29 protein-coding genes (1 of these 29 cut by a window edge) are annotated in these 46099 nt (G+C 35.7%); 8 read left to right on the top strand and 21 right to left on the bottom strand.

What is annotated here, in order from left to right; all coding sequences use genetic code 11:
• Positions 1 to 156: 156 nt before the first annotated feature.
• The 15 genes from AC000W_RS08390 to AC000W_RS08320 all read right to left on the bottom strand — a co-directional run bounded on the left by AC000W_RS08390 (position 157) and on the right by AC000W_RS08320 (position 29612).
• On the bottom strand, positions 157 to 825 hold the full coding sequence (locus AC000W_RS08390; protein ID WP_474747519.1) for an ABC transporter ATP-binding protein: 669 nt from the start codon (positions 823 to 825) through the stop codon (positions 157 to 159).
• Between the two features lie 121 nt (positions 826 to 946).
• Positions 947 to 3370 carry an ABC transporter permease gene (locus tag AC000W_RS08385; RefSeq protein WP_474747518.1) on the bottom strand — a complete coding sequence of 808 codons (2424 nt, stop codon included), beginning with the start codon at positions 3368 to 3370 and terminating at the stop codon, positions 947 to 949.
• Between the two features lie 21 nt (positions 3371 to 3391).
• Positions 3392 to 5839 carry an ABC transporter permease gene (locus AC000W_RS08380; protein ID WP_474747516.1) on the bottom strand — a complete coding sequence of 816 codons (2448 nt, stop codon included), beginning with the start codon at positions 5837 to 5839 and terminating at the stop codon, positions 3392 to 3394.
• A gap of 10 nt (positions 5840 to 5849) precedes the next feature.
• Positions 5850 to 8282 carry an ABC transporter permease gene (locus AC000W_RS08375; protein WP_474747515.1) on the bottom strand — a complete coding sequence of 811 codons (2433 nt, stop codon included), beginning with the start codon at positions 8280 to 8282 and terminating at the stop codon, positions 5850 to 5852.
• A gap of 40 nt (positions 8283 to 8322) precedes the next feature.
• On the bottom strand, positions 8323 to 10758 hold the full coding sequence (locus AC000W_RS08370) for an ABC transporter permease (RefSeq protein WP_474747513.1): 2436 nt from the start codon (positions 10756 to 10758) through the stop codon (positions 8323 to 8325).
• Between the two features lie 229 nt (positions 10759 to 10987).
• Positions 10988 to 13441 carry an ABC transporter permease gene (locus tag AC000W_RS08365; RefSeq protein ID WP_474747512.1) on the bottom strand — a complete coding sequence of 818 codons (2454 nt, stop codon included), beginning with the start codon at positions 13439 to 13441 and terminating at the stop codon, positions 10988 to 10990.
• 12 nt (positions 13442 to 13453) lie between these two features.
• Complete coding sequence (locus AC000W_RS08360; protein ID WP_474747510.1) at positions 13454 to 15853, bottom strand: ABC transporter permease; 2400 nt, start codon at positions 15851 to 15853, stop codon at positions 13454 to 13456.
• A gap of 25 nt (positions 15854 to 15878) precedes the next feature.
• Positions 15879 to 18266 carry an ABC transporter permease gene (locus AC000W_RS08355; protein WP_474747509.1) on the bottom strand — a complete coding sequence of 796 codons (2388 nt, stop codon included), beginning with the start codon at positions 18264 to 18266 and terminating at the stop codon, positions 15879 to 15881.
• 1 nt (position 18267) lies between these two features.
• On the bottom strand, positions 18268 to 18789 hold the full coding sequence (locus tag AC000W_RS08350; protein ID WP_474747508.1) for a GIN domain-containing protein: 522 nt from the start codon (positions 18787 to 18789) through the stop codon (positions 18268 to 18270).
• Positions 18790 to 18801: 12 nt separating this feature from the next.
• Positions 18802 to 21216 (bottom strand): ABC transporter permease, encoded by a 2415-nt coding sequence (locus AC000W_RS08345; protein WP_474747506.1) that lies wholly within the window; start codon positions 21214 to 21216, stop codon positions 18802 to 18804.
• Between the two features lie 25 nt (positions 21217 to 21241).
• Positions 21242 to 23650: an FtsX-like permease family protein gene (locus AC000W_RS08340; protein WP_474747505.1), complete on the bottom strand. Its 2409-nt coding sequence runs from the start codon at positions 23648 to 23650 to the stop codon at positions 21242 to 21244.
• Positions 23651 to 23659: 9 nt separating this feature from the next.
• Positions 23660 to 26080, bottom strand: coding sequence for an ABC transporter permease (locus tag AC000W_RS08335; protein WP_474747504.1), 2421 nt, complete (start codon positions 26078 to 26080; stop codon positions 23660 to 23662).
• A gap of 182 nt (positions 26081 to 26262) precedes the next feature.
• Positions 26263 to 26958, bottom strand: a complete 696-nt coding sequence (locus AC000W_RS08330) for an ABC transporter ATP-binding protein (protein WP_474747502.1) — start codon at positions 26956 to 26958, stop codon at positions 26263 to 26265.
• Between the two features lie 55 nt (positions 26959 to 27013).
• A complete protein-coding gene (locus tag AC000W_RS08325) occupies positions 27014 to 28264 on the bottom strand; it encodes an efflux RND transporter periplasmic adaptor subunit (RefSeq protein WP_474747501.1) in 1251 nt (416 codons plus the stop codon).
• A gap of 7 nt (positions 28265 to 28271) precedes the next feature.
• A complete protein-coding gene (locus AC000W_RS08320; RefSeq protein ID WP_474747500.1) occupies positions 28272 to 29612 on the bottom strand; it encodes a TolC family protein in 1341 nt (446 codons plus the stop codon).
• Positions 29613 to 29813: 201 nt separating this feature from the next.
• Here AC000W_RS08320 and AC000W_RS08315 point away from each other — a divergent pair, with 201 nt between their 5' ends.
• Together AC000W_RS08315 and AC000W_RS08310 are read left to right on the top strand one after the other, a co-directional pair.
• Positions 29814 to 31187 (top strand): sigma-54-dependent transcriptional regulator, encoded by a 1374-nt coding sequence (locus tag AC000W_RS08315; RefSeq protein ID WP_474747499.1) that lies wholly within the window; start codon positions 29814 to 29816, stop codon positions 31185 to 31187.
• Positions 31177 to 32526, top strand: a complete 1350-nt coding sequence (locus tag AC000W_RS08310; RefSeq protein WP_474747497.1) for a sensor histidine kinase — start codon at positions 31177 to 31179, stop codon at positions 32524 to 32526. Before AC000W_RS08315 ends, AC000W_RS08310 begins: the two co-directional genes overlap by 11 nt.
• Here AC000W_RS08310 and AC000W_RS08305 read toward each other — a convergent pair.
• Positions 32523 to 33896 carry a Gfo/Idh/MocA family protein gene (locus tag AC000W_RS08305; RefSeq protein ID WP_474747496.1) on the bottom strand — a complete coding sequence of 458 codons (1374 nt, stop codon included), beginning with the start codon at positions 33894 to 33896 and terminating at the stop codon, positions 32523 to 32525. The two genes, AC000W_RS08310 and AC000W_RS08305, sit on opposite strands and share 4 nt — an antisense overlap.
• A 167-nt stretch (positions 33897 to 34063) precedes the next feature.
• Between AC000W_RS08305 and AC000W_RS08300 the strand changes: the two genes are divergently transcribed.
• Positions 34064 to 35986 carry a DUF294 nucleotidyltransferase-like domain-containing protein gene (locus tag AC000W_RS08300; RefSeq protein WP_474747494.1) on the top strand — a complete coding sequence of 641 codons (1923 nt, stop codon included), beginning with the start codon at positions 34064 to 34066 and terminating at the stop codon, positions 35984 to 35986.
• Entirely contained in the window at positions 35983 to 36630 is a 648-nt protein-coding gene (locus AC000W_RS08295) for a 3'-5' exonuclease (RefSeq protein ID WP_474747493.1), read from the top strand. The genes AC000W_RS08300 and AC000W_RS08295 overlap by 4 nt, the downstream gene beginning before the upstream one ends.
• 42 nt (positions 36631 to 36672) lie before the next feature.
• On the opposite strand, the gene acs is transcribed toward AC000W_RS08295, so the two are convergent.
• The gene (acs, locus tag AC000W_RS08290) at positions 36673 to 38580 is read right to left on the bottom strand and encodes an acetate--CoA ligase (RefSeq protein ID WP_474747492.1); all 1908 of its coding nucleotides are present in this window, start codon (positions 38578 to 38580) and stop codon (positions 36673 to 36675) included.
• A 245-nt stretch (positions 38581 to 38825) separates the two neighbouring features.
• Between acs and AC000W_RS08285 the strand changes: the two genes are divergently transcribed.
• A complete protein-coding gene (locus AC000W_RS08285) occupies positions 38826 to 40055 on the top strand; it encodes a hypothetical protein (protein ID WP_474747490.1) in 1230 nt (409 codons plus the stop codon).
• Entirely contained in the window at positions 40045 to 40923 is an 879-nt protein-coding gene (locus AC000W_RS08280; RefSeq protein ID WP_474747489.1) for a DNA adenine methylase, read from the top strand. The genes AC000W_RS08285 and AC000W_RS08280 overlap by 11 nt, the downstream gene beginning before the upstream one ends.
• Before the next feature lie 73 nt (positions 40924 to 40996).
• Here AC000W_RS08280 and AC000W_RS08275 read toward each other — a convergent pair whose 3' ends face one another.
• From AC000W_RS08275 to AC000W_RS08260, 4 genes are all read right to left on the bottom strand, one after another.
• Positions 40997 to 42688, bottom strand: a complete 1692-nt coding sequence (locus tag AC000W_RS08275) for a sodium:solute symporter family protein (protein WP_474747487.1) — start codon at positions 42686 to 42688, stop codon at positions 40997 to 40999.
• A gap of 4 nt (positions 42689 to 42692) precedes the next feature.
• The gene (locus AC000W_RS08270; protein WP_474747486.1) at positions 42693 to 42947 is read right to left on the bottom strand and encodes a DUF4212 domain-containing protein; all 255 of its coding nucleotides are present in this window, start codon (positions 42945 to 42947) and stop codon (positions 42693 to 42695) included.
• A 63-nt stretch (positions 42948 to 43010) separates the two neighbouring features.
• Positions 43011 to 43961, bottom strand: a complete 951-nt coding sequence (locus AC000W_RS08265; protein WP_474747485.1) for a phosphoribosylaminoimidazolesuccinocarboxamide synthase — start codon at positions 43959 to 43961, stop codon at positions 43011 to 43013.
• Between the two features lie 9 nt (positions 43962 to 43970).
• Complete coding sequence (locus AC000W_RS08260; RefSeq protein WP_167960887.1) at positions 43971 to 44924, bottom strand: PhoH family protein; 954 nt, start codon at positions 44922 to 44924, stop codon at positions 43971 to 43973.
• A 129-nt stretch (positions 44925 to 45053) separates the two neighbouring features.
• Here AC000W_RS08260 and AC000W_RS08255 point away from each other — a divergent pair, with 129 nt between their 5' ends.
• Together AC000W_RS08255 and gldF are read left to right on the top strand one after the other, a co-directional pair.
• On the top strand, positions 45054 to 45884 hold the full coding sequence (locus AC000W_RS08255) for an SAM hydrolase/SAM-dependent halogenase family protein (RefSeq protein WP_474747483.1): 831 nt from the start codon (positions 45054 to 45056) through the stop codon (positions 45882 to 45884).
• A 27-nt stretch (positions 45885 to 45911) separates the two neighbouring features.
• Positions 45912 to 46099, top strand: partial view of a gliding motility-associated ABC transporter permease subunit GldF gene (gldF, locus tag AC000W_RS08250; RefSeq protein ID WP_474747482.1) — the 5' end (the start) only. 544 nt of this gene lie beyond the right edge of the window; 188 of the gene's 732 nt are visible here — the first part of the coding sequence; its start codon is at positions 45912 to 45914; the stop codon falls past the right edge of the window.

Raw genomic sequence — 46099 nt, 5'->3', positions numbered from 1 at the left:
CAAGTTCAGTGTTTATTAGGGTTTTCATAAGCAATCCAAATTCATAACCCGGAGGTCGTGGGTTCAAGTCCCACTCTCGCTACTGAATTAAATGATAACGGATTGTGTATCTACACAATCCGTTATTTGTTTTATCAGATAGAGAGGTGTTTATTTTTACCCTTCTATTTTTCTTCCATCCAATAAATTAATAATTCTAGAACCATAGGATGCATTTTTCTCGGAATGTGTTACTTGGATTACCGTTACACCTTCACTGTTTAACTGCTTAAATATTTCCATGATTTCTTCTCCTTGCTTAGAATTTAGGTTTCCTGTAGGTTCATCTGCCAGTATCAGTTTGGGCTTTCCAATTAAAGCTCTAGCAACACCCACCAGTTGCTGTTGTCCACCACTCAACTGTGTTGGGAATAAATCTTTTTTGCCTACTATATTAAAACGATCTAACATATCTGCGACTACGGCCTTACGTTCAGAAGATTTCATATTTTTATATAACAAAGGCATTTCCAGATTTTCATATACTGTAAGTTCATCGATGAGATGATAGGCCTGAAAAACAAAACCAATGTATTGTTTGTACAGATTTGCACGATGCTTTTCTTTTAAGGTGTGAACAGATTCATCCATGAAATTGTATTCGCCCTCATCAAAAGCATCGAGCATACCAATAACATTGAGCAAAGTAGATTTTCCAGAACCCGATGGCCCCATTATGGAAATAAACTCCCCCTCTTCGACTTCTAGATTAATGTCTTTTAACAAAAAGACCCTTTGCCCTCCAGAATTGACCCATTTAAAAATATTATTTAGTTGTAATAGCATAGTTTTTTAGTTTTTGATTATTTGTTGTTCGTTTATGGTTCAGAATTCTGGGATAGAAGTTTCATACTTCGTGTTTCTTACCTCTTATTTCTGAATTCTTACTGCTTCTCATATTAAAAATCTACTCATCCTTTAGTGCATCGACCGGATTCGCCACCGCTGCCCTAAAACTCTGCCAACTAACCGTTAATAATGCTATTGCTAAAGCTACAATACCAGCCAAGGCAAAAACCCACCAACTTAATGTTGTTTTATAGGCAAAACCATCTAACCACTTACTCATTGCATACCAGGAGATAGGAACAGCGACTAGGAATGCCAACCCAACCCATTTCACAAAATCGACATTTAGGAGCGAAAGAATTTGTGCAATTGTTGCTCCATTTACTTTCCGTATTCCAATTTCTTTTTTTCGTTGAATAATGGTGTAGGAAGTCAACCCGAACAGACCCATCGAAGCAATTAAGATAGCTAATAAGGTAAAGATCTGAAATGCTGTGCCGAAGGCTTTATCATCTTTGTATTGCGCTTCGAATTTTTGATCTAAAAAAGTGTAATTAAAAGTACTCTTTGGAAATACTTCTGTCCATTTCGTTTCTATCTGTCCGATTGAAGACGAAAAACCTGCTGTTGAAATGGCTGATTTATCCAGTTTTACCAAAATATTATTCACTTCCTTTTGATAACGGATTGCCATCGGTAATAATGGACTTTTTAATCCGAAGTGATAATAATCTTTAATAATTCCAGAAACTTGCCAATTATTCCCCCAGAAACTTACTGTTTTATTCAGTATTTCTTCGGGCGATGTAAAACCCATAGTTTTTAAGAAAGTTTCATTGACTACAACTTGATTGCCTTCCAAATCTGATGATGATAGAAAAGTGCTACCAGCCACAAATTCAATATCCATTAAATCAAAATAATCAGGTTGCACATGATACGTGTAATATAATTTTTCTTCTTCGTTTCTTCCATCAGGCAATTCAATACCTCGCGTAGATGACAGGTTATCAAAACTATCACCAGGGTAGGTTTCTGCAATAGCAACTTTTTCAACAGAAGTCAATTTTTTAAGTTCTTCCTCTAAAACTTTAAAGTCATTGATAACCAAAGAATCTGCCTTAGAAGTTACCACCTCACCTTTTAATGCAATAACTTGAGTTAAGTCAGTACCTATTGGCTGACTTTCCAAGAAATTGATTTGTTTGGTAACCACAATTGTACCAGTAAGAAGTATGATGGTAGCCAAAAATTGGGTAATAATTAATCCTTTTCTAACATTCAAACCTCCAGAAGAAGTACGAATCTTACCTTTTAATGCCTTAGCCGGCGAATAACTGCTCAACAACAAAGCAGGGTATAAGCCAGCTATGATTATACCTAATAATATGAAAGCAAAATAAGGAGTAAAGTCTGATAAATTAATAAGGCTTAAGCTGAGTTCTTTTCCCGTAATACTATTGTAAATGGGTATCAATACAATAACAAAAAGAAACGCAATACTGATGGCTATACCGTTAAGAAGTGTAGATTCAATCAACGATTGGAGTATCAATTGCGGTTTTTGTGCGCCTACCACCTTCCGAATTCCGGTTTCCTTGGCTCTTTCCATAGATTTTGTGGCGGCTAGGTTTATATAGTTCAACCAGGACAGAATCAAAATAATAAATCCTATTGCTGATAAGAATTTAATTCTGGTAACGCTTCCATTTACAGAAACTTCATAAGGCTTATTGGAATGTAAATGAATAGCTTCAATAGGCTCAATATTGTGCCTTTCTTCTGTATCTTCTTCGATATCACTATCAATTATTTTTTGCCGCAGTAAATCTGGATTGGCATTCGGGTCTAGTTTAAGGTACGTATAGTAATTATTCATATTCCAATTCAGCTCATGAGCTCTTGGACCCCAATCAGTCCAAGTTTTTTCAGTCTCATAAGAAATTAGGAATGAATTTCTGTAGTGGGCGGTTTCTGGGACATCTTCCATTATACCAGTTACTGTAAGAACAGCTTCTTGGCCGTCTCTAAAAGCCGAAATTGTCTTTTGTAAAGGGTTTTCTGAACCAAATAACTTTTCTGCAAATGATTTTGAAAGCACGATGGAATAAGGCTCTGAAAGAACGGTTTCCTTACTTCCTTCTAACAACGGATAACCAAAAATATTAAAGTAAGATGGGTCTGCCAGTGAGCCTAAAGGTTCTTCGAGGATGCGATCACCTAATTTAAAAGTCAATTTTTCAAAATAATAGAAACGAACATAGTCCAAAACTTCGGGAAACTCCTTTTTCAATGAAGGTCCTGATAAATTATAGGTTTGAGCATCACCAGCTACAAAATCATTGCCTTCTAAGTAATCCATATAGGTTCTGTAAACATTTTCCGAACCTTCAAACTTGTCATAGCTGCGCTCAAAATTCACATAGAGCATAATTAACACAAAAGAGGCGATGCCTATGGCGAGTCCAAAAATATTAATGAATGAGTACAGCTTGTTTTTAAGTAAATACCGCGTTGCTATTTTTAAGAATAATTTATACATAGTTCTTTCTTATGATGGATATCACTCCGTTCTCAAGCTTTTTACCGGGTTGGCGTTAGCAGCGGCAATGGTACGGATGCTTATAATAATTAATGCCACCAGCAGCATTGCGATTCCACTAACAATAAAAACCCACAAGCTTACATTCGTTTTATAGGCAAAGTCTTCCAACCAATTGTGTATGCCATACCAAGCAATTGGAGCCGCAATTACAAAGGCAATACCTACCAAAACCAAGAATTCTTTACAGAGCAATAGATTCAGTTGCGATAGTGAAGCGCCCAATACTTTTCGTATTCCAATTTCCTTTGTTCGTCTTTCAGTCGTATAAACAACTAACCCTAAAAGGCCCAAACAGCTTATCAGCATTGAAAGACCCGTAGCCCAATTTAAAAGCACCGAAGTTCTCCGTTCTTGCTCGTAGAAACGTCTAACCATATCATCCATAAAATTCACTTCAAAATCCGAGTCGGCATATATTCCTTTCCAAGCCTTTTCAATTTTACTAATCGTATTGGGCCAGTTTTGTGAATTATTGGAATCCAATGAAAAATGCACGGTATTGAACCTAGAGCGATTGTTTCTACCCCAATCACCTGCAAAAGCCATGGGTTCGATACCCGTTTTTAAAGAGCGTTGATTAAAATCTTCCATAACCCCTACGATTGTGTACGGTTCATTGCTCATTTTAAGAACCTCGCCTATGGCATCTTGTGGACTATCAAAGCCCAACAGGTTCAAATAAGTCTGGTTGATTACCATTTCTTTAATGGTATCGTTCAATTGCTTTCTTCCCGCCAATAATTCAATATCATAGAGGTCCAAATAGTTCTTATCACCATAAAGGAATTTCAATTCTGTGTGTACTTCCTTTTCTTCTTTAAAATATGTAACATGTGAGGAATTAGTACTAAAAGATGCTGGCGGATACCCGCTTAAGCTTACACCTTTTACTTCAGGCAGCATTTTTATATCTTCTAATAACCGAACTCTTTTATCCATTGATTCGTATTGCCATGGTGTTCGTATGTTGGCTATTGCTTCCGTCTTAATGCCCATGTCTTTAGACATTAAAAAATTCAGCTGTTTACCAACAAGTAAAGTTCCTATGATGAACACTTGTGCAATTACGAATTGAAATACGGTAAGATATTTTCGTAACGAAGATTTGTCTCCTTTGAATAATAGTTGATTCTTGAGTACAGATGCCGCCTTAAAATGAGACAGGACAAGGGCAGGGTAAAATCCTGATAAAAAAGTTACTACAAGCAGCAGTACAAGAAGCATTGAAATAACTACTGGCTCCGAAAATATTTCAAACTCCAGACCGGAAGGAATAAAATTTGAAAACAAGCGCAACAACCAAAATGAGAGCGCCAAAGAAAGTAGGCCAGCGGCAAAAGTCAGCATTCCCGTTTCTCCCAAAAATTGAAAAACTAATTGTTTCTTAGAACTACCCAGAGTTTTTCTAACCCCAATTTCTTTGGCACGCTGTGTAGCTTGTGCTGTATAAAGATTTATGAAATTAATACAGCCTAGTAGCAAAAGAAATAGAGCGACACATGACAAACTAATAAGAGTTGATTTACTGGCTCTACTTGAACTAAAATCGAACGTATAATAGTTTGTATCAAAATGCATATCACCTAAGGGTTGCATATAAAACCTTCTTTCTTGGCCAAATGCTACAGTTTGGGGGTCTTCGTGTTCTTTTACGATTTTATCCAATTCTGCTTGAACAGCTACCGCATGGGTATTATCATTCAACTTTAAGAACAACTGTGAAGCAGAGGTTGTGCTACCCCATTGTGGGTCTTGTAGCATGTCAGACGTTTCTAAGGAGTTAGCGGTTTCTACTGAAATAAACTCTTCAAAAAGAATGTCAGTTTTTTGTTCAAAATTTGCAACGATTCCCGTTACCTTAATCGGAACACTATCATTGTACATCAGGGTGCTTCCAATAATACCAGACATTGTCTTATCAGGAAAGTACTTCCTGGCCCTACTTTGGGTTAATATTACCTCATTTGGATTTTGAAGAATGTCCTCATTTGATCCCGCAAGCCATTCGTAGCTAAAAAGTTTAAAATACTCGCTATCTGCATAAGTGACGAACTCAGGGTTTTTGAACGATTGATCTGTCTTAACATTTTTAATATGGAGCGGATATGTTATGAATAATGGAGAAATTACCTCTAGTCCGGGTACTTTTTCCTTTAAGGCAGAAGCCAACGGAACCGCAACGCCTGGGTTATAAAATTTACCTTCAGGATTACTAAACTCTGTAGTAACTCTATAAATACGTTCTCCATCTGGGTGAAACTTATCAAAAGTTAAATCGTAATAAACCATGAGACCTATTACAAAAGAAGCGCTAAGTCCAATCGCAAGACTAGTAATCTTTATTAAAGAAAAAAACTTGTTCTTAGCTATATTTCGAAATGCTGTTTTTAAAAGATTTTTTAGCATGACATAGTTTTTATTCTGTTCTTAAACTTTTAATAGGGTTTACAATTGCGGCCTTTATACTTTGATAACTCACAGTTATAATTGAAACTGCAACTGCTAAAACTGTTGCTAAAACAAATACGCTCCAACCAATTTCAATACGGTACGAGAAATCTTCTAACCACTTATTCATAACATACCAAGCAAAAGGTAAAGCAATCAATATTGCAATACCTACTAATTTTAAAAAGTCAATTGTAAGTTTATACGTTATTTGACTAACACTTGCGCCTAAAACTTTACGAACACCAATTTCCTTAGAACGTTTTTGTGCGTTAAAGGCAGCCAATCCAAACAGTCCTAAACAAGCAATCAAAATAGAAAGCAATGTGAATATGATAAAAATGCGACCTAATCGTTGTTCTGCTTCATAAGTGTTGTTAAATGAATCTTCCAAAAAATAATAATTAAAAGGTTGCCCTGGAGCCATTTTGTCCCATGTTTTTTCAATACTTGCAATTGTACTTGAATAATCTCCTGCTTTAATTTTTATTGCCATTGAAGAAGTGTAACTACCCAAATACAGACTTAAACCACCAATGTTTTTTCTTAATGATTCAAAATGAAAGTTTTTAACAACTCCTACAATAGTGAAAAATCTAATGTTTTCTTCACCCATATCACTTGTTACTCGTTTCCCAATTGCTTCTTCTGGTTTTATTCCCATTATAGAAACGGCTGTCTCATTTATTATAATACTCAGAGAATCGACACTAAATTCTTTATCAAAATCCCTACCTGCAATAATTTCTAAATCAAATGTATTTACATAATTATGGTCTACCCTCCAACTCTGCATCTGCACGGCATAATCCTGACTCATTTTTTCTTCTTGAAAAAATGAACTATCACTTCTATTGGACGGTGTTGGAAAAAAACTACTTAAAGATGTGTTTGCTACTTGACTTATTTGCTGAACTTCATTTTTAAAAGATTGTATTTGTGTTCCTGCAGCATCAACATCTTCAATAACTAGGATTTTGTCTTTTGTATACCCTAAATCTTTACTTTGAATGTATTGTAATTGCTGAAAAACAACCAAAGTACTTACAATTAAAAACACAGAAATTGCAAATTGAAAAACAACTAAAGAACTTCTAATACCTCCACCACCTACACTATTTCCTCCACTACCTTTTAACACCTTAGCAGGTGCAAATTTTGACATAAAAAATGCAGGGTACAATCCTGAAAGAATGGCTAAAACAACAGTTGCAAAAACTAAAATCAACCAAAAAATAGGATTTTCAAAAGGAATAGATATCTCTTTTCCTGAGAGCTCATTAAAAAAGGGCATTGCTATAGCCCCAACAACAACTGCCAATACCAATGAAATAAAAGTAATTAAACCAGATTCTGACAAAAACTGACGTACTAATTCAAACTTACTAGAACCTAATGTTTTTCTAATACCGACTTCCTTCGCTCTTTTTAAAGAATGCGCTGTAGACAAATTCATAAAATTAACAGAGGCTAATAAAATTAAAAATAAACCTATAAAACCTAAAATATAAACGTTTTGAATATCGCTATTTGGGCTAAACTCACTATCTCTTTGAGAATGTAAATGAATATCTTTTAACGGAATTGTGCTTATGTTAAAGTAGTTACCCGCAGCCAAAAAAGCTTCTAATGTAATTCCTGGGAAAACAGTTTGCGCCCATGGCATTACATAAGTTTCAAACATAGATTGTAGTGGTTCTTGAAAATCTTCAATATTTGCAGAAGGAATTAGTTTAATAAATGTTGTAAAGTTATTACTCCCCCATTGGATATTTTTAGCTTCTTCTAAAGAACTCATAGAAATAAAAATATTCTCGTTTCTCAAAAAAGAATTCTTAGGCATATCTTCAATAATACCAGTTACAACAAAAGTTTCTTCGTTATTTAATATTACACTTTGCCCAACGGCTTCATCAATTTTAAAATGTTTTTCGGCTGCACTTTTAGTTAAAACCAAAGTATTAGGGTCTTTTAATGCTGTATTGGTATTTCCATATAATAATTCGAGTCCAAACATTTCAAAAAACGTGTCATCAGCAAAATTTCCTTGAAATTCCTTAGTATTTTCATCAGTACCACTTTTTCTAATAAGCATACTGTATTGGTTACGTAGCCGAGTTGTTAATTCTATTTGCGGAAAATCTTTTTTTAACGTTGCAGCCATTGGAGCAGAAGACTCAGCAACAAAGCTTTCTTCACCTCCAAATTTTACATCTGTATTTATCCTATGAATTCGGTCAGCATCAGCGAACATTTTATCATAACTAAACTCGTCATAAATAAATAGTGCAATTAATAATGCTCCTGCCATACCAATAGCAAGACCAAAAACGTTTAGAGATGTAAAAAAAGGCTGATTTTTAAGGCTTCTCCAAGCTATTTTAATATGATTTTTAAACATGATTCTCTTTTTTGATTTGATGTTTTTTGAAAATAAGCTCTTATTCTGTTCTCAAACTTTTTACCGGATTTACAATCGCAGCCTTTATACTTTGATAGCTCACTGTTACAACTGAAATTAGAATTGCCAAGAATGCAGCCAAAGCAAATACCCACCATGGAAAGTCTATTCGGAACGAGAAATCCTCAAGCCATTTGCTCATAGCGAACCAACCAATGGGGAGTGATATTAAAATGGCCACCCCAACAAGTTTTAAGAAATCCAAAGTAAGTTTCATTGATATTTGACCTACAGTAGCTCCCAATACTTTACGCACACCGATTTCCTTTATCCTTTTTTCAGCATTGAAAGCGGCAAGGCCAAAAAGGCCAAGACAGGCGATAATAAGTGAGAGCACTGTGAAAATGATAAATATATTACCCAATCTACGTTCACTCTCGTAGGTATTGTTAAAAGCATCATCCATAAAATAATAGTCAAAAGGTTGGCCAGGTACGACCTTTTCCCAAACAGCTTCAATTTGGGATATGGAATTTGTAAAATTCCCAGGCTGTATTTTTACGGCCAAGGCATAAGCGTTATCCTCCAAATGAAGGCTAAGTGCATCTATTTCCTCTTTTAAAGAGGAAAAATGAAAATCTTTCACCACACCAATAATATTGAAAAAATTAGGGTTTTCAACTGAAAAATCAGGGCTGTAACGTTTACCTATGGCTTCTTGTGGACTTAACTTCATTATTTTAACGGCCGTTTCGTTCACAATTATTGCTGTGGAATCATTACCAAAATTCTTGTCGAAATTACGTCCTGCGACAAATTCAAAATCCAATGTGGACACATAATCATAATCAACCCCCCACCGTTGCATACTAACGGCACTTTCTTGGTCTGTCAACCCTTCTTCAGGACTAAAAGTAGAGTCGCTTCTGCTAGACGGAGTCGGAAAGTAACTACTCAATGTGGCATTTTTAACAAAACCCAATTGTTTAACCTGCTCTTTAAACGATGCTACTTTAGAACCCGCGGTATATACATCGTTTACGATTATAACCTGATCTTTTGAGAAACCAAGATCCTTTCCCTGTATATATTTTAATTGTTGGTACACTACCAAGGTGCTTACTATTAGGAAAACAGAAATGGCAAATTGAAAAATGACAAGGGAGTTTCTTACTTTACCACCACCTACACTGCTTTGTCCTCCGCCCTTCAATACTTTTACAGGCATAAAGCGTGACATGAAAAAGGCAGGGTAGCTTCCTGAAAGCAGTCCCAATAAAATAACGGCGACCAATAAAATCAACCAGAAAAATGGATTTGCAAAAGGGATGGAGATATCCTTATTGGCCAGATCATTAAAGAACGGTAACGCAATCATAGCAAATAACAACGCCAAGACCAAAGACAAAAAGGAAATCAAGCCTGATTCTACCAAAAACTGTCTCACCAAATCAATTTTGTTGGATCCCAATGTTTTACGAACCCCAACTTCTTTTGCTCTTTTTAAAGAGTGGGCTGTGGATAGGTTCATAAAGTTGACACTAGCCAATACGATAAGAAAAATAGCGATAAACGAAAGAATATAAATACTTTGAATATCATTATTTGGGCTCATTTCTGCAACAAGATCAGAATGTAAATGAATATCCGTTAAAGGAATTGTACTGTATACTAGATGGTTGCCAGCGTCTATTAGTTGTTGTTCGGTAATACCGGGCATATACTGCTGAACACCAGGAATCACATACTTACCTAAAAACCCTTGTAAAGGTTCTTGAATGTCGGCTACATTGGCAGATGGTATCAATTTTATATAGGTATGGTAATTATTACTCCCCCAATTCACAATCTCGGAATCCGGATACCCTTCCATTGCTTCAAAAATGGAATAGTCCCTTAAAACTGAATTTCTTGGGAAATCTCCAACTACACCTACTACTGTGTAGGTTTCAGAATTGTTCAACAATAGATTTTGGCCAATGGCATCAGCAACGCCAAAATGTTTTTCCGCAGCCGTTTTGGTCATAACCAATGTATTTGGGTCTTTTAAAGCGGTCTTTACATCACCGGCCAGTAATTCTATCCCGAACATTTCAAAAAATGTAGGGTCAACATAGGTGGTCTGTTCTTCTTTAACATTGGTTTCTGTATCAGATTTTCTAACCAATGCGCTGCCCCTTGTTCTGAAACGGGTTACCAGTTCAATCTCAGAAAAATCGGTTTTTAACGCTTCGGCCATGGGTGCAGGTGTCACTGCATATATTCTCGCATCTCCTCCAAACTTGATATCGGCGTTTACACGGTGAATACGATCTGCATCGGCAAACATTTTGTCATAGCTCAATTCATCGTAGATGTACAACGAAATAAGTAGAAATCCGGCCATACCAATAGCAAGACCAAAGGTGTTGAGAAACGTAAAAAAAGGTTGCTTTTTTAAGCTTCTCCAAGCGATTTTAATGTAATTTTTTAACATGATTGTTCGTTTTTTGAGATGTTTGTTTTTGAATACTAACAGATTCTAAACCCTACTTTTATTCAAAGGCTTCCAAAAATAGTTCTAATTTCATGCCATAGAGTTAATTGTTTGATAACCAATTATTTAATAATATTTTTTAAATATTAAACCCTTTAAACTGTAAAATAATTTGACAAAAAATGTCCATTATTTATACAGTCATTTTGATAAAAGAAAGTAGTTAGTCCTACTCTGTTCTTAAACTTTTTACTGGGTTCATTCTTGCGGCATTTATACTTCTGTAACTAATTGTTAAAAAGGCAATGAGTATTGTAATTAAACCTGCCAAGACAAATACCCACCATTCTATATCTATTCTGTATGTAAAATCTTGTAACCATTTATTCATAAAGTAATAGCCTAATGGGAATGCAATAATCATAGAAATTACTACCAATTTTAAAAAGTCTTTTGCCAACATACTTACTATTTGTGGTACAGATGAGCCCAAGACTTTTCTAATTCCTATTTCTTTAAAGCGTTGCTGTGCAGTAAAGGTTACCAAACCAAAAAGCCCCAAACAGGCAACAAAAATGGTTAGAAAGGCAAAAATCATTAGAATGGTATTCATGTTAGCCTCTCTTTTATAAGTCTCGTTATAAAGTTCATCTAAAAAAGCATACCCAAAAGTTTCACCAGACCCAAAAGACTTCCATTTTTCTTCCAAACTAGAAAGCAAGCCTGCCATATCCGAAGTTTTTGTCTTCATAATTAATCCATAATACGGGTTGCGTTTCATAATTAATGGCTGAATGGGTTCTCGTAAGGATTGTGTATGGAAATTCTTTATCATACCCACTACCGTTAAGGTTTGTCTACCGCCTTGTAAATCTGTAGCTACGGCAATTGTTTGTCCAATTGGGTTATCATCCAAACCAAAGGTTTTCTGAGCTGTTTCATTGATAATAATATTACCCTCTTCCGAGCCAAAATTTTCAGAGAAATTTCTTCCTGCTAAAATTTCCATTCCCAATGTAGGGATATAGGCTTCATCAATATTGTATATTTTGGATCTTAAATTTAGATTAGGGTCTTTATTGGATATTACAGTTGTTGCATTATTGTCCGTAGGTCCAGAGGGTACAAATGCAGAGTTGGTTATACTAACAATTCTAGGGTCTTGCTCTAATTCTTTTTTATATGCATTTAAATTATTTCCTAACCTTCCGGCATCTCTAATAACGAGCAACTCCTCTTTTTCATAACCTACATCCTTATTTTGAATATAATTCATTTGCTGACTTACCACTAAAGTTGCTACAATAAGACAAACTGATACTGAAAATTGGAATATGACCAAACCACTTCTAATACCTTTGCTACTCCCCGTACTAAATTTATTTTTTAAAGCCTGAATAGGTTTAAAAGAAGACATAAAGAAAGCAGGATACCCACCAGCTAAAAAACTAATAAGCACTGTAAGAGCTACTATGGCAATCATAATTTGAGGACTTAAAAGTTGTTCAACCTCCAAAGATTTTCCAGACAATTGATTAAAATAGGGCAAGGCCAGAACAAAAAGTACTACCCCAATTACCATGGCAAATACTGTTGAAAGAAAAGACTCGGTTAAAAACTGAAAAATTAGTTGAGGTTTTTGCGATCCCAAGACCTTTCTCATACCAATTTCTTTTACTCTTTTGGATGCACCGGCAGTAGAAAGATTCATAAAGTTTATGCAAGCAATCAATAGCATAAACAATGCAATTACCGCAAAAATATACACGCTATTCATATCTCCGTTTGGCTCAAATTCACCTCTTAAATCTGAATGAAGATGTATATCTTTCAAAGGTTGAAGTAAAAAACCAACTTCATTGCCATTTTCAAGAAACTCTTCAAAGGTTTGTCCCAAATCAGTTTCGAGCTGAGATCCCATATACTTTTTTGTAATTGCGGGTAATTTGGTTTCAATATTTTCCAAATTTTCCCCATCATTCAATAACAAATAAGTGTGGTAACTACCACTCATCCAACTTTGATTGTCTGCTCCTTTATTACTTTTCATGGAAGCAATAAGGTCAAAATGAAAATGCGAATTCTCTGGTATTTTATCAATGATTCCTGTTACCGTATACATACCGCTATTATCCATATACCCTTCCGAGGTATGCAACCCAACATCATGAATTTCTATGGTTTTAAGCATAGGGTTTTCATTTCCAAAATAGGCTTTGGCCTGTGCTTTGGTCAACACAACGGAATTGGGTTTATCCAATACCGTATTTGCGTCACCTTCTAACAAAGGCAAGGTAAATACATTAAAAAAGCTTGCATCAGCAAAAGCCAATTTGCCTTTTCTGAGCGTGTTCTCTTTATAAGTGACTTTAGTATCACTAGAAGAATCCAAAATACGAGTGGCATCTAAAACCTCGGGTAAATCATTAACCAAGGTTTGTGCAACAGGAGCCATTATACTGGCTTCATTTATGAGCTCATCTCCCATTTTAGCACGTAGCACAACTCTGGCAATGTCATTTGCATTATCATTGTAATTGTCATAGCTCAACTCATCTACCACAAAAAGTGAAATAATTAAGCAGGTAGCAATACCAATGGCCAAACCAATACTATTAATTAAAAAAAGCCCTTTGTTTTTTAAAAGGTTTCTCCACGCTATTTTTAAGTTATTTTTAAACATGATCGATTAATATTATTCCGTTCGTAAACTTTTTATAGGGTCAGACTTTGCAGCCTTAATGGCCTGAAAACTTACCGTAACCACTGTAACCAACATAGCTCCGAGCATAGCCAATACAAACACCCACCATTTTAGATTAATGTGATACGGATATTCCTGTACCCAACCGTTCATTATATAATATGAAATAGGCATGGCAATAAAACAGGAAATAATAACCAGTTTTAAAAAGTCTTTAGAAAGCATATTCCATACATTAAATACTGTGGCACCCAATACTTTACGCACTCCTATTTCCTTGGTTCGTTGTTCGGCAACAAATGAAGTAAGTCCAAATAGTCCTAAACAACTTATTAGAATGGCCAAGGCAGTAAAAATTCCTGAAAGACTACCAATGCGTTCCTCAGCAGCAAATTTTTCTCCATACTGTTCATCTACAAAATCATACTCAAAGGGAATATCAGGGAAATGGGCCTTAAATACGTTTTCCACAGTTACCAAATTTTTACTTGCGCTTTGTTGCGGGTTTAACCTAAGATTATAGTAACTGGCATTGCCATATTTATCAAAAACATATAAACCTTGTTTAACAGGACTGTATGGCGATTGCGCAACCATATCTTCTACAACTCCAATAATTTTCATTGGTGGATCTGGGTCTTCCTCATCTTCATCCTTTAAATACATACCAACTGGATTTGTGAGTCCCATATATTTTACCGCAGTTTCATTTATTAGAACTGCACTAGAATCTGATGCAAATTCTCTTGAAAAATCTCTACCTGCTACAATCTTAAGACCTATGGTTTTTGCATATTCTGGTGACACTTCGGTCCAAGCAAAACTTTCTTGAAAATCATCTGGTTTTCCTTCCCAAGTGTACCCTCCTCTATTGGACCATATTTGGGTAGTTGGACTGCTCGAAGTGGCCATTTCGGTTACCGCACCAGAACTTAAAAATTCAGAACGCATTAATTCATATTTTCCAGTAAAATCTTCACTAAATGTTGGTATCTGTACCAAGCCTTCTTTATCATAACCAACTGGGCGATTCTTGGCATAATTAATCTGTTGCATCACAATGACGGTCCCTATTATAAATGCCACAGATACCGTAAATTGAATAACTACCAATATTTTTCTTGGAGTTCCTTCGTGCTTACCAGCTTTAAAAGTTCCTTTTAAGACATCTACCGGTTTAAAAGAAGAAAGGTATAAGGCAGGATAACTACCTGCCAATAATGCTGTAAATAGGATAAAGGCCAATGAAATTAGCCAAAAAACTGGAGTATTCCACGGAAATTCAATTTCCTTTCTCGCTAGGTCATTAAAACCGTTTAAGGATAACAAAACAATAACAATTGCGAGAACAAAAGCAACAACAACAACCAAAAAAGATTCGCTCAAAAACTGATAAATTAATTGGCCCCTTTGAGAACCAATAGATTTACGGATACCAACTTCCTTACCACGTTTTTCTGACCTTGCCGTACTCAGATTCATAAAGTTGATACATGCCAGTAACAATACAAAAGCACCGATAATACCAAATAACCAGACATATTTTATTCTACCTCCTACCTGCTTGCCTTTTTCAAAATTGGAACGTAAGTGCCAATCCTTCATTGGCAAAAGGAACAATTGTGGATTAAATTCAGCAGTCTCTTCATTCAAGGTTTTTTTTACGTCTTTAATGGTCGCCGTTACTTTATCCATGCTAGTATTGTCTGCTATTTGAACAAACATCTGGAAAGAGTTGTTTCCCCATTGGTCAACCGCATCTCTCATCCATTCTTGTGTGGTCAATAATTTTTCCCATGGCATAATGTACTCAAGGTCGTTAAATGAATTGTTAGTAGGGATGTCCTCGTAAACAGCACTCACAACAGCATCGTACATGTTATTAACTTCTACATCTTTACCAATTGGGTCCTCATCTCCAAACAGGGCATTTGCGGTGGACTCAGAAAGCATAACAGAATTAATCTCTCGCAAACCATCTTTTTCCCCTTTTAAGATTATAAGTTCTAGCATATCTGTTGCGGGCCGTTGCATATAATTCCCATTTTTGGAAATATTTTTTTCCTTATACCCCAAGTATCTTGAAACATTCCAAGACGACATGACCAAATGCTTAAAATTGTCTCCATAACTTTCTCGGAAAGCCATTTCTAATGGCCTAGGAATAGCTGGACCAGTACCTGTTTCTCCATTGAAGGTCTGTGACTGATAAACTTGCGCTACCCTATCCTTATTTGCAAAATAATCGTTGTTCGCAAGTTCGTCCTGTACCCAAAGTCCAATAATGAGTGTTACAGCCATACCCAATGCAAGACCACCAATATTAATAATAGAATAACCCTTATTTTTTGAAAGGTTTCTCCAAGCGATTTTAAAATAGTTCTTTATCATGATTGATGATTTTTTGATTGACTTTTTATTCCGTTCGTAAACTTTTTACAGGGTTAACTTTGGCTGCCTTTATTGCTTGGTAGCTTACCGTTACTATAGTGATAACAAGTACCACGCCTATAGCTACTGCATATATCCACCAACTTAGTTCCGTTTTATAGGTATAGCTTTTGAGCCATTCACTCATAAAATACCATGCAATGGGTGAGGCGATAACTCCTGCAATAAGAATGAGTTTAAAAAAGTCTTGCATCACTAGTGTTACAATATTTAAAACATTACTTCCCAATACCTTACGAATACCAATTTCTTTAGTTTTCTGAATTACAAAAAATAATATGAGTCCATAAATTCCCAAGCATCCAATAAAAATAGCCAATACGGAAAAGAGTTTTGTTAACGAAAGAAACCTTTGCTCCGTCTCATACATTTCTGCAACACGGTCATCTAGAAAATCATATTCAAAAATTTTGCTAGGGAAAGCAGCTGTCCATTCCTTTTCTATATGACTTAATACTGCTTCTTTATTATTCATATTTATTTTTATGGCCAACTCATTATAGCCTTCTGCCATTGGAGCAATAAAAATGGCATTGATATTTTCATGAAAATCTAAATCATGAAAATCGGCAATTACCCCCACAATATTGCCTCTAATAAAATCACCAGAAATATCTACTTGTTTCCCTATGACCTCATCTGGAGATTGTAATCCTAGTTTTTTTACAAAAGTTTCATTTACGATAATTTCATCTACAGAATCTTTCACATAAAAACTTCTTCCTGCCAATAATTTTAAACCAAAAGTGTTTAAATAATCTTTATCGCCCAGCTTAACTTGAACTGAAAAATTCTCATCCTCTGCCTTATTGTTGTATTTAACACTTGTTCCCCACTGACTATCACCAGCACCTGGCGAAGCAAAACAAGCTGTAATTTTTTCTACTCCTGGAAACTGAGCAATTCTATCTTTAAGACCTTCTTGTTTTATAACGTCTACATCCCCTGGCAGTTCTAACATAACTACTTGTGATTTATCATATCCTAAATCAGAATCTAGAGCATACTTAATTTGTTTATTGATTACAAAAGTTCCTATAATAAGAACAATAGAAATTACAAACTGTACCACCACCAATACCTTACGGGTCATAAAACCACCAGCATCTTTTTGGGTGAGCTTACGTTTTAATGCTAAAATTGGTGCAATTCTGGCTAAAACTACCCCAGGATAACTCCCTGCCAATAAAGACACTCCAAACAAAAGAGCCAGTACAAAACCTAAAAATGAATAACTTAAAACCCCATATATAGAAAGTTCTAACCCAAAAACAGTATTAAAATATGGAAGTGCTAGTACACATAAAGCCATACCTAATAAAAGAGATAGGAATGTTATAATAAAAGTCTCTGTTATAAACTGCCAAAAAAGTTGTCCTTTAAAACCTCCTAACACCTTTCTAACACCCACTTCTTTAGACCTATAAACCGATTGCGCAGTTGAAATATTTATAAAATTAATACTGGCAATGGTTAATAAAAAAAGCCCTATTAAAGAAAATATCCAAAGTACATTTCCGTCCATTCCACCTTGATACCTCTTATCAAAATGAATATCTGAGAGCGGTTGTAATTTGTAATGATGTACATTTTTAGAATCTGGACGATGCTTTTTTACAAATCCTTGTATTTCTTCTTCAATTTGGCTAATATTCTGATTTGGATGTAATAGTGCAAAACATTGTAAAGCAGAGTTAATACCACCCCATCCGCTATCATTGCCTAAAAATTCATTATATTTTTTAATTGTAACATAAGAAATAAAAAAATCAGCTTCTATTAAAGTAGTTTTAGGTAGGTCTTTAAGGATTCCAGTGATGGTTATAAATTCAGCGTCTTCTAACTGAAAACTTTTTCCTATAGGGTTTTCATTCCCGTAAATTCTTTTGGCTGCACTTTCTGTTATTAAAGTAGTGTTAGGTTCTGAAAGTGAAACAGAACCATTATTTACAAGAGGAAAATTAAAAATGTTGAAAAAATCTTCTTCTGCATATGCTACATCTTCCTTTAATTTTATGTTATCATTGTTCTGGTTAATCGTAATTAATTGATTCTGCCTAGTTACTAATTTAGCAACCTTTTCTGCGTAGTCGTAATCAGTTCTAAAGGCATGAGCAAAACCAGGAGGTACACTTGCTTCATAATCAACATCATCTCGATGTTCTTCTGTAACTACTCTATAAATTCTATCGGAGTTTTCGTGAAAATTATCAAATTGAAGATGATGAGCTACAAAAATAAATATGAGAATACTGCATGCAAAACCTAATGCAAGTCCTATAATATTAATAAAGGCAAAACCCTTTCTTTTAGCTACGTTTCTCCATGCTATTTTAAAATAGTTCCGTATCATATTAATACTTTTTAATTTTTAACTCAGAAATATTGAGTGTTCCTCTGTCATAGTCTTTGCCTTTCTTAACAAACCAATTATCAACTTTTCCGAGCACCGTTAAATCTCCCCCGTTCATTCTCATATTTAAATCTGCAATGTCTACTTGTATATCTGCTGCGCCATGATCATCTACAACTATTGAGAGTGAATCCCCTTTAATTTCATTTTCTGAGTGAAATTGAGCTGCATCCTCAACTACAACACTCTTTAGATGAAGGCTGCTAACATATACTTTAACCACTTCTTTTTTAGCCTCTCCTTTTGTGTCAATTTCCAAAACACCATCTTTAAAACTAACAATGACTTCGGGTGATGGTTTTCCATTTACAACTTTTTTTATTTTCTCTTTTGTTGCCTCATGGGTAAAATATACCTCAGCAACACCACTAACTTTAATGGTTTCTATAATGTCATCTTTTGTCTGTGCAATTCCATAATTTGAAATTGATAACAGTAAAATAACTAAGCTTAATTTTTTCATAATTGAATATTTTTATTCCGTTCGTAAACTTTTAACTGGGTTTGCCTTAGCCGCTTTAATGGCTTGAAAACTTACCGTTGATAAGGCTATTACCAATGCACCTATACCACCTATTGCAAAAATCGCCCAGGTCATGTCTATATGATATGTATATTCTTGTAACCATTGCCCCATATAATACCAAGCAATTGGGGCAGCTATACAAAATGCAACTACAATTAATAAGATAAACTCTTTAGAAAATAGATAAACAATATTGCCAATTGTTGCACCCAGTACTTTTCTAATTCCTGCTTCTTTAATTCGTTGGTTTACCATAAATGAAGCCAAACCATAAAGACCTAGGCAACTTAATAAAATAGCTATGGCAGCAAACAGCTTATACATTTGAGATAACTTCTGTTCCTCGGCATAAAAATTTGCTATTTTATCATCGAGAAATTGGTACTCAAAAGCATAGTCTGGAAATACATTATCCCAAGCTTTTTCTACTGATGCTATTGTGCTCGAAATATTTCTTGTCTCTAATTTAATGCCGGCCAAAGCAAACCAGCTTTTTCTATTTACCATTGCTATTCCAGACATTCCATCTTTGAATGTACTACTGTGATAATCTTTTATGACTCCTACTATTTCTCCTTTAATTTGACCGTTGTTAAAATCTGCCCTTTTACCTAAAATTTCATTCGGGTCTGTAACTCCAAGGTTTTTCATAAGGTCTTCATTTACAATAACCTCTGCTACTTCAGAATATTTTTTTACATTTCTCCCAGCCAATAGGGTAAGTCCATAGGTTTTTAAATATTTATCATCAATTCCTTTTCTAATGCAATAAAAGTCAAAATACTCTGTAGCGTTGTCGTAGTAAAACTTTGTCCAATTATTTGTTCTATACTCCGTAGGGGTATTAGAACTAAAACTAACGTTCTGAATTCCATTTATAGACAGCAGCGTATTACTCAAATAATCAATTTTACCTATACTAACGCTATCGGTAGGTATCAATACATTTACAATTGCCTCCCTATTATAGCCCATCGATTGATTTGTAAAGTAATCCATTTGCTTTACTATTATCAGTGTTCCAATAACAAGTACTTGTGCAATTGTAAATTGAAAAATAACTAGGCTCCGTCGTAAAGTAATCCCCTTGTTCTTACCAACTTTTCCTTGATTCTTTAATGCGGATATTGGATTAAATCTGGCAAGTACTATTGCAGGGTAAAAGCCTGCCAAAAACGTAATGACTACTAATAAGGTAGCAATCAGAAACAACGTTTTTAAATTAAATGTTGAAGTAATTGTTAAAGGTAAATCAAGTAAATTTCCTAAAAACGGCAACGCTACAAGTGAAATTAATAATGCTAAACAGATTGAAGCTATGACAATCAATAATGTTTCTACTAGAAACTGTATTTTTAATTGTGTTTTTGTACTTCCTATAGCCTTTCGCACTCCAATTTCTTTAGAACGATTTACTGCTTGTGCGGTAGATAAGTTGATGAAATTAACGGCAGCTATTAAAAGAATAAAAAAACCAATCATCCAAAGAATAGTAATGAGTTTATGACTTATTGTTTTACCACTATAATTTCCTGATCTGGCATCATAATGAATCTCGTTCAATGCCTGTAAAAGATGTATGTCCTTGTTATCACCTGTCTTTTTTTCTTTAGATAATATTTTTAACCTTGCATTTATATCACTCTCGGAAACATTTGGAGACAATAACACATAACAACCAAAGCGCCCGTTTGTTCCATTCCAATTGTCAGAATTTTGAAATTGCGAAGTATACCCCGTACCATAGGCTATTACTGCTTTAAATTGCAAATCTGTATTTGCTGGTATATTTTGAAGTATTCCTGTTACGGTTAAAATTTCATTATTATTCCATTTAATAGTTTTTCCGACCGCATTCTCCCAACTACCAAAATATTTCTCCGCTGTTTCTTTTGTAAGAACAACGTTATTTAAATCCGTTAAAGAAGCTGCAGAACCCGCTAACCATTCATAATCCAAAATATCAAACAAGGCTGGTTCAGCTAAAAAAACACCATTGACTTCTTTAAATTTTTTAACTGGGTTGCCGTTATTGTCCAATACCAATATTTGATCGTCTCCATTTGAATATATTGTTGACACTTTTTCTATTTCAGGAAAAGAGTTTTTTAATTCCTCAGGCAGGGCATATGGAACCCCACTTCCAGTAAAAACTTCAGGCTCGGCATGATGATACTCCGTTAAAACACGGTAAACACGGTCTTTCTTTTCATGATAATCATCAAAACTTAATTCAAATTGAGTAATAATAAAAATCATGAAACAAACCGCAATGCCTACGGCCAATCCACCAATATTAATTAAGGTGTGACTTTTTCCTCGAATTAAATTTCTTAGTGCTATTTTAAAATGATTTTTTAACATGATTGATTGATGTTTTTATGGTGAATTATTCCGTTCGTAAACTTTTTACAGGACTTTGAACCGCTGCTTTAATAGTTCTGGTTCCTACAGTCAATAAGGCAATTACAATTGCCAATGCACCAGCAACAACAAAAAACCAAATGCCCAAATCTATTTTATAGGTATAATTCTTTAGCCACTCGTTCATAACCCACCAGGCAATGGGTGATGCTATCAAAAAAGAGATTAGAATTAATTTGAGAAAATCTTTGGTAAGCAATACGGCTATTGAACCTACTGTTGCTCCCAGCACTTTTCTCACTCCTATTTCCTTGGTACGCTGTGCCACAATTAACAACGACATGGCGAACAACCCTATGCAGCTCAAGGCAATGGCAATAATGGACCCGCTGGTAATCATAGTCGCCATTGTTTTTTCCCTACGGAAAGTACGGTCTATGTTTTCATCTAAAAATGAACCCAAGAACTCTGCATTAGGTTCTATTTTTTTCCATCCTCTTTCTATGGCTTCAAAAGAATTTGCCATATTTACAGGTGCCACTTTTACATAGGTATACGATAGTGGTAAATCCTCGGTTATTACAAAAGTAATAGGCCCAATAGGTCTGTCTAAATCCTGAAAATTATAGTCCTTGACTACTCCTAAAACGGGAGAACCTATATCACCGCTAATTGGTAAACTTACCGACAACACATCATCTTCTTCCAATTGGCGCGCCATTGTCTCGTTAATGAGAACTCCCAAACTATCAGCCGAAGATCTAAAATCCCTGCCCTCAACCATTTGTATTCCCAAGGTTTTTACGTAATTATGGTCAACCACCAAAAAATTGGTCATCATTGTTCGGCCTTTGTACTCAAATCCTATTGCACTTGTGGATTGGCTTCCATCTTTCCCCCTTCCTAAATTATTATCTGAAGCAGTAACCTCTAGAATATCCGGGTTGCCATTAAATTCATCTTTTAGCAATTGTACGACTTCATGACTATTCTTTTTACCATTTAGGGGAAAAGAAAGTACCTGTTCCTTATTAAATCCCAGGTTCTTATTCCTCATATATTGTACTTGCCCCCATAGAACCAGCGTACCACTGATCAACAAAATAGCAATGCCGAATTGAACGACCATTAAGACATTCCTAACTCGATTTTTACCCGTGGTTTCCATTTTACCCTTTAAGGATTGAATGGTTCCCAAGCGACTTAACAAAATAGCAGGATAACCACCCACAATTAAAGTTATTACAAAGACCAATAGTACAAAGCCAATAATGGCAATAGGAGAAGTCAACATATCTATGGACACATTTGTACGGAATATGGTCTTAAACTCATCCAACAACAATACACTTAGAAGAACTCCAATACCAATGGAAATCACAAATACAAATAGGCTCTCGCTCCAAAATTGAAAAAACAACTGCTTTTTTCGTGCCCCTAACGTTTTACGCATTCCTATTTCCCGTAATCGTTGTGAGCTTTTTGCAATGCTCATATTAATAAAATTGACACAGGCTATAAACAAAATAAGAAAAGCCACTCCCAATATTAAATATGGAACGGCCCTACTAACGTTTGCATAACCCTTTCTAAAACTGGTAAAATGGACATCTTTTAATGACAATAATTTTAGCTGCATGAAGAGTCCATCGGAATCTGGTACCGCGCCATCTCTTTTTAAACTTTCCAAAGATTCTTCATAATGAAGATTTACAAAAGAATGTGTGTTCTTTTCAAATTTTTCAGCTGAGACCTCATCCATTAACTGTACATAAACAGAATGATATTGAGCATTCCAATTTTCTTTGTTTTCTTCGTAATCCCCATGCTTTTCATGGCGGATTGCCATTTCAAACTCCAACGAACTTTGAGAAGGCATGTTTTTTAATACGGAGCCAATAGTAAAAGGTTCTTCTTTACCATTGATTAAAATGTTTACAGTTTGCCCTACGACTTCACCACTTCCAAAAAGTCTATTGGCGGCTTCTTCCGTAATTACCACTGAAGTCTGGTCCTGCAACGGATTATTTATATTTCCTTTTAATACTGGGAAGGTAAACATTGAAAAAAAATCTGCATCTACCCAAATGGCATCAAGATTTAGTTCTTTTTCGCCATAAATGGTTAAGGCCTCATCTTGAAGATGGCGTGTAATTTTATCAATTCCGGGTACTTCATTTTTTAAGGACGCAGCAAAGGGTGCAGCTTGACTTGTGCCCGCCCTTGGTCCGTTTGGTGTTTGTTGCGTATTGTACACCTCATAAATAGAATTTCCGTTCTCATGGAACCTGTCATAAGAAAGATCAAAAAACGTAGCCGCACATAATAGAATTACTACTCCAAAGGCAATCGAAAGACCAATCACATTAAGCAGAGTAAAGGTTTTATCCTTCATTAAATTTCGCCATGCGATTTTTAAATAGTTCTTTATCATGATTCTATTTTATTCGGTTCGTAAACTTTTTACTGGGTTGGCCACTGCAGCCTTTATACTTTGATAGCTAACCGTAAAAAGAGCTATCAACAAAACCCCTAAGATGGCAGCCCCAAAGACCCACCATGGAATTCCGATACGATAAGTATAATTTTGCAGCCACTGCCCCATAAAATATTGGGCAACAGGTACTGCTATTAGCCCAGAAACCAATATTAACATCACAAAATCCTTTGAAAGCATTTTGAATAGACTAAGTATTGAAGCTCCGAGCACTTTTCGAATCCCGATTTCTTTCGTACGCTGTTCGGCCATAAAAGTGGCCAGTCCGAACAATCCAAGACAGCATATAAAAATGGCAAGAACCGCAAAGATTCCCGACAACTTTCGCATACGTTCTTCGGTTTTGAATTTGCTCCCGAAGGCCTCGTCAACAAATTGATACTCGAACGGAACGCTTGGGGCAAACCTATTAAAAACCGTTTCGATTTGGGTAAGTGATTCCGTTAGGCCTTTCCCAGAGGCCAATTTCAGGTTAATCCAGTTCGTTTGATTGTAATTAATTGCATAAATGGCCTGTTTTACAGGCTCAAAGGGTGATTCGGTCAATAGGTTCTTAACCACTCCTATAATCTTATGCTCCCCATCGTGCCACCGAATCGTTTTTCCGATCGGGTCTTGCAGTCCCATATACTTCACGGCAGCCTCGTTCAGGATATAAGCAGTGGAGTCCGAAGCAAATTCCCTTGAGAAATTCCTTCCTTCGGCCAAATTCCAATCCACAGTTTTTCCATAATCATGCGATACATAAAAGGTAACCATATTGGTTATAAAATCAGGATCTTTTCCTTCCCATTCGTAGCCACTATTACTGTTCCAAACTTCGGTCAACGGACTGGACGATTCAGCAATTTCAGTCACTGCCCCTGTTTTTTTCAAGGCTTCACGAAGTGCATTGTATTTACCTTCATAATCATCAGTACTTTTTGGAACCATGATCAGTTGGCTTTTATCATAGCCTATTGGGCGATCTTTGGAATGTTGAACCTGCTGATTGACCACCAAGGTGCCCGCCACCAGAATAATGGAAACCGTAAACTGGATTACAACCAATACTTTACGGAACGACATTGCCGATTGCCCGGTTTTAATCATTCCCTTCAACACTTTTATCGGACGGAAGGAAGAAAGGTACAATGCAGGATAACTGCCTGCCAAAATGCTCGTAACCAACACCAAACCCAAACCAATTGACCAAAATACTGGATTGATGAACGGAAAGACAATCTGTTTGTCGGCCAACTGATTGAACAACGGTAAAATAATTGCAACGAAAATACAAGCCAATACAAAAGCTAACAGGGTTACCAACAATGATTCGAGCATAAACTGACCCACCAATTGGTTTTTGTTAGACCCTACCGTTTTCCGAATACCTACTTCCTTGGCACGTTTCTGCGCCCTAGCAGTGGCCAAGTTCATAAAATTGATGCTGGCCAACAACAGTACAAAAATTCCAATAATACCGAACATACGTACATATTGCACAAGCCCGCCATTCGACACCCCATTCTTAAAACTAGATCTTAAATGCCAATCCTTCATGGGATGAAGAAAAATTTGGGGGTTGCTGCGTTTGGTAACATCAGGAACGTGGTCATAAAGGGTGTTCTTAATTTTATCACTCACGGACTGAATTGTAACTTCATCTGATATTTGTGTGAACAAGAGATAGGAATTATTGTCCCATAGACTACGATCACGTGCTGTTTTTACCCATTCGTTCATGGCAACATACTGGCTCCATGTTGCAATGAATTGAAGTTCCTTAGGTTCAGAAAAGGCTTGAAGGGCATCAAAAACATTCGAATTGCTTGGCAAATCCTCAAAAACACCTTTTACGGTAACATATTTATCGTTATTGAGCTTAATGGTTTTGTCCATGGCATCTTTGTCTCCAAAGAACGCCCTGGCCGTAGATTCTGAAATCACGATGGAATTGGGGTCGTCGAGGGCATTTTGATTACCCTTCAACATATTTAACGAAAACATACGAAGCGCATCTTTTTCCATAAAAGCACCGTATCTATTCAAGTTTTTATCTTCAATGGACAGTACACTGTTATCAGGAAATGAACTCATGACCGCATAATCGAAATCGGCAGCATAAACACTCCGCAATTCATTCGCCAACGGATACGGATGGTTGTACCTAGTACGGACCTCTCCGTTATCGGTCTTATTCATCAACACTTGGGCAATACGTTCGTGGTTCTTGAAGTTGGTATTAAAGGTAAGTTCGTCATTGACCCAAAGCCCAATGATAATCGTTACGGCCATACCAAGAGCCAGCCCGCCAATGTTTATGGCAGAGTATCCTTTGTTCTTTATAAGATTTCGCCACGCGATTTTTAAATAGTTTTTAATCATGATTGATGAATTAAAACTAATGTGTGTGATTTCTACTTTCTGACCATTTTACCCTCTTACTATTTCTAAAGTTAGAGAAGTAAGTATACCTTCTTGATTCTGTTGGTGTGTGATTAATGAATGTTTTCATGATGTTTGTTTTTTAATGATTGATGTTGATGAATAAACTCCCTGTATTTTTTTTAAATCATAGCTCCTATTTCCCTGTTTTTACTTTCCGTTACTACTTGTCCGTCAAAAAGATTTACTACACGATGTGCGTAGTGAGAGTCTCTGTCTGAGTGAGTTACCATTACTATGGTGGTGCCCTCTTGATTTAGCTCTGTCATAAGATTCATCACCTCAATACCATTTTTGGAATCCAAATTTCCCGTTGGCTCATCTGCAAGAATTAATTTTGGATTGGTAACCACAGCTCTGGAAATAGCTACACGTTGCTGTTGACCACCTGATAGTTGCTGAGGAAAATGTTTTTCTCTATGTGCAATTTTCATGCGCTCCAAAACCTTCATAACCTTTTCCCTTCGCTCACTTTTATTCATTTTTAAATAAATCAAAGGCAGTTCTACATTTTCATATACCGTTAGCTCATCAATTAAGTTAAAGCTTTGGAATACAAACCCTAGATTTCCTTTTCTAAGTTGTGTACGTTGACTTTCTTTAAGTCCGGCTACTTCATGACCAGCGAAATTGTAACTCCCTTCTGTAGGGTTGTCCAACATTCCGATAATGTTAAGCAAGGTGGACTTACCACAACCTGATGGCCCCATAATGGCTACGAATTCACCATCTTCAACTTTTAAGTTTACATTGTTCAATGCCAAGGTTTCTACTTCCTCGGTCCTAAAACTTTTCTTTAAATTTTCAATTTTTATCATTTTTCAATTGATTAGTTTATTATTAAAGACATCTTCACTATACTAGATGTTACACTTATTTTAATACTATTTTTTCCGCTTCTCCAAAATTGTCATAGTTGCTAGTAATTACCTGTTCTCCAGGCTCCAAGCCCTCTAACAACTCATAATATCTTGAGTTTTGTTTACCAATTCTTATGTTCCGCTTTAAAGCTTCCCCACCAGATGGATTCACTACAAAAATCCATTGACCGCCTGTACTTTGGAAGAAACTTCCTTTTGGTAATAAAAGAGCATCACTAGACTCCCCAAGTTGTAACTTAATATTATAACTCTGACCTGATCTTATAGTCTCTGGTTTATCACCAGTAAAAACAAGGTCTACTCTAAACCTTCCATTGCGAACTTCTGGGTACACCTTGCGAACTCGCAATGGATATTCTGTTCCGTTACGTTCAAAAGAAGCAACTAAATCCCTTTTTACACGATCTATGTAATGTTCATCTATATCGGCTTCAATCTTATAATCTGTAAGTACATTAATTTGGCCAATGCGCAACCCTTGAGAAATATTCTGACCTATTTCAGCGTCTAAAAAACCTAGTTGCCCATCCGCAGGAGCCCTAACATTTAAATGGTCCAGTCGCTGATAAACCATACCTAAAGTTTTCTGCATACGGGACAAATCCGCATCCAATCCAGTTAAAGATGTCTTTCGCAATTCATCATCATTCTCTGTTTGCAGTTTTACAATGTCATATTGTTTTTGAGAAAGCTCATAGTTTTCTTTGGACAATTGATATTCCTCTTTTGATATTAATTCATCATCATACAAAGCCTTGTTCTGTTCATAATTTCTTTTTAAACGCTGTAAATCTGTACTAGCGGTTGCTAATGACCTTCGTCCTTCTACTTGGCGTGAATCAAAAGTTAACTTGGTAGAACGCAAGTCATTTTGCTTAAGGGCCAAATTACTTTCACTGGCCAAAATCTGTTCATATAGGTTCGTGTTTTCTAATTTTAGAATAATATCTCCTTTTTTTACCATAGCGCCTTCCTCAATCAGCTTTTCGGTAACACGGCCGCCCTCATACGCATCCATATAAATTGTAGTAATAGGTGCTACATTTCCATTAATTGTAATGTAATCATCAAATTTACCTTGTGTAACCTCTGCAATGGAAAGTTTATCTTTTTCTGTACGAAAGGTTGATAAAGAACTACCAAAAATCATTTTCCATGCTACAAATAAGAGCAATAATCCTATAGCTATATAGCCGTAGTGCTTTGGGCGTAGTCCTTTTTTCTTTTCTAATTGTATATCCATTATCTGTCTAATTAATATTAAAAACTGGTAAACCACCGTAAAAATCCAATGTTTTCTCATTGACTTTAAGACGTAATCTAGCCTGCAAATTTTCATTTTGTGCAGTTCCAAATAAATTTTTTGCTTGGAAAAGCTCCAATGCATTTATCAATCCCTTATCATACTTTTTTTGTGCTATGGTAAATGCTAATTCTTGAGATTCCATTTTCTTGGTACTCTGCTTCACCTCATTTTTAAGTGCATTGTTTTCCTGTACCAATTGTTGAATCAATTTGAAAAGTTCCTGCTCTTGTATCTTTACGGCATTGTTAGCTCTGTTCAAAGCAATTTTCTGTTGTTTTACCCTAGAGCGGCCAGACCACCGATCACTTATTGGAATATTTAATGAGGCACCTATATATCTAGATGCATTGGCCTTGATTTGATTGTTAAAAGGAATAAGAATTCCCAAAGAATCTATATTGGTTTCATAATACCCAGTACCATAACCAGAAAAAATAGATAATGAAGGTGCTAGTAATCCTCTAGCCACTGCCAACTGCTTTTTTGCTGCCTTTGCTCGTAATTCCTGTCCCTTTAATAAAGGAATAAAGTTTTTAGCAGTACTGTATACAGAATCTATATCAACGTTTTTCTCCTCCACTATCGTGGCATCCATATCATCCATTAGTTGAATATCATCAACATTCTCCAAATTCATTTCTTGCATCAAGGTAAGTTTCGCCCCGTTCAATAGATTCCTATTTTGAGTAACCAAGAGTTGATCCCCCAACAAAGCTGCCTCGGCTTCATACAAATCTGCACCAGCTTTTAAGCCCAATTCAATTTGTCTTTTAACTAAATCGTAATTGGTTTGAGAAATTTCAACCTGTTCAATAGAATTACCTACTAGGCCCTCATAGAACTTAATATCAAAATAAGCGGACATAACCCTAAAGCCCAATAGATATTTTTGTTGTTGTACATCTTCCATGGCAGCATTATATAGAAATTTGGATGCCTTAATAGAATTGAGTCTTTGAAATCCCTGAAAAATATTCATGGATGCATCAATTGAATAATTATTCGAAAAGAAATCTGAATCTACAATGTCATTGGTATTAGGGTCAGTTGCACGTCCATAATTTATACTATAACTGGTTGATGCATTAACAGACGGTAACAAATTCCTAACGGACTGTCTATAGGTTTCTTTACCAGAATCCGCAGTATACTTAAAATTGTTTAGTAAAAGGTTATGTTCCAACGCATAGGAAACACAATCGTCTAAAGACCATAATTCTTGAGCAGGAATCTGAATTGAAACCAACGAGAAAAGAAAAAGAGTTATGCATTTTTTTAAGTTCATATCTTATATGTGTGCCAAACTCTATTCTATAGTCGTGCCATAAAATTAAACACCTGATAATCAATGATGTAAAAATATATTATAAACATACTTATTTTAAACGTGTAAAATATTTATACAAAAAGTGTAAAATATTTATACAGCTTTGTCATTCATGTTATTTCAAATTGTAGCTTTACTTAGGTTGTAATATTTTAATTGATGATTGATGGTAAAATTTTATTGGTAGATGATAACAAAAGTATCCTAAGTGCTTTAGAGATTCTTTTACAGTTTGAATACAAATCTGTAGATACTATTTCTAACCCTAATCAAATTATGTCTTTCCCCAACATAGATAGCTACGACATAGTACTATTAGATATGAATTTCTCGGCTGGAGTAAACACAGGAAACGAGGGATTATTTTGGCTAAAAGAAATTCTAAAGAAGGCGCCCCACACTTCGGTTATAATGATGACTGCCTATGGAGCCGTTGATTTGGCCGTAAAAGCTCTAAAAGAAGGTGCCTCAGATTTTATTCTAAAACCTTGGAACAATGAGAAATTGTTGGCCACTGTAAAATCGGCTTATCAATTAAGAAAGTCCAAAAAAGAAGTGCATCAATTAAAACAAAAAGAAAGCAATTTAAAGCAAGTCATTAACCAGAATAAAAACCTGATTATTGGAAACTCAAAATCATTGAATTCTGTTTTAAACTTGGTTCACAAGGTTGCAAAAACTGATGTTAACGTATTAATTACAGGTGAAAATGGTACCGGAAAAGAATTGATAGCGAGGGAATTACATCAAAAATCTCCAAGAAAACAAGAGGTTTTCATAAATGTGGATATGGGTTCAATTTCTGAAAATTTGTTTGAAAGTGAACTCTTTGGCCACACCAAAGGTTCTTTTACAGATGCCAAAGAAGATAGAGCTGGTAAGTTTGAAGCAGCAAATGGAGGTACTTTATTTCTAGACGAAATTGGAAACCTAAGCCTACAAACTCAAGCAAAATTGCTATCTGCCATTCAAAACAAAACAATTGTAAGGGTGGGATCTAACAAGCCTGTTCCTGTTGACATTCGTCTCTTGTGCGCTACCAATTGCAATTTGGAACAAATGGTTGCCGAAGGCATTTTTCGTGAAGATTTACTTTACCGTATTAACACGATTCATGTAAAAGTACCAGCACTTCGTGAGCGTGAAAATGACATTCTGCTATTGGCCGATTTTTATTTAAAAAAATTCGCCTCTAAATATGGAAAGCAAGGGTTGATAATAAACCAAGCTGCAGAAGAAAAATTAATGACCTACAGTTGGCCTGGAAATGTAAGGGAGTTACAACATACTATGGAGAGAACCGTGATTCTAAGTGAGGGAAATGTCCTTAAACCGACTGATTTTCTTCTAAACCCTAAAGCAACCATAGCAATAGAAAGTGGTCCCCATACTTTGGATGAAATGGAAAGAATGATGATTTCTAAAGCTTTAGAAGAGCATAATGGCAATTATAGTGCTGCGGCAAACCAGCTTGGGATTACCAGACAAACTTTGTACAATAAAATTAAAAAAACAGAGGGATATGGTAAGTAGGCATATTTATGTTCAACTGGCACTGCGTATTGTTTTTATATCGTTGGCAGCCATAGGTATGTCCTATTTCCTTTTTAAAGGGCAATATATAATGTCGTCTATTTTTCTAATAGCTTTAGTTATGCAGACCTACTATTTAATTAGGTATGTAAACCAAACCAACAGAAAAATAGCCTATTTTTTTGATGCCATAAAAAATGAGGATTTTACCCTTCGGTTTCCAGAGAAATTAAGCGTAAAGTCCTTGGAAGAGCTGAACCACAGCCTTAATTTACTCAATGAACAAATACAGAACATCCATTTAAAAAAACAGGCACAAGAGCAATACTATCAAGAAATTTTAAAACAGGCCAATATTGGTATTTTAACCTTTAACCAAAAAGGGCATATTCTTTTTGCCAACCCAACGGTAGAAAAATTATTGAACCATAAACCATTGAACCATATTAAACAATTACAGCAGGTTGATACAAAACTTTACCAAATATTTTCTGAACTAAAGCCTTTTGATAGAACTCTTTTTCAATTGACCAATGAGCGGGAACGCACACAACTTGCTATAAAATGCACATCTATCGCTATTGATGATGAATCCTTATTGCTTGTAGTTATTCAGGATATTCATAAAGAATTGGATGAAAAAGAAACGGATTCTTGGGTAAAATTAATACGGGTTCTTACTCATGAAATCATGAACACTATAACACCAATCACATCTATTTCTGATTCAATTTTAAAATATTTTAAAGGTAAAGATGGCTCAGTTTCGTTGAATAATTTTACTGATGAACAATTGAACAACACTGCCAAAGGCTTGGAAGTGATTAAGGAACAAGGAACAGATCTTATGAGTTTTGTGCAATCCTATAGAACACTTTTAAGTGTTCCCGAACCGGATAAGGAGTTGGTTTCTGCCAAAAAATTATTGGAAAAGGTAAAAATATTGATTCCAAAGTCTGATGAAAACAAACATATTTCAATTGAAGTAATAATTGACCCGAATAACCTGGAATTTTTTATTGATGAAAAACAAATCACACAAGTATTGATAAATCTGGGCAAGAATGCATTGCAGTCCGTAAAACAACAAGAAAATGGGCAGATTAAAATTAAGGCAGGCATCAACCGAGAAGAGAAAAAATATATTGCCGTATGGGACAATGGGCCAGGCATTTCACCTGACCTCATCAATGAAATTTTTGTTCCTTTCTTTACAACAAAAGATACAGGAACAGGAATTGGTCTTAGCTTATCCAAACAAATACTTCATTTGCATGGCGGAAGCTTAAAAGTAAGATCTGTTCCCAATAAAGAAACTGTTTTTGTCCTAACCTTTTAAGATTTATATGGGTGCTCCCATGGACCTCTATAAGCTCTTTTTAATAATGCAGTTGCCTCAGCATCATCAACAATAATTTTTTGTTTTGGGTCATAGATTAAGGGTCTACCTGTTTTCATTGCCAAGTTTGCCAAAATACAACTTGCAGTAGAAATATGCCCTTCTTCAATATCTGCTATAGGAAGTGTGCTATTTTCTATTGCTTCTAAAAAATCTAACATATGAAGCCTTGTTGCAGGTGCAGCATTTAACTCTATCCTTTCTTCTGTAAGATCCTCTGGATACTTTTCCCTCTCATAAACAACATCTTTATGTATGGCTCCTTCTTTGTCTCTTCCTGCGGGAATAAAATCATACTGCATAGTGCTTGCTTTTAAAGTTCCCTTATCCCCATATAAAATAAATGACCAAGGGTAGTCTGGATCCGCCGGTGTCCCCCATGTTCTATGCTGCCATACACAATTTAATCCATCGAATTCAAAAACGGCATGTTGCGTATCTGCTATATTGGATTTTGCATCACTGGGAACATATATTCCTCCTGTAGAACTAATTTTGGTTGGCCATCCTAATTTAAGCATCCATCTAACTGTATCTAGCATATGTACGCACATATCTCCCATTATTCCATTTCCATATTCCATAAAAGCTCTCCACCATCTTATATGGGGAATCCCGTCATAGGGTCTCATCGGTGCTGGGCCTGTCCACATTTCATAATCAAAATGTTCTGGAACTTCTTGCAATGGAGGGTTTCCAGTATTTCTCATGGGAAAATAACAGCACATTTCCACGTGGGATATATTTCCCAATAATCCTGCATCCACAATATTCTTTTTTGCTTCAATAAGGTGTGGTGTACTTTTTCGTTGTGTACCAACTTGGACCACTTTATTATACTTGCGTGCCGCTGCCACCATTGCCTCACCTTCCAACACATCTACACTTATTGGTTTTTGCACATAGACATGCGCACCAGCCTTCACTGCATCAATGGTCTGCAAAGCATGCCAGTGATCAGGAGTACCTATAATAACAATGTCTAACATGTTTTCTGCTAGCATTTTCTTATAGTCATTATACTTTTTAGGTTTCTTACCAGATTTTTGCCTTTGACTTACAAGCGTTACTGCTTCATCCAAAAAATGCTTGTCCACTTCCGCTATAGCCACTACTTCTACATTTGCGACTTGAATAAGCCTAAAAAGATCACTTTTTCCATACCATCCAGCTCCTATAAGTGCTACTTTATAGAGTTTATCACTATACATTAACTCCAATCCATAAGCTCCAAATGATGATAAGGCCAAAGATGCAGTTGTTCCTTTAATAAAATTACGTCGGTTGATGTTGATTACTTTGTTTTTCATAGGTAAAAGATATGAAATTTTGTCAAAGAATTTAGTTATTTTTCTGGATTATTATATTGCAAATAAGATGTTTAACCTCTATATAGAAAGTAAGCGCACTTATAGAGTTGAGAGAAATAACCTCTATTTCTTGTCAAAGAAGTAACTTTACTTTCAAATTAAACGGAATGAAAAATACCATCTCTGAAAGGGTTGCCGATTTTATTAAAAGGTTCCCTCCTTTTAACGAACTCAATCAAAAAGATTTACTAACACTATCAGAGGAAATTAGTATTCTATATAAAGAAAAAGGCGGTGTTATTTTTGCTGAAGGTGAAGCTCCACACAGTAATTTTTATCTTGTCCACAAAGGGGCTGTCTCTCTTAAAAAGAAAGAAACTCAAAACATAATTGATATATGTGATGAAGGGGATATTTTTGGTTTACGCCCCCTTATTGCCAACGAAAACTATATTCTAGAGGCTATTGCTCATGAAGAAAGTATTATTTATACCATTCCCATCGATGTATTTAAACCCTACGCCAAAAAAAATAAGGAAGTAGGGAATTTTTTAATTGAAAGTTTTGCCTCCAATACTAGAAATCCATATTCAAGAAGTCACAGAGGCCATTTTTATGATGACCAAGATGTACTAGAGCCTATAAATCCCAATGCAAAATTATTGGATTTACAACCCGTTAAGTTCTCCAAAAAAATTGTTTCCTGCGCAGAAAGCACCCCTATAAATAAGGTTGCAAAAAAAATGACAAAGAACAATATTGGGGCTATGTTGGTAGTAAAGCAAAAACTGCCCGTTGGTATGATAACCGACAAAGACTTAAGAAACAATGTGGTTACAGGCGTGTATCCAATTACTGCGCCAGCAAGTAAAATTATGTCTTCCCCAGTAATTACCTATCCAAGTAAATTAACCATTACTCAGGCTCAAATGGCGATGATGAAAAACAACATCAGTCACTTATGTCTAACACAAGATGGTACTCCAGATACTGAGGCCATAGGGATTTTATCAAAGCATGATGTCATGGTGTCCTTGGGGAACAATCCTGCAGTTTTGATTAAAGAAATAAAACGAGCTAAAAAATTTAAACAAATAAAACCTATACGAAATAGCATTATGAGTTTACTACAAGGATATTTAGATGTGAATATTCCTATGAGACTCACCTCAAAAATAATATCTGAGCTTAATGATGCCAGTACAAAACAAATTATTAAAATAGCTTTAAGTAAAATGCCTGCTCCCCCACCTGTTAAGTTTAGTTGGTTGGCTATGGGGAGCCAAGGAAGAAGCGAACAATTATTACACACCGACCAGGACAATGCCATTATATTTGAAGATGTTCCAGAGAAAAAATTACCAGAAACTACCTCTTATTTTCTTGAACTTGCAAAATTGGTCAATAAAGGGTTAAATGTTATTGGTTATGAATACTGTCCCGCAGAAATGATGGCATCTAACCCGCATTGGTGTTTAAGTTTTTCTGAATGGAAGAATTTAACTTCTCATTGGATAATAAATCCAGGACCAGATGAAGTTTTACTATCATCCATCTTCTTTGATTACAATCTGGCATATGGTGACAAACAATTGGTAGATCATCTTTCTGAACACATTTTTGACAATGTAAAAAAATATCCAGTTTTTCTTATTCATTTAGCTTCTGGAGCACTACAGAACCCATCTCCCACAGGTTTTTTTAGACAGTTTTTGGTGGAACAGGATGGCGAGAACAAAGATTTTTTTGATATTAAAATGCGTGCACTAATGCCTTTAACGGATGCTGCTCGCGTGCTTATTTTATCTCACTCCATTAAATCTATCAACAGTACGGAGGAACGTTTTGAAAAATTGGCGGAACTAGAACCTAACAATGCAGAATTGTATATGTCTTGCTCCTATGCAGCTAAAGCATTACTTAAGTTTAGAACTAGACAAGGCTTGTTGCACAACGATTCAGGAAGGTATATCTCCTTGGATACTTTAAGCAAAGAAGAGAAAATTAAATTAAAAAGAACATTTAAAACAATCAAAGAAATTCAAGAACTTGTTTCACTTCGGTTTAAGGTTTCTAACATTTTAGGATGATATCACTCTTTAAAAAACGGGAAAACAATCTACCTCAGTTCTGGAAAGGCTATGAGGAAAAATTCAATGGTAGTTTGCCCGAAAAAATAGAGGATATCCAATTTGTTGTGTTGGACACAGAAACCACTGGGTTCAATTTTAACAATGACCGCATGCTTTGTATTGGAGCATTGACCCTAAAGAACAAAACTATATCCGTGAAGGATGTTTTTGAAATTTACATAGCACAAGAACACTATAACAGAGAAACTGCCAAGATTCATGGGATACTAAAAAAAGGAAAAGTAAAACGATTTTCCGAATTAGAAGCATTGGGGCAGTTCTTAGCCTATGTAAGCAATTCTATAATTGTGGCTCACCATGCCCATTTTGATATTACCATGATTAATAAGGCTCTAAAGAGACATAATCTTCCTAAATTAAAGAATAAGGTATTGGACACCTCTACCTTGTATAAAAGGTCTTTACTAGCTACACCTCTTTTAGAAAAGAAAGAACACTATACCTTGGATGAGTTGGCGGACAAATTTAATATTTCTAAAAAAGATAGACATACAGCTGTTGGTGATGCCTATATTACAGCAATTGCATTTTTAAAAATATTGGACCGGTTAAAACCTAAAAAGATAAAACACTTATTCTAATCAAAATCACCCAAGCTCACGTGATTTTTTATTCTTATTGAATTACAACACATTATCCATAATATCTTTTACCACTTCTGGATTTAACAGAGTTGAAGTATCTCCAAGATTATCAGTTTCGTTACAGGCAATTTTTCTAAGGATTCTTCTCATAATCTTCCCACTGCGAGTTTTAGGAAGCCCTGGTACAAACTGAATTTTATCCAATTTGGCAATTGGACCAATATGTTCGGTAATCATTTGATTGATTTCCTTTCTAAGGTTATCACGATCTCTAGATTCTCCCGTTTCTTTTAAAATAACATAACCATAGAGTGCATTTCCTTTAATATCATGTGGAAAGCCTACAATAGCGGATTCCGCCACAGCTGGGTGTTCATTAATGGCATCTTCAATAGGAGCCGTACCCAGATTATGACCCGATACTATAATTACATCATCTACCCTACCTGTAATTCTATAATAACCAACCTCATCGCGTAGGGCACCATCACCAGTAAAATAGTTTCCTGGAAAGGCCGAAAAATAGGTTTCTTTATACCGTTGGTGATTGCCCCAAATGGTCCTGGCAATAGAAGGCCATGGGAATTTTATGCACAACCTACCATCCACTTGATTCCCTTTTATCTCTTTCCCATTTTCATCCATCAAAGCAGGTTGAATCCCTGGCATAGGTAACGTGGCGTAGGTTGGTTTTGTAGGTGTTGCAAAAGGAATAGGGGAAATCAACACACCGCCTGTTTCTGTTTGCCACCACGTATCTACAATAGGGCATTTTTTCTTGCCCACATGGTCATTGTACCAATGCCATGCTTCTTCATTTATGGGTTCTCCAACTGTTCCAAGCACTTTTAGGGAAGAAAGGTCGTGTGTGGTTACATAATCTAAATTCTCCTTTGCCAAAGCTCTAATGGCCGTTGGTGCCGTATAAAACTGAGTTACTTTATGTTTTTCTACTATTTCCCAAAAACGACCATAATCTGGGTAAGATGGCACACCCTCGAACATTACCGTAGTGGCACCATTTGCCAATGGACCATACACAATATAGGAATGACCTGTTATCCAACCGATATCAGCTGTACACCAATACACATCATTCTCCCTATACTGAAAAACATTTTTAAAGGTATATGCTGTGTACACCATATAACCAGCTGTGGTATGAAGCATTCCTTTTGGTTTTCCTGTGGAGCCCGATGTATACAAAATAAACAAAGGGTCTTCTGCATCCATAATCTCAGGAACACAGTCTCCATAAGCCTCGTCCAATAAAGGTTGTAACCATTTGTCCCTCCCTTTTTTCATTTTTATTTTGGAGTTAATGCGCTTGGCCACCAATACGGTTTCAATTGTGGGGCATTGCTCCATAGCCTCATCCACTATTCCTTTAAGGTCAATGGTCTTAGCACCTCTGTATGAGCCGTCTGAAGTAATCACCATTTTGGCCTCACAATCGTTTACCCTTGTAGCCAAGGCAGTGGCAGAAAATCCAGCGAAAATAACCGAATGAATGGCTCCAATCCTAGCACATGCTAAAACGGAAATAGCCAATTCTGGAATCATAGGCAAATAGATACATACCCTATCCCCTTTTTTAATACCATTTTCCTTGAGAACATTGGCAAATTTGGATACCCTAGTATGTAATTGGCGATAGGTAATATGCTCAGCTTCCTCTTTTGGGTCATTGGGCTCAAACAATATGGCCGTTTTATTCCCTCTCGTATATAAATGTCGGTCTATACAGTTTTCTGTAATATTTAGTTTAGCACCCTCAAACCATTTTATTTCTGGTTTAGAAAAATCCCAATCGAGAACATTGTCCCATCTTTTACGCCACATAAAATGCTCTTCTGCCACCTCTTCCCAAAAATTCTCTGGATTACGAACTGATTTCCTATATACTTGGTAATATTCTTCAAAGTTTTTTACGTGATAATTGCTCATGGGTACTTTTTAGTTAAGACCTTAAATTTACGTTTTGTTATGGAAGTTTAAAAATGAAAAGTGAGTAGATAAATTATAAAATCCTATGATAGAACTTTAAAAATGTTTTTAAATCAAAAAAAAGAAAATGGCAAATGCGTATATTGGTTTTTAATAAAGTAACTTGTTTGTAATGTAACAATACCTCCTCATCCCATTGTTCAAGATTTACCTATTTTTGAAAAACCAATAAAGCCAATCAAAATATGAGTCAAGAAATTAGGGAAATAGATATAGAAGATTTAGTCTTATGGACTGAAAATCCAAGAGATCCAATAGATAAGAATGCTACTGATCAGGATGTAGTAAATAATGCATTAAGTGACAAACTTTCAAAGTGGACACTTTCGAAGTTGGCCAAAGAAATGAGAGGTTATTATGATTTAAGTGAATTACCAACAGTAGTTTATCATGATGACAAGCCCGTAGTTTATGATGGGAATAGACGAATGATTTTGGCAAAAATAAAATTTGATTGTGTCACCGTTGATGGTTCAGACAAAATTAATATTCCTGATTTTCCAAAAAAGATTCCATGTAATGTTTGCTCTGAAGCAATTGCTATTCAAAATGTGTTCAGAAAACATGGTGATTCTGGTTCTTGGTCACCTCTTGATAGAGATATATTTGTTCATAAATTTCTAAAAGAGCCGAAAAGTATATTTCTCAAACTAGAGGAACATAGTGGGTTGATAAGTAAAAATACATACTTAAATCAAGGGTTTGTTAAGAAAGAAATTTTTAACTCGGAAAAACTAAGCGAGCTGGGTTTCAACTTGGAAGGAGATGATTTACTTAGCAAGCATAGTAAAAAAGATTCTGAAACAATTTTAAAAGATATCACAACTAAAATTGCCCTAAAGCAAATAACAACAAGGAAAAATAGGGGTAAAGTGATAAATGTCCTAGATAAGGAAAGTCGGAAAATAATTGATGATAACAAAAACAAGAAAGCAAAAAATGTAACACTTGTTTTTAAACCAGAACCACCAAACGAATCAAAAAGGCAAACACGTAGGTCAAAAAAGAAAAATCCAGAATTATTTAACGGTGTTCTTTATCTTAAAGCTAGTAAAGTCAGTGATTTATACAGAGACATTGTTGACCTTTATGCATATTATTTAGACAAAAAAACTGTTTTAAGTTCATATTTTCCAAGCCTTATCAGAATGTCTTTAAGATTACTTTCCGAAGCTGCCTCACAAGAAAGTAATTTAAAACTTGAAGGTTATATTAAGGAACATTTTGCAAGTGCAAAAAAAACATTGGATAATGATGCAAAAACAACTCTAGCAAGTCAGAATGTGTATGACAATACGCTTGTACAATTGCTGCACATTGGAGCCCATAATTATCAGGCTGCAAATAACATAGATCAAACCATTGCAATTTCTATAATTCTAGGAGCAATACTTCAAATATCACATGGAAAATAATTTAAAAGAAAGCCGGTTTCATTCCCCCCTGCGTTATCCAGGTGGTAAAGCACGAATCTTTTCGTTTGTATCCAATTTGATTTATGAAAATAATTTAGTTGGTTGTAGTTATGCAGAACCTTATGCTGGAGGAGCTGGGTTAGCACTAAGACTACTTTTTGAAGAATATGTAAATCAAATTTACATTAATGATTATGACAAATCAATATATTCCTTTTGGAAATGTGTTCTTGAAGACAATGTTCGCATATGTGATTGGATCTCTGATGTCAACATTTCCGTAGATAATTGGCAATATTATAAGGAAATTCAACGAAATTCTGATAATGTTGATGAACTGGAGTTAGCCAAATCAACTTTCTTCTTAAATAGAACAAACGTTTCTGGAGTTATTAAAGGAGGTATGATTGGAGGGGTTAGTCAAAAAGGAAAGTATAAAATTGATGCACGTTTTAACAAAGAAGATTTAATTAAACGGATACAGCGTATTTCAAAATTCAAAAATCGAATTTTAATTTCAAATTTAGACGGCCTGGCTTTTATAAATAAAATGAACAGACGTAAGGAAGAGGTTTTTATTTATTTAGACCCCCCTTATTATCAAAAAGGTTCGGAATTGTATATGAATTTTTATGCTAAAAAAGATCACGAAAAACTTTCGAAAAAAGTAAAAAAAACAAATGGAAAATGGATGGTTTCATATGACAATCACGAATTCATACTAAATCTATACGCTGAGAAAAAGAAGATAATGTACCAGCTTTCCCAATCCACTTCAAATCGAATTGGGGATGAAATTTTAATATTTTCAGACGGTTTAAATTTTAACAAATCAATTACAGAATTAAAATCCCCTCTATTGATTTAATTAAAAAAATAGTACACACAATAATCCATTATAAATAAAAATATATTGATTATATTCTCGAAATAAATCAACCTTAATGCTCCACCGCGTCACCTGCCCCACTTGGTATTCTAATGGTTTCTACTAATTCTTGTACGTCCTCAGGTGGTTCTGGTGTAAATTTGGAAATAACCATGGATACCGCAAAATTAAGTATCATGGCAACCGTACCAAACCCCTCTGGAGAGATGCCAAACCACCAATCTTCTTTGGTGCCACCTCCAAACATGTCAAACTTAAATTTTAGCATATAGAACAGCATAGCCAGTATCCCAACAACCATCCCTGCAATGGCGCCTTCCATATTCATCTTTTTATTAAAAATGCCCATGATAATCGCAGGAAAAAATGAGGCCGCAGCCAAACCAAACGCCAGCGCTACTGTAGCAGCAACAAAATCGGGTGGGTTAATCCCAAAATAACCAGCAACGCAAACAGCTACTACAGCAGATAAACGAGCTGCAATCAATTCGCCTTTGTCGGAAATATCAGGTTTTATTTGTTTTTTAATCAAGTCATGAGAAATAGAGGTCGATATCACCAACAACAAACCCGCTGCTGTAGACAAAGCTGCCGCCAAACCGCCTGCGGCTACTAGAGCAATTACCCAATTGGGCAAGTTGGCAATTTCAGGATTTGCCAATACCATAATGTCAGCATCAATCGTAAGTTCATTTACATTCTTATCTCCAACATACTGAATAACCCCATCACCGTTTTTATCATTAAATTTTATGAGTCCTGTTTTCTCCCATTTAGAGAACCAAGCAGGCATGTCTTCATACTTTTTATTACTTACCGTTTCAATTAAGTTAGTCCTTGCAAAAACAGCTATCGCTGGTGCTGTAGTATATAAAATGGCAATAAACAACAATGCATAACCAGCTGATTTACGGGCATCGCGCACTTTTGGAACCGTAAAAAACCGAACTATCACATGGGGAAGTCCAGCTGTACCTACCATCAATGCAGCAGTGATAAAGAAAATATCTATCATGGATTTAGAACCATTGGTATACTCCGCAAAGCCCAAATCGGTGGACAGTCCGTCCAATTTATCCAGTAAAGAAACACTTTCTCCGACAACAGTGCCACCCATACCAATTTGTGGAATAGCATTCCCAGTCATTTGAATGGAAATAAAAATTGCGGGTACCATAAAGGCAAATATCAACACGCAATATTGTGCCACTTGGGTATATGTAATTCCCTTCATACCACCTAGAACGGCATAAAACAAAACGATTATCATTCCAATAAACACCCCTGTATTAATATCTACTTCCAAAAACCTTGAAAACACTAAACCAACACCTCTCATTTGTCCGGCAACATATGTAAACGATACCAGTAAAGCACAAATAACAGCAATGGTCCGCGCCACATTGGAATAATACCTATCCCCAATAAAATCGGGTACCGTGAACTTTCCAAACTTTCGTAAATAGGGAGCCAACAACAAAGCGAGTAGCACATAACCGCCTGTCCAACCCATAAGATATACGGAGCCATCATAGCCATTAAAAGAAATAAGCCCCGCCATTCCTAAAAAGGAAGCTGCGGACATCCAATCTGCTGCAGTAGCCAAACCGTTAGCTAATGGAGAAACTCCACCGCCAGCTACATAAAACTCTTTGGTAGACCCTGCTCTGGCCCAAATAGCAATTCCAATATAGAGCCCAAAAGTGAGCAAAACAATAATATATGTCCAAGTTTGTACGTCCATTCCTTTATTCGTTTACACCGTATTTTTTATCCAACTTATTCATTAACCTAACATAGATAAATATCAGTATTACAAATACATAGATAGAACCTTGTTGAGCAAACCAGAAGCCTAGTTTAAATCCGCCTAATTTAATTGTGTTGAGTTGGTCAACGAGAAGAATTCCGAATCCGTAGGAAACCAAAAACCAAATACTTAAAAGAATGGCAAGGTACCTAAGGTTTTCCTTCCAATACTTTTTTCTTTTTTCAATATCCATGAAAGCTTAGAGTTGGTTGATTAAGCCGTTAAGATAAGTAAAAGTCTTTGGGAAATACAAATTTTATTCCTTCAAGTAACTGAGCACATTTTGCTCTATTCTTTTTTGAATATTAGAAATATCAGCCTTTACAAAGGTTTCACCCGTTATGTTTTCATACAGTTCAATATATCGTTCTGAAACTGTTTCTATGTACTCATCAGACATTTCTGGAACCGTTTGCCCCTCTAAACCTTGAAAATTATTAGAAATCAACCATTGGCGAACAAATTCTTTGGAAAGTTGTTTTTGAGGTTCTCCTTTTTCTTGACGTTCTTTATATCCCTCTTTATAAAAGTAACGTGATGAATCTGGCGTATGGATTTCATCAATCAGAACAATTTTACCTTCCTTGGTCTTCCCAAACTCATATTTGGTATCCACCAAAATAAGGCCTCGTTCGTCTGCAATTTCAGTCCCTCTTTGAAACAACGCTTTTGTATACTTTTCCAAAACAATATAATCTTCTTCTGAAACGATGCCACGTTTTAAAATATCCTCACGAGAAATATCCTCATCATGATCTCCAATTTCTGCTTTGGTAGCTGGAGTAATAATGGCTTCAGGGAATTTATCATTCTCGTTCATTCCATTTGGCATAGGGACACCGCAAAGTATTCTTTTCCCAGCTTTATATTCCCGAGCAGCATGACCAGACATATAACCCCTAATCACCATTTCTATCTTAAAAGGTTCACAGGCATAACCTACGGCAACATTGGGGTCTGGAGTAGCTAGCAACCAATTGGGAACAATGGCTGCTGTATCTGCCATCATTTTTGTAGCAATCTGATTAAGAATTTGACCTTTGTATGGAATTCCTTTTGGCATCACCACATCAAAAGCTGAGAGTCTATCAGTGGCAACCATCAATAATATGTCATTCCCAAGGGTGTAAACTTCTCGGACTTTGCCCTTATAAATGTTTTTCTGTCCTGGGAAATTAAAATTGGTATCTATAATCGTATTCGCCATGAAGTACTATTAATTCTGATGTTCTATATTTTTGTACGCATCAATTACTTTTTTGACCAATTTGTGACGAATCACATCTTTATCATCCAAGTAAATAATCTCGATTCCCTCCACATTTTTAAGAATCAACAAGGCTTCTTTTAAACCAGATATAACCCTTCTTGGCAAATCTATCTGTCCAGGATCGCCCGTGATCAGGAATTTGGCATTTTTTCCCATACGGGTCAGAAACATTTTCATTTGGGCATGGGTAGTGTTTTGTGCCTCATCTAAAATTACAAAGGCATTGTCCAGCGTACGACCACGCATAAAAGCCATAGGTGCAATTTGTATGGTACCATTCTCAATAAAATGAGTCAACTTTTCAGAGGGAATCATATCACGCAATGCATCATACAACGGTTGCATATACGGGTCTAGTTTCTCTTTTAAATCTCCTGGTAAAAATCCAAGATTCTCCCCTGCTTCCACCGCAGGTCTTGTTAATATAATTCGTTTTACTTCTTTGTTTTTTAATGCTTTAACTGCCAAAGCCACACCTGTGTAAGTTTTCCCCGTTCCAGCTGGACCAATGGCAAAAACCATATCCTTAACCTTTGCCGCATCAACCATTTTTCTTTGATTGACCGTTTGGGCTTTTATCAATTTTCCATTAACCCCATGCACCAAAACCTCGCCACTACTTTTTGAAGAAGCATAATCCTCTTCCCCATTACTTGTTAGCACACGCTCTATTACATTTTCATCCAACTTATTATATTTGGCAAAGTGAGAGGTAAGCATATCAAAACGCTTATCAAACTCTTCTAAAAGTTCTTCATCTCCATATACTTTTATCTTGCTGCCACGGGCAACGATTTTAAGTTTGGGGAAGTATTTTTTTAATAAATCTATGTTCTCGTTCTGGTTCCCAAAAAACTCTCTTGGGCTAATTTCGGTAAGTTCTATTATAAGTTCGTTCAAAGAATGGGGTGTTTAAATATTTTGGTTTTACGAATATATTTCGGTTGCCTATTTTTTTGTGTAATTTTGTTTAACAAACTTAAGTAAAAATCAGTTTGCTACAGTAAAAAATATATCAACAGTGCTTGCATGGCAATTATTACATTAACTACTGATTTTGGGCTCAAAGACCATTTTGTAGGCGCTATAAAAGGAACTATCTATAAAGAGTTGACAGATGTCAAAATTGTTGATATCTCGCACTCCATAAGTCCTTTTAATATCCAAGAGTGTGCCTATCTTCTTAAAAATTCCTATAAAGCGTTCCCAGAAGGCACGGTGCACATTGTTGGTGTGGATTCTGAACCTTCTCCAGAAAATCAGCATATTGCCGTTTTGGTAGATGGTCATTATTTTATTGTTGCTAATAATGGAGTCATAGGATTGATAACCTCTGAGATAAAACCAGATAAAGTAATGGAAATCAACATTCCCAATCCTTTGCACGGCTCTTTCCCCGTATTGGATGTATTTGTACAAGTGGCTTGTCATATTGTTCGTGGCGGTACTTTGGAAGTAGTAGGTAAACCTTTTACCCAATTAAAAGATTTAAAAGAATTTGCTCCGAGAGTTTCTGATAATGGTAAAACAATTACGGGAAGCGTTGTCTATATTGATAATTATGGTAATGTAGTGACGAATATTCAAAAGAGTTTATTTGAAGCCTATCGAAATGGAAGAAAATTTGAACTGAACGCTCGAAACAAAAAAATAGGTGAAATCTATCATAAGTACAGCGACATTATAAATTTTGACTTAGAAAAAAGTCAGCGTAAAGGTCCCGGGGATTTATTAGCGCTTTTTAATTCGTCCGATTATATAGAACTTGCCATTTATAAAAGCGATTTAAACACGGTTGGTGGAGCCTCTACCCTTTTGGGGCTTGATTATAGGGATACCATTACCATCAATTTTTTATAAAAAATTAATTTTGAATAAATAAGAAAAATGCTTGCCATATATAAACGAGAAATACAATCTTTCTTCACCTCATCCATTGGGTATCTTATTATTGCCCTGTTTTTGGGGTTATGCGGGTTGTTCCTATGGGTTTTTAAAGGTCCTTTTAATCTTTTTGAATATGGGTTTGCTGACCTCAGCAAGTTTTTTCTATTAGTACCATGGGTATTTCTTTT

The sequence above is a fragment of the Saonia sp. genome (genome assembly GCF_056326165.1).
This window is presented reverse-complemented; position numbering and strand designations above follow the sequence as displayed.

What these genes read in the sequence shown, in the direction of transcription:
- AC000W_RS08390 (WP_474747519.1), bottom strand. Translation starts at nt 825, where the DNA reads ATGCTATTACAACTAAATAATATTTTTAAATGGGTCAATTCTGGAGGG.
- AC000W_RS08385 (WP_474747518.1), bottom strand. Translation starts at nt 3,370, where the DNA reads ATGTATAAATTATTCTTAAAAATAGCAACGCGGTATTTACTTAAAAAC.
- AC000W_RS08380 (WP_474747516.1), bottom strand. Translation starts at nt 5,839, where the DNA reads ATGCTAAAAAATCTTTTAAAAACAGCATTTCGAAATATAGCTAAGAAC.
- AC000W_RS08375 (WP_474747515.1), bottom strand. Translation starts at nt 8,282, where the DNA reads ATGTTTAAAAATCATATTAAAATAGCTTGGAGAAGCCTTAAAAATCAG.
- AC000W_RS08370 (WP_474747513.1), bottom strand. Translation starts at nt 10,758, where the DNA reads ATGTTAAAAAATTACATTAAAATCGCTTGGAGAAGCTTAAAAAAGCAA.
- AC000W_RS08365 (WP_474747512.1), bottom strand. Translation starts at nt 13,441, where the DNA reads ATGTTTAAAAATAACTTAAAAATAGCGTGGAGAAACCTTTTAAAAAAC.
- AC000W_RS08360 (WP_474747510.1), bottom strand. Translation starts at nt 15,853, where the DNA reads ATGATAAAGAACTATTTTAAAATCGCTTGGAGAAACCTTTCAAAAAAT.
- AC000W_RS08355 (WP_474747509.1), bottom strand. Translation starts at nt 18,266, where the DNA reads ATGATACGGAACTATTTTAAAATAGCATGGAGAAACGTAGCTAAAAGA.
- AC000W_RS08350 (WP_474747508.1), bottom strand. Translation starts at nt 18,789, where the DNA reads ATGAAAAAATTAAGCTTAGTTATTTTACTGTTATCAATTTCAAATTAT.
- AC000W_RS08345 (WP_474747506.1), bottom strand. Translation starts at nt 21,216, where the DNA reads ATGTTAAAAAATCATTTTAAAATAGCACTAAGAAATTTAATTCGAGGA.
- AC000W_RS08340 (WP_474747505.1), bottom strand. Translation starts at nt 23,650, where the DNA reads ATGATAAAGAACTATTTAAAAATCGCATGGCGAAATTTAATGAAGGAT.
- AC000W_RS08335 (WP_474747504.1), bottom strand. Translation starts at nt 26,080, where the DNA reads ATGATTAAAAACTATTTAAAAATCGCGTGGCGAAATCTTATAAAGAAC.
- AC000W_RS08330 (WP_474747502.1), bottom strand. Translation starts at nt 26,958, where the DNA reads ATGATAAAAATTGAAAATTTAAAGAAAAGTTTTAGGACCGAGGAAGTA.
- AC000W_RS08325 (WP_474747501.1), bottom strand. Translation starts at nt 28,264, where the DNA reads ATGGATATACAATTAGAAAAGAAAAAAGGACTACGCCCAAAGCACTAC.
- AC000W_RS08320 (WP_474747500.1), bottom strand. Translation starts at nt 29,612, where the DNA reads ATGAACTTAAAAAAATGCATAACTCTTTTTCTTTTCTCGTTGGTTTCA.
- AC000W_RS08315 (WP_474747499.1), top strand. Translation starts at nt 29,814, where the DNA reads ATGATTGATGGTAAAATTTTATTGGTAGATGATAACAAAAGTATCCTA.
- AC000W_RS08310 (WP_474747497.1), top strand. Translation starts at nt 31,177, where the DNA reads ATGGTAAGTAGGCATATTTATGTTCAACTGGCACTGCGTATTGTTTTT.
- AC000W_RS08305 (WP_474747496.1), bottom strand. Translation starts at nt 33,896, where the DNA reads ATGAAAAACAAAGTAATCAACATCAACCGACGTAATTTTATTAAAGGA.
- AC000W_RS08300 (WP_474747494.1), top strand. Translation starts at nt 34,064, where the DNA reads ATGAAAAATACCATCTCTGAAAGGGTTGCCGATTTTATTAAAAGGTTC.
- AC000W_RS08295 (WP_474747493.1), top strand. Translation starts at nt 35,983, where the DNA reads ATGATATCACTCTTTAAAAAACGGGAAAACAATCTACCTCAGTTCTGG.
- acs (WP_474747492.1), bottom strand. Translation starts at nt 38,580, where the DNA reads ATGAGCAATTATCACGTAAAAAACTTTGAAGAATATTACCAAGTATAT.
- AC000W_RS08285 (WP_474747490.1), top strand. Translation starts at nt 38,826, where the DNA reads ATGAGTCAAGAAATTAGGGAAATAGATATAGAAGATTTAGTCTTATGG.
- AC000W_RS08280 (WP_474747489.1), top strand. Translation starts at nt 40,045, where the DNA reads ATGGAAAATAATTTAAAAGAAAGCCGGTTTCATTCCCCCCTGCGTTAT.
- AC000W_RS08275 (WP_474747487.1), bottom strand. Translation starts at nt 42,688, where the DNA reads ATGGACGTACAAACTTGGACATATATTATTGTTTTGCTCACTTTTGGG.
- AC000W_RS08270 (WP_474747486.1), bottom strand. Translation starts at nt 42,947, where the DNA reads ATGGATATTGAAAAAAGAAAAAAGTATTGGAAGGAAAACCTTAGGTAC.
- AC000W_RS08265 (WP_474747485.1), bottom strand. Translation starts at nt 43,961, where the DNA reads ATGGCGAATACGATTATAGATACCAATTTTAATTTCCCAGGACAGAAA.
- AC000W_RS08255 (WP_474747483.1), top strand. Translation starts at nt 45,054, where the DNA reads ATGGCAATTATTACATTAACTACTGATTTTGGGCTCAAAGACCATTTT.